This window comes from Duganella phyllosphaerae, from assembly GCF_001758785.1.
GTDB lineage: Bacteria > Pseudomonadota > Gammaproteobacteria > Burkholderiales > Burkholderiaceae_D > Rugamonas > Rugamonas phyllosphaerae.
Window position 1 is genome coordinate 1 of the sequence record NZ_LROM01000048.1, and the last position, 56719, is coordinate 56719.

Below are 56719 nucleotides of genomic sequence, written 5' to 3' on the forward strand. Positions count from 1 at the left end.
GGCCCTCGCCGCATAGCCTCTACTTCTGGTGCGCATCATTAAGGGGGGGATTACCGAACTACCGAATTTTTATGGTCCGAATTACTGGCCATCACCGAAGACGATATGGAAGTCAGGTATATGACTCCGCCTGCTACCCATTCGGGGCACCTGGAGCGAATTCATCGTCATCCGATCAGTGACCTTAGAGATTGGGTGTACATAAAAAACAAAGGTAACTATCGAGGTGGCTTCTCAATGCGCGTGATGTTCATCCGGGGTCGAGAGGCATGGGGCGAGTTGCCTTCACATCTCAAAGCCGAAGAAGCTAACTATGCGTAAGTAGGCCACGACCTTTGTCCGATGTCGGGCGGCAGCTGTCGACAGCGCCCCCTTACCGTAACCGTCGAGAACAATCGGCAGTGACCGGCCAAAACCAGACGGTCATTCATGCAGTAAATATTGAACACGTCGACAGAGGAATAAATGACACCGCACGACGCCTTCAAAGAAATTAAGCGACAGATACCTTCTGGAACTTCCCTCACAGATGCGCTCAGTGAGTTCGTAAAGTTCTATGCGTCGACCTCAATCGAGGGATGCCCGAAAGACGCTGAACAAGACATGCTTCTTTTCGAGTGGGGTGGCCCATATTCATGGGACCCGTGCGTCTCCTTGAGCCTGACTCGCCAGTTTTCTCTCAACGACGAAGATGGCGACTACGACCGGATGCAGCAATTACACATGCATTGCCGTTACGATGCGAACCACGTCGCGCTTGTAGCGGGAAATCATTGGTTATACGGTGAGAGCACTGATGCATTTCTTCAATATGTGTTGGATGCGCCGTCCACTCGAACTGTTATTCACCTGAATATGCTGTCGCTCGATTTCGAAATTCACGGTGTCTAGGAGAAGGTCTGCTTTGGGGCCAGGCTGTGTGAAAACTCCAAATCTCAAAATATTGGTGGGTAGGGTTACCATTCCCAATATAGAGAAAACCGCGTAGCGCGCGTTTTGAGAGGCCGTTTTTTGAAGGCTCCGAATTTTTCTGAGTTTTCACACAGCCTCGGGCGAAAGCGGACGCTAGCGAAACACCACATATTATCTCCTTTTCATGCTTCCTTTTATTACCTGTCGTGTAGAAATCTGTTTCTGGATTTCCGGCACTCGCCCACTAACGACTTGCGGTGCTGACTTACCAGCATTGTCCTTTAAGTGCACCGACGAGGTTTTATGATCAAACGAGAGGCTCACTCGGGCGGCATGGACTGATTCAGATGCTGCACGCCGAGCCCACGCCAGCTGCGTCGCTACCGTGCGAGCCAAAGCCATAATGCGCTCACGAGAAGTCCTGTGGTCAAGCCGGTCAGCACCGCCACCACCATGCCCCGCAGGGCGGCGTTCTCCTCCGCCCTGTCCATCTGGTCGGCCGCCGCCTTGGCTGCTGTTGCGGCCTGCTTCCACGACACCAGCGCTTTCTCCATCTGGACGTTGAACTGGCTGCTCTGATCGCGGCTGCGCTGCTCGATTCGCTCGATCTTTCTCAGGCTTGCTGCGGTCTCCTCGGTCAGCAGCGCCATGGCTTGCGCTAATGGCTCCAGCATGGCTGCCAGTTCTTCCACGTTGGTGAGCTTCGCCTGGCGCAAGGACTCGATCTGCTGGTTCAACGCCTGCACCCGCGCCGCGTTCGAGGCTGCGGCCAACTGCTGCACCGTCTCGGTCTTTGACATAGTCCACTCCCCGTTTTGCCAGCCCCATGGGGCTGTATCCTTTACCCAAGTCGCTGCCCTTCATCATCACGCCGTCCAGCAGGTACGACAGGCCCGATAGTTTTGTGCCGTCCAGCTGCGTCACCGGCACCAAGCGCACGCCCACCGCCGCCAACCGTTCTGCATATTCCGTAAAACCGTGGCAGCGCTGCGGTGCGCCGTCGCACAGCTGCTGCAAGCGCTGGCGCGTGGAGGGCATGCCCGTGCGCAGCCCCTCCTCGATCTCGCCTTTGGTCGGTGCATGGCGCTGCGCCTCGATGGACAGCCGTACCTGCTTGAGTTTGAATTCGCGCTCAATGGCGCGCATCAGCACCTCGTGGCGGCGGTAATCATGGCTGTCCGAGGTGACGCCGCCGTCGAGGCGGACCCGGTTGACCAGCAGGTGGACGTGGGGATGCGCGGTGTCCGTGTGACGCGTCACCAGGTACTGGTTGTTGTCGAGACCCATGCCGTGCAGGTAGCGCTGGGCCACCTGTTTCCACTGGTCTTCATTGAGTTGCTCGCCGGGCGCAGCGGCCAGTGACACGTGCAATACCGCCCTGCCCAGCCTGGGCCGCAGCTTGCGGACCTCGCCAAACTCTTTCGCCAGCGCGCGCGGCGTGTCGCCGCCCATGTTGGTGTCGATGACATGCCCCTTGCTGGCCGCCAGGTCGTATTCGAGCACGCCGCGAAAGCCGCGCCCCTTGATGGCTTTAGCGATCATCGACGTTGTCCTTGACGCCAAGGAGGAGCAGTCGCAGGCGCTGCGTTTCGGCCAGCAATTGCGCCAGTAAGGCAGGCGCGACGGTCACATGCTGCCCCTCGTTGGCCAGGCGAGTGAGCTGGTTGAGGTTTGCCGCAAGCCGCGCCAGTTCGGCGTACTGCTCGCGGTTGATTGCCGCCACGGGTGGTGGCGGCAGGCGACGCGATAGGGCAGCTGTGCGCAGCCACTGGGCAGGCTTCATCTGCATCGACGCGGCGCGCTCGCGCAGCACCGTGTATTCGGCAGCGGACACCCGCACGCCAATGGTTGCTGTGCGCAGGTCGGCAGGGTCGCCCTGGGGGCGACCTCCTTTGGCGTAACGTTTTGGCAGTTCGGCATGCATCGTGGACCTCGCCGGTGTGGCAAGCGCAGCGCGCCCGGCCCCGCAGGGCAAGCCACGTTTGAGCGAAGCGAAAACATGGCTTGCTCCCCACCGGCGGCGCGTAATGCTCCACTGTAGCCGGACGCTACCGATGGCAGCTGCGCGGGATCAAGCGCCGGCAGCATCGCACCGTTCGCCCACCGCCGGCGCCACGGCAGCGTGCTCCGGTGATGCGGTTGCTGCAACACAGGATTGCTGCGCCACACCGGTGCTGCCAGATTGCACGCGGGCTACTTTGCGTCCGATCAAATGCGCGCCGGAATTGTCGGCCTGCTGCTGCGCTCGCTCAAAGGTAGGCGGGTTCCCGCTTCCGAAAATGACTGGACCACCCCCGCCACGTTCCTCTTTCACGAGGCCATCAGATGAACACCTTGAACCTTCTCCAGGCCAGCGCCTTCCTGCACATCCACAAGGAAGAACTGCGCAAGCGTGCCAAGCAGGGCCTGATCCCCGGCGTCAAAATCGGGCGGGCGTGGATTTTTTTGGAAGAAGACCTTGTCGCCTACATCCGTGCGCACTACCCTGAACCTCGGCAAGCGATGCGGGTGACCCTTGGAAAGGAGTATCAATCATGTCACTCTACAAGCGCGGAAACACCTGGTGGGTCTGCTTCACGACACCGTCAGGAGAGCGCGTTAGACACTCTGCTCGCACCAGCGACAAAGCGTCGGCGCAGCGGTACCACGACGAATTAAAGGCCGAGACGTGGCGCATCGACACTCTCGGACAGAAACCGGCCTACACCTGGGACGATGCAGCCTATAAATGGATCATGGAAACGGAACATAAACGCACGCACCGGGACGACATCGCCAAGATCACGTGGCTGCACCAGTTTTTCCGGGGCAAGCCACTGGCGGCGATCACGCGCGACCAGCTCATCGCCGTGGCCGAACACAAGCGCAAGGAGGCCAGCGCCGCCACGGCCAACCGCTACCTGGCGCTGATCCGCGCCATCCTGCGGCGCGCCCGCGACGAATGGGAGTGGATCGAGAAGGTCCCCAAGGTCAAGCTGTACAAGGAGGTGCGGCGGCGCGTGCGCTGGATTACGCCAGCGGAGGTGCAGGCGCTGCTGGCCGAACTGATGCCCCACCAGCGCGATTTGACCTTGTTTGCGCTGGCGACCGGGTTGCGGCAGTCGAACGTGCACCGGCTGGCGTGGGACCAGGTCGATCTGGTGCGCAAGACCTTGTGGATACCGGCCGAGCAGTCGAAGAACGACGAAGACATCCACGTGTCGCTGAGCCAGTTTGCGGTCGATGTGTTACAGCGCCAGCTGGGCAAACACCCCGAGCGGGTGTTCACCCGGGCTGGCTACCCGGTCAGCCAGCTCAACACCAAGAGCTGGCGCGACGCGGTCAAGCGGGCGGGCATCCAGAATTTCCGCTGGCACGACCTGCGGCACACGTGGGCCAGCTGGCTGGTGCAAAGCGGGACCCCGGTGTACGACCTGCAGGAAATGGGGGCGTGGAAGTCGCTCGACATGGTGCGGCGGTACGCGCACCTGGGACCGGCGCAGATGTCGCGCCACGCGGAGACGGTGGGAAAATTGCTGGAGAAGGCGGTCTCGACCACAAATCTGTCACAAACGGACGAGGCGGCCGTCAATAACAAAGGGCTGGCACGCAGCCAACCCTTTGATATACAAGACAAATAATTGGTAGGCCTCCCCAGAGTCGAACTGGGCACCAACGGATTATGAGTCCGCTGCTCTAACCAAGCATGAGCTAGAGGCCCGAGGTGATACCTGTGCGCTGGAGGTCTTGCCGGCCCCGCTGACGCGCGTTCGCTTTTTGGGCGAACGCGCGAGGATAAGGGTTAGCGGCAGCGCACGTCAAGTCTTAGTTGGCTTCCAGGAAGCTTTTCAGCTTGTCCGAACGGCTCGGGTGGCGCAGCTTGCGCAGCGCTTTCGCTTCGATCTGGCGGATCCGTTCGCGGGTGACGTCGAACTGCTTGCCGACTTCTTCCAGCGTGTGGTCGGTCGACATTTCGATACCGAAACGCATGCGCAGCACCTTCGCTTCGCGTGGCGTGAGCGAATCCAGCACATCCTTCACCACGCCGCGCATCGAGGCGTGCAGCGCGGCGTCGGATGGCGCCAGCGTGTTGTTGTCCTCGATGAAGTCGCCCAGGTGCGAATCGTCGTCGTCGCCGATTGGCGTCTCCATCGATATCGGTTCCTTGGCGATCTTCATGATCTTGCGGATTTTGTCCTCCGGCATTTCCATCTTGATGGCCAAGGTGGCCGGATCGGGCTCGGCGCCGGTTTCCTGCAGAATCTGGCGCGAAATCCGGTTCATCTTGTTGATGGTCTCGATCATGTGCACCGGGATGCGGATGGTGCGCGCCTGGTCGGCGATCGAGCGCGTAATGGCCTGGCGAATCCACCAGGTGGCATACGTGGAGAACTTGTAGCCTCGACGGTATTCGAATTTATCGACCGCCTTCATCAGGCCGATATTGCCTTCCTGGATCAGGTCGAGGAATTGCAGGCCGCGGTTGGTGTACTTCTTGGCGATGGAAATGACCAGGCGCAAGTTGGCCTCGGTCATTTCGCGCTTGGCCTTGCGCGCCTTCATTTCGCCGGCTGCCATCTGGCGGTTGATGTTGCGCAGATCGGGCAGCGGCAGCACCACGCGCGCTTGCAGGTCGATCAGGCGCTGCTGCAATTCCTTGATGGTCGGGATATTGCGGCCCAGGATGGCGCTGTACGCGTGGCCGGCGGCCACTTCGCCATCGACCCAGTCCAGGTTGGTTTCATTGCCCGGAAAAACCTTGATGAAGTGGGCGCGCGGCATGCCGCACTTGTTCACGGCCACGTCGAGAATCTGCTTTTCGATGTGACGCACTTCGTCCACCTGGCCGCGCAGCGTGTCGCACAGCTTTTCGACGACCTTGGCGGTGAAGCGGATGCCCAGCAGTTCGTACGAGATCGCCTCCTGGGCCTTGACGTAGGCCTTGGAGTTGTAGCCCTCTTTTTCGAAGGCACGGCGCATCTTGTCGAACTGCAGCGAGATGGTGTCGAATTTTTCGAGCGCGGTGTTTTTCAGCGCTTCGAGCTGTTCGGCCGAGTAGCCGGCGGCGGCGCCTGCGGAGTTGCCCGCCTCTTCCTCTTCTTCGGCTTCTTCTTCCTCGGCTTCTTCATCTTCCTCGTCGTCATCGCTGGCGGCGGCCGGGGCAGGTGCTGCGGCGGCGCTGCCGTCGTCGCTCTCATCGACCAGGCCGTCGACGATTTCGTCGATCTTGATTTCGTCGGCGCGGATCCGGTCGGACGCGGCAATGATTTCGGCAATGGTGACCGGGCAGGCCGAGATAGCCTGGATCATGTCCTTCAGACCGTCTTCGATGCGCTTGGCGATTTCGATTTCGCCTTCGCGCGTGAGCAGCTCGACCGAGCCCATTTCGCGCATGTACATGCGCACCGGGTCGGTGGTGCGGCCGAAGTCGGAATCAACCGTGGACAGTGCGGCTTCCGCAGCGGCCTCGGCTTCGTCGTCGCTGGTGACGGTGGCGACGTTGTCCGACAGCAGCAGGGTCTCAGCGTCCGGCGCATGCTCGTAGACGGCAATGCCCATGTCGTTGAAGGTGCCGATAATGCCTTCGATCGCTTCGGGATCGATGATGTTTTCGGGCAGATGGTCGTTGATCTCGGCGTACGTGAGGAAACCGCGTTCCTTGCCGAACTTGATCAGGGTCTTGAGTTTCTGGCGGCGGCGCTCGAGCTCTTCTTCGGTCGCTTCAGTGTCCGAAGAGAACGCATCCTTGAGCAGCGCTTTTTCCTTGGCCTTGCGGTCCTTGGCCTTGGCCTTGTCCACGGCCTTGAGCTCGGCGCGTTCGACCGCGTTCAGCGCGGCGACTTCGTCGTTCTCAGGCTGGAATTCCTTCGGCTTGCGGCCGCGCCGGCCGGGCACTTTGACCGACGGCAGTACGTAGCCCGAAGTATCGATGGCAGCCAGCGTAGCCGCGTCGGTGGTCTGGCTGACCACCGGCGGGTTGTTGCTGGCGACACGCGTTTCCGCCTTATCCGCTGTTTTAGCGGATTTTGCGGTCGCTTTGCTCGGCTTTTCAGCCACATTGGATTCAGGTTTCTTGATTGGCACAGGCGCTTTCGATTACACAACGACTTGCTTATTTAGGATAAAGTTTCTTGCAGTTCCCTTGGAACCCACGTCTTCGAACTTGCCGACTTCACAAGTCCGACAACACTACGACTACTTATACCTGGTCAGGCTGTGACCGCAAAATTCTACTGCATCAAACTCATGCGTAGTGGCAAGAAACGATGACAGGGTTAGACAACAAACATAAGCGTAGGTTCACCTGCGTCTTATTTCTTTGCCTAGTACCCGATCGCGCTTTCTGCATGCTGCTCGACAACCTAACTCACTGAAAACAAACACACTCTGAACGGAAAAACGATGCCAAAACATACAACACTTAGCGTTTTATTATAGCACGTCACTTTTCAAACTCCAGAGGGAAGCACCCTCGCTGCCCCTCTGTAAACCTGCAAAAACATGACGGCGATCAACACTTGAACATTGATACAACATTAGCGGTTTGCAAATTCCGCTTGCTTCTCTCTTTCCAGCTGCGCCTGCTGCGCGGTGATCTCGCGAAAGCGCGCGATACTCTCCGGCGTCAGGCCTGCCGCCGACAGTTGCATCAGCTCCTGTTTGAGCGCATCTTCCTTGATCTGGCGGATGGCGCTGCGCAGGAACAGGCGGTCGGCATCGACATCGGACTCCGCTCCCCGGGCGATTTCGCTGATGATCTCGTCGTATTCGTCGCCCTGCGACTTCAGATGCTGGGCGAACGACGCAAACCCGCCGTTTGCGCCCAGCGCCTGGGCGCCGGCCACCAGTTGCACCAGCCGCTCCGCAGCCTCGGCGCCAAAGAACTGGAACGCCGATAGCGCCGCCTCGTCGATATCGAGCGCCAGCGGCGGATGGCCCACCAGCAGGCGCACGATCTGCAACTCCAGCCCCACCGGCGCCGGGCGGCCGCTGCGGCTCGGCGCCTTGCGCGACAGCGCCACCGGCTTGGCCAGCTCGAACAGCGATTCGATCTCGTGCGGCGTAGTTTGCGTCAGCTGCGCCAGGCCGCGCACGATCTGCAGCCGCAGCGCGGTCGGTGTCATCGATTGCAACAAGGGCTTGGCGTCGAACTGCACGCGCGCCCTGCCCTCCGGGCTTTGTAAATCATGCTCGCCCACCACTTCCTTGATCAGGAACTGCGACAGCGGCATCGCTTCGTGAATCTCCTGCTCGAACGCTTCGTTGCCGTAAGTGCGCACATAGCTGTCCGGATCGTGCTCGGTGGGCAGGAACAGGAACTTGATGGTCTTGTTATCGGCCACGTGCGGCAGGCACGCCTCCAGTGCGCGGCGGGCGGCGCGGCGGCCGGCCTTGTCGCCGTCGAAACTGAAGATCACGGTGTCGGTCTGGCGCATCAGTTTTTGCACGTGGTGCGGGGTGCAGGCGGTACCGAGGGTTGCCACCGCTTGCGGGAAACCCATCTGCGCCAGCGCCACCACGTCCATATAACCTTCCGTCACCAGCACGTAACCGGCATCGCGGATCGCCTGGCGTGCTTCGAACAGGCCGTACAGCTCGAATCCCTTAGAAAATAATGGCGTTTCGGGAGAATTCAAGTATTTCGGTTCGCCGCCATCGAGCACCCGTCCACCGAAGGCGATCACCTGGCCCTTGGTATTCTTGATGGGGAACATCACGCGTTCGCGGAAACGGTCGTACCGCTTGCGGTTGCCGCCGTCCTCATCGACGCGGTCGATCACCAGGCCGGCTTCGGCCAGGGCCACCACGTCGTAGTCGCGGAAGATGGCTTTCAAATTGTCCCAACCCGGCGGCGCGTAGCCGAGGCCGAAGCGCGCGGCCACTTCGCCAGTCAGGCCGCGCCCCTTGAGGTAGGCGATGGCGTCCGGCGCGGTGCGCAGCTGGGCGCGGTAAAAATCGCACGCCTGGGTCATGGCGTCGGACAGGGCCATGGTCTGGGCCTGCATCTGCGCGCGCTGGGCCGGGGGAATCTTGTCGTCCTGCTCGGGGACCACCATGCCGACGTTTTGCGCCAGATCCTTGACGGCGTCGACAAAGCCCATGCCCGAGTATTCCATCAGGAAGCCGATCGAGGTGCCATGCGCGCCGCAGCCGAAGCAGTGATAGAACTGCTTGGTGGGGCTGACCGTAAAACTCGGGGATTTTTCGTTATGGAATGGGCACAGGCCCATGAAATTGGCGCCGCCCTTCTTGAGCTGCACATAACGTCCGACAACGTCGACGATATCGACGCGATTGAGCAAATCGGCAATGAATGATTGAGGGATCACAGGGTTCGGTGCCAGGGTAATTATTCAGACTATACCGCCGTGCTGATCCGGTTTTGACACCGATCAAGCACGGCAGAGCAACACATCAGGCCGGTGCCAGCGCCTTTTTGACCAGGGCGGAAACCACCGTCATGTCGGCGCGGCCAGCCAGCTTGGGCTTGACGATGGCCATGACCTTGCCCATGTCCTGCGGACCGGCAGCGCCCGAGGCAGCCACGGCAGCAGTCACTTCAGCAGCGATTTCCTCGTCCGACAGGCCGGCTGGCATGTAGGCGGCCAGCACCACCAGTTCGGCTTTTTCGATGTCGGCCAGGTCGGCACGGCCACCGGCTTCGAACTGGGTGATCGAGTCCTTGCGCTGCTTGATCATTTTTTCGACGATGGCAACGGTTTGCTGGTCGTCGACTTCAATGCGCTCATCGACTTCCTTGCGCTTGATTTCGGCCAGGATCAGGCGAATCGTGGACAGGCGGCCGGCTTCCTTGGCGCGCATGGCGTTTTTCATGTCTTCAGTGATTTGTTCTCGCAGGCCCATGAGGATTTCCTTTTAAAATTTTGCAAAATAAAAACGCGTGCAGTATAAACGCGAAAACCCGCTGCGGCGAACCGGAGCGGGCATTCTCTAGATGCAGCAAGATCCGACCCGGGGCAATGGCGCAAGATACGCCGCACGACCGGATTGGTTTGAGCAGTCTTAGAAGAGTTTTTTCGGCAGCTGTTGGCTGCGGATGCGTTTGTAGTGACGCTTGACTGCAGCAGCCAGCTTGCGCTTGCGCTCAGCCGTTGGCTTTTCGTAGAACTCGCGTGCGCGCAGTTCGGTCAGCAGACCGGTTTTTTCGATGGTGCGTTTGAAGCGACGCATTGCGACTTCGAACGGCTCGTTTTCTTTAAGGCGAATAGTGGTCATGTAAAAATTCAAACCGTTTGAGGTTATAGGGAGACAGAGACTATAGCAGCTTTTGCAGGAAAATGGAAGTCCATGGACCATCGAGACGGTCCAAGCAGACGGCTTTGACTGCAAAAACAACAAGACGACGCTGAGTCAGCTCCCACATCAACTCTGACAATCTTTCTGCTCCCGAACTGATCGGGCGATTGGATTGCACCTGCGCCGTTACAACTAGAAGGCCAGTATATCAGACAGCTTGACCGGCTGCCACACCGGAAGCCCAGGCCCACTGGAAGTTGTAGCCGCCCAGCCAGCCGGTCACGTCCACCGCTTCGCCGATGAAATACAGGCCCGGCACCTTGGTGGCCATCATGGTCTGCTGCGACAGGTCGCGGGTATCGATGCCGCCGCGCGTCACTTCGGCCTTGCGGTAGCCTTCGGAGCCGTTCGGGGTCAGGGTCCACTGGTTGATGGCCGCGCCCAGTTCGCGCAGCCTGGCGTCCTGCATGTCGGCCAGGCGCGCGTCGAGCGCAAAGCCGTGCGCCAGCAGCAGGCCTTCGGCCAGGCGCGTGGGCAACCACTGGGCCAGCACGTTGCCGAGCTGCTTCTTGATGGTGCCCTTGCCTTCGATCAGCGTGGCAGCCACGTCCACACCCGGCAGCAGGTCGATCACGATCGGCGTGCCCGGGGTCCAGTAGCTCGAAATTTGCAGGATGGCCGGACCGGACAGGCCGCGGTGGGTGAACAGCAAATCTTCGCGGAAACGTCCACCGGTTGGATTGCGCCCCTTCAACGACCCGGTTGCCACTTCCACTTCCAGCGCAATGCCGGACAGTTCGGCAAACGGCGCCCACGCCTGCGGATCGAACGTCAGCGGCACCAGGGCCGGACGCGGTTCGACCATGCGCAGGCCGAACTGGCTGGCGACGCGGTAGCCGAAATCGGTGGCGCCAATTTTCGGGATCGACAAGCCGCCGGTGGCGATCACCAGCGCGTCGGCTTCGATGGTGCCGGTGTCGGTGTCCAGGATATAGACGCCATCGGTCTGCTCGACGCTGGCGATCTTGCACGGCATGCGCCAGTGGACATCGCCCGCTGCGCACTCGTCCTTGAGCATCTCGATGATCAGCTCGGCCGATTCGGTGCAGAACAGCTGGCCGCGATGTTTTTCGTGGTAGCCGATACGGTGCTTTTTCACCAGCGCGACGAAGTCGGCCGGGGTATAGCGCGACAGTGCACTCTTGCAGAAGTGCGGGTTCTCGGACAGGAAGTTGGCCGGCGTGGTGTTGATGTTGGTGAAGTTGCAGCGGCCGCCGCCCGAGATGCGGATTTTCTCGGCCAGCTTGCCGGCGTGGTCGATCAGCACCACGCGCTTGCCGCGCTGGGCCGCCGTGGCCGCGCACATCATGCCGGCGGCGCCAGCGCCGATTACTGCTACATCAAACTTTGCCATGCCAGTTCCAATTCAATAAGTTGCCCGCGAAGAAAGACGCGAGTCGCCGACCGCTAGCCATCCACAGTAAGTCATCAGCCGCCGAGTCGTCATCCCCGCGTACGCGAGGATGACGGTATAACGGCCAACAACATTTCAGCCGGGGGGGGCCGGGATTGTACAGCAGGATCCGCCCTACCCGCCTTTGCTACTCGATCGGCTCACTCACCCGCTGCCTTGACTGCAAGGTACGCGAGACCAGCAGGCATTGCGCCACCTGCTCGGCGATCGATGCCGGCACCGGCACTTCGCCTTTCAAAACCGCCGTGATCCAGGCCGCCGTGGTGGCGGCGTCCTTTTCTTCGGGCAGCAGCGGCAACTCGATCACTTGCGTCTGCTTAGGCACCAGCGTGCTGCGCAGGCCGCCGTGAAACCAGTCGATCTGCTGCGCCTTGTTGGCGTTGGCCACCGTCTCGCCCTCGGTACCGCGCATCAGGAAGGCGTCGCCGCGTTCGTGCAGGGCCGAAGTCGTGAAATATTCGCCGAGCATTTCCAGGTATTCGGGATGGGTGTACGACACCAGCCGCAAGGCCGGTCCCACGAACGGCTGCATGATTTTCACCAGGGTATGGGTGGAGTTGCGCACCCCGAGCCGGCGCCGCAGCGACAGCTGGTAGGCCAGCTTGGGCGCCAGCGCGTCGATGGTGATGAACGCCACGTGGCCCTGGGCCATCGCTTCCTCCGCTTCGGCGCGGTGGCGCGCGGCGGTGATGTCGAGCGCGGCAAACACTTCGGCCGAGGTGACGCGCCCCGGGTCGGTGGCCACGCCGTGCACCAGCACCGGCACGCCTTCGCGCGCCAGCAGCATGGCCAGCAGCGGCGTCAGGTTGGCCATCTTGCGCGCGCCGTTGTAGCTGGGAATGCACACCGGGGCGTACTGGCCCGGCGGCGCCGTCAGCGGTTCGAACGAGCCTTCGGCCGCATCGAGAAAGCCGGCGATTTCGTCGATCGACTCGCCCTTGATGCGCATCGAGAGCAGGATGCCGCCCAGCTCGAGGTCGGACACGCGGCCGTCGAGCATGGCCTGGTAAAGATCGTGGGCGTCATCGCGCGACATGCTGCGTGCGCCGTTTTTGCCGCGGCCGATCTCCTTGATGAGTCGGGCGGCCAGGAAGGGTTCGGATGTCGTCATAAGCATCTACCGGAAGAGTTGGGGCTGTAGCGAAAAACCTTACTGGCGAAGCCAGTATTGTTTACTTCGGCTACACTATACCTCCCCCGAATAAAATTCACGCAAAAAGCCATGATTTCCCCAGATATCGAAAACATCAACGTTACCTCGTTCGCGCCGATGCCGTCGCCGGAAGTCTTGCACCGCAAGCTGCCGCTCACCGACAGCGCCTCCGAGACCGTGATGAAGGGCCGCGAAGCCCTGCGCAACATTATCGACCGCGAAGACAAACGCCTGTTCGTGGTGGTCGGTCCGTGCTCGATCCACGACCCGGTCGCCGGCCTCGACTACGCGCGCCGCCTGAAGGCGCTGCAAGCGGAAGTGGCCGATACCATGCTGCTGGTCATGCGCGTGTATTTCGAAAAGCCGCGCACCACCACCGGCTGGAAGGGTTATATCAACGACCCGGATATGGACGATTCGTTCCGCGTCAACGAGGGCATGGAAAAAGCGCGCCAGTTCCTGCTCGACGTGTGCGAGCTGGGCCTGCCCACCGCCACCGAAGCGCTGGACCCGATCTCGCCGCAATACCTGGGCGACCTGATCGCCTGGACCGCCATCGGCGCCCGTACCACCGAGTCGCAGACCCACCGCGAAATGTCGTCGGGCCTGTCCACGCCGGTCGGTTTCAAGAACGGTACCGACGGCGACATCAGCATCGCCATCAATGCCATCCTGTCGTCGGCGCACCCGCACGCGTTCCTGGGCATCAATGCCCAAGGCAATGTAGCAATCGTGCGCACGCGCGGCAACGCCTACGGCCACGTCGTGCTGCGTGGCGGCGATGGCCGTCCGAACTACGATTCGGTGTCGATCGCGATTGCCGAACAGTCGCTGGCCAAGGCCAAGCTGCCAGCCAACCTGGTGGTCGATTGCTCGCACGCCAACAGCTATAAAAAGCCGGAACTGCAACCACTGGTGATGGCCGATGTCATCCACCAGATCGTGCAGGGCAACAAGTCGCTGGTGGGCGTGATGATCGAATCGAATATCGTCGGCGGCAACCAGAAGATTCCGGCGGACTTGAGCCAGCTGACTTACGGCTGCTCGGTCACCGATGGCTGCATCGACTGGGACACGACCGAGACCATGTTGCGCGATGCGCACAAGCAGTTGTTGCAGCGTCCTTAATGATTGGATTGCCGCCTGAGTGGCAATGACGGCTCATCGGCCTGCGGCGTAGTATGCGCCGCAGGCCGTTGGTTTTTCAGCCGAACACCATCACCCGCGTGGCCACGCCGAACGAACCCGCCAGCGCAGCTTCCGCCTTGCTGGCTGGCGCGCTCAGTTCGGCCAGGTCGAGATAGACCTTGAAATCCTCGATCTTGACCGTGTAGCGGCGCGCGCCGCTCTGGCGTGGCTCCACGTTGGCCGTCTCCAGCACGGCAAATACGCTTTCCTCGTCGGTACGGAACAGCGCCACACCGGGCAGTTCCTGCCACGCCAGGCCACGCGGCACGATGCGCGCGCCGTCCAGCGGTACATCCTTGAGTTTGCACACCTGTTTCCATTGCCCTGACATATTCCCCTCCCGCAGTCACTTCGTCGTTTTACTAAGCAAAACCGGTGCCACAGGCAAACGGTGTAAAACGCCATGCAATCCTGACCAAACGGCAAAATTACTCCCTTCGGCAGTGCGTGTTCGGGGCCCGGTGGTGCAACCGCTGGTGCACCGGCCGGAGGTGGAAGCGCCCGCTTTCCTTTACAATGGCGGACTTCCCCTTACCTTTGCAGCCCTTCCATGATTGTTCTCGGCGTTGAATCTTCCTGTGACGAAACCGGCCTGGCGCTCTACGATACCGAGCACGGCCTGCTGTCGCATGCCCTGTATTCGCAGGTCGCCATGCACGAGGAATACGGCGGCGTGGTGCCCGAGCTGGCCTCGCGCGACCATATTCGCCGCGCCATTCCGCTGCTGACGCAAACCCTGGAAGGCGCCGGCAAGACGCTGGCCGATATCGACGCCATCGCCTACACCCAGGGCCCCGGCCTGGCCGGCGCGCTGCTGGTGGGCTCGTCGGTGGCGTGCAGCCTGGGACTGGCGCTCGATCGGCCGGTGCTGGGCGTGCACCACCTGGAAGGCCACCTGCTCTCGCCGTTGCTGGCCTCGCAGCCGCCGGAGTTTCCGTTCATCGCGCTGCTGGTATCGGGCGGCCATACCCAGTTGATGCGCGTCGATGGCGTGGGCCAGTACACCCTGCTGGGCGAGACGCTCGACGACGCCGCCGGCGAAGCGTTCGACAAGTCGGCCAAGCTGCTGGGCCTCGGTTATCCGGGCGGCCCGGCGATTTCGCGCCTGGCCGAATTCGGCGACCCGGCAGCGTACAAGCTGCCGCGCCCGATGTTGCATTCCAAGGATTTCAATTTCAGCTTTTCCGGCCTGAAAACGGCGGTGCTGACAGTGGTGAAGAACCACGAAGAGAAGGTGATCGCCAATATCTGCGAGCAGGACAAGGCCAATATTGCGCGCGGCTTTGTCGATGCGATCGTGGAAGTGCTCACCGCCAAATGCGTCTCCGCACTCAAGCACACGGGCTTGAAAAGACTGGTGATCGCCGGCGGCGTGGGGGCCAACGCGCAGTTGCGCGCGGCGCTCAATGCGGCGGCAGCCAAGAAGAAGTTCAAGGTGTTTTACCCGGAACTGGAATTTTGCACTGACAACGGCGCGATGATCGCTTTCGCGGGCGCGATGCGGCTGATGATCAACCCCAACGCCGCCCAGCGCGACTACAGCTTCAATGTGCGGCCGCGCTGGCCGCTGGACGACATCAAAGTCGTTTAAGTTGTAGCGAAGGCCATCGAGGCCAGCACTGCCAGACCCACTAACGGAATCAGGTAACGTACCTTGCCCTTGCCCAGGCGAACGCCACGGGCAGCGATACGCTCGCTGCGCAGGCGGTGTTCGTCGGCTGCGGACTCGTGCACGGCGTGCGATTTTGGTTTGTCTTCGATTACATTCATAACGTCCTCCTCACTGTCCTGTTAAGTTCGATAATCTTCCTTTCTGAAGGGCACAGCAATTGTTGTGCCAAGGAGAATCAGCGATTACTGCGCCCACCGCACCATACTAGGTATAACTGTGGTTGTGATACCACACGTTACGGTGATGCATGGTCCGATTCGGTGCGTTACTGCGCTCCACCATGCAGCAAGTCGGCACGCGGATAACCCCAGCCCGGTACGCCGGTCGGACAAGGCTCTTGCGACGCCAGCGGCATGGTGGTGAAATTGCCGCGCGACGTGATGGCATAGCGGTAATCGGACACGGTGCCGCCGTCGACATCGAACGCTGGCGCACGACCGAATCGCAGCCAGGCGTTGACCCGGCAATTCTCGACGCTCAGCGTACGCAACCGCTTCAGGTCATCGTCTTCCCTGCCGAACTGGGCGATACCGGGCGCCAGCGTCACCGAGGCGCCATGCTCGACCAGCGCCACCGAACACGACAACGGCGCCACCCATTGCGGCGCCAGGCTGGCAATGCCGCGCCGCAGGCGATAGGTGCCAGCCGCCTCGTTGCTCTCCACGCTCACATAGGCCCAGCACAGCGGCTGCGACGGAAACGCCGTCATCGCCACATCCACCACCTTCGAAGCCGGATCGAGCTGCTGCAACGCGGCCGTGATCTGCGCCCGCCCCAGGTGCGAGGCCACGCCCTGCACCGCGATAAAGCCGATGCCGAGCAACAGGCCCAGCGCCACGCCGGCGCGGCTGTCACGGCCCGAACGCGACTGCACAGCGCCGCACAACACCGCTACCTTGAGCAGGATCGCCAGGGCGATCCAGCCCAGGTAACCCTTGATGGCAAACGCCACCAGCGCCGCCAGCAGGCCGGTCAGCGCCAGCCAGCGGGCCGCGCGCCAGCGCATGATCAGCGCCATCGGCACGCCGATCGCCACCCAGAACAGCGGCTCGATGATAAATACCATGTCGCCATACACCCAGCGGCCGTCGAACGGATACCAGGGGTGGACGCCGTACGAATTGGTGAAATCCATCGCCAGGTGCAACGTGAAGCCGAGGACGATGCTGGCCGCCAGGCCCCAGCGCGCGGTGGCGCTGGCCTTGAGCAGCGCCCGCGCCGACGGCCACAGCAGCCAGATCAATGCTGCCAGCAACAGCGCCTGCGGGATCGCCAGCAGCGCCGTGTGGGTGTGGCCGCGGTGGTGCAGCAGGTAGCCCAGCGGCGCCGGCAGCAAATTGTTGAGCACCAGGTCGAGATCCGGGAAGTTGCTGGCCAGCGCGCACGAGACCAGCAGCAGCCGGTGGCGCACGCGCTGGGCGCCGTCCTCAAGCTCGCGCGGCAGGCTGCGATGCAGTAATTCGCCGGCGCCGAAGCCGATGATGCTGTGGGTGAGATTATCCATGGGTCACTCAGGGGCGAACAGCTGCGCGAGCCGGCGCGGGTAATGGTTAAGAAAGTCGCGCGTGATGGCGTAATGTTCGGTGTCTTCGTACGCCACCTCGGTGATGCCGGTGTCGTCGAACAGTAAAATTTTGGCGTTGGGATACGCCAGCAGGATCGGCGAATGGGTGGCGATGATGAACTGCGACTGGTCCTGCACCAGTTGGTGGATCAGGCGCAGTGCCGCCAGTTGGCGGTTGGGGGAAAGCGCCGCTTCCGGCTCGTCCAGCAGGTACAGGCCTTTGCCGGTGAGCCTGCCGAGCATCACGTCCATGAACGCCTCCCCATGGGAACGTGTGTGCAGCGACGCCTTGCTTGACGATGTGCGGTCGTTGGCCGCGTCGAGAAAGCTGGCGACATGGTGAAAGGTCTCCGCCCGCAAAAAGTAGCGATCTTGAGGAAACTTGAAGCTTTTTTGCAAGCGCAGCGCACGCACCAGCGGCGCCTGCTCCTGTGCGCTGTTGAGGCGGCTGACATTGAAGTTGCCGCCGTCGAGAGAAAAACCCAGCGCCAGCGCAATGGCCTCCAGGACAGTGGACTTGCCGGCACCGTTCTCGCCAATGAAAAACGTCACGTCGGCATGGAAGTCGATCGATTCGAGCGCCTGCACGGCAGGCACATTGTACGGATGGCTGTCCCAGTCGACCTCGGCGCCAAACAGCGCCGTAATCCGCTGCAGATATGGTTTGGCCGCGAGCGCCATGCCCTTAGCGCTGCACTTCCACGCCGCGCCAGAAGGCGATGCGGTCCTGGATCTCCTTGGCGGCCTCGAACGGCGCCGGGTAGTACCAGGCAGCGTTTTCGCTGGTATGGCCGTCGGCAGACACGGTGTAGTAGCTGGCCAGGCCCTTCCACGGGCAGCGCGAAGTGTGGCTGCTCGGTTGCAGATAGTCGGGATTGACCGCGCTGCGCGGGAAATAGACGTTGTTTTCGACGATCACGACTTCATCGTCGGCCGCTTGCGCGATGACGACGCCGTTCAGGGTTGCGGTGGGCATGGCGATTCCTTATTTAGAGACGCTCGGTGGAGGGACCTTCGACGCGGTTGCGCCCGCCCCGCTTGGCACGGTACAGGGCGGCGTCGGCCTGGCGCAGCAAGCTTTCGGCGTCGGCCACGTCGAAGTGATCGAAGGTGCCCACGCCGAAGCTGGCTGTGACTGCCAGCATGCGCGGACCGATTTCGTGCGTCTGTGCGGCAATGCGCAATCGCAGCGACTCGGCAAAGTGCATGGCGCCGTCGAGCGCCGTGTTGGGCAGCACTACGCACAGCTCTTCGCCGCCATATCGGCCAGCAACGTCGATCTCGCGCACGTGGTCGCGCACCAGCTGGCCAATGGCAGCGAGCACCTGGTCGCCGGCTGCATGGCCGAATTCGTCGTTGATGCGCTTGAAGTAGTCGAGGTCAACCATCACCGCAGACACCGGCGCGCGGAAACGCTTGGCGCGCGCGGTCTCGAAGCGCAGCCGGTGCAACAGCGAGCGGCGGTTGTGCAGGCCGGTCAATTCGTCGGTGGTGGCCAGCTGTTCCAGTTCGCGCACGGTGGCGGCCAGGGTTTTTTCGCTGGCGCGCAATTCGATCAGCGCCATCACCTGGTGCGCCAGCTTGACCAGCATCGCGCGCTGCTGGCGGTCCAGGTAGCCGGGCTTGGTATCGAGCACGCACAGCGCGCCGATGGCAAAGCCGTCGGACGACATCAGCGCCACGCTGCTGTAGCGGCGCATGAACGGCGAGGTGACGGTGAGCGGCAGGTGAGCCGTGCGCGGATCGCCCTGCAGGTCGGGAATCTCGAGGTCGGGAGTGCCCAGCACGGCCAGCGAACAATAGCTGTCGTTGCGTGGCAACTGGCCCAGCTGCATGCCGGTGCAGGCTTTCACCCACACACGGTCGGCATCGACCAGCGAAACGAAGGCGTACGGCACGTTGCACAGGCGCGCCGCCAGCTCGGTGAGGAAACTGAAATCCTCGCAGGCGGGCGTATCGAGGATGTGATAGCGATGCAGCGCAGCCAGGCGGAAGTTGTCAACCACCGGGCGAGCGGTGGCGGGCGACGTGACATGTTCTGCGGCCTGCATGGGTTTCCTCGGGAACGGCGTAGATGTTAAGTTTAAAGCAAAAGCCGCGCCCCGGGGTCCTGCTTATTGGCGTCAGGCCTTGGAAATAATTTCGCGCAGCGCCCGCTCGAACACTTCGGCCGGCTGGCCGCCGGAAATCAGGTATTGCTCGTTGATGATCACGGCCGGCACCGAGTTGATGCCGTGGCGCTGGAAGAACTGTTCCCGCTCGCGTACTTCCTCGGCAAACTGGCTCGACTGCAGCACAGCCAGTGCACCGTCGCGGTCCAGGCCCACGCTGGCGGCTACGCGGGCCAGCACTTCGTGCGAGCTCGGGTCTTCGCCGTCGGTGAAATAGGCGCCCAGCAGCGCCAGTTTGAGTTCGGTCTGCTTGCCTTCCAGGCCGGCCCAGTGCAGCAGTCGGTGGGCATCAAAAGTGTTGTAGATGCGGCTGCGCTTGTCCATGGCGAAATCGAAACCGACTTCGGCGCCGCGCGAACGGATCATGGCGCGCGCCTGTTCCTGCTGCTCGGGGGACGAGCCGTATTTTTCGGTCAGGTGTTCGCCAATGTCCTGGCCTTCCGGGCCCATCTTGGAATTGAGTTCGAACGGCTGGAAATGCAGGTCGATCCGGGCAGCGTCACCGATGTTGTCGATGGCCTGCTGCAGGGACTTCAGGCCGATGGCGCACCATGGGCAGGAGACGTCGGAAACAAAATCGATCTTGATGGAACTGGACATGGCACGGCCTTTGCAAAACGTGATTTATGACAGATGGGGCTGTCATTGGCGGAATCAACCGCCATCCCGCAATTATTTTCCGGCCTTGGCTGCCGGCTTGCTCTTGCTGCCGATCCGGCTCTCCTTGCCTGCCATCAGGTTACCGATGTTTTTGCTGTGGCGGAAGATGAGCAAGCCGCTCATCACGAACACGGCCAGCAATTGCGGCTCCACGCCGAACAGCAAGCCATAGTAGAACGGCGCAAACAGCGCAGCGACCAGCGCCGCCAGCGACGAGTAGCGAAACGCAAACGCGATCACCAGCCAGGTGGCCAACGTGGCCAGGCCCAGCCAGGGGTCGAGACCGAGCAACACGCCCAGCGCGGTAGCCACGCCCTTGCCACCGACAAAACGGAAGAATACCGGCCACAGGTGGCCGAGGAACACGGCGATCGCCACCAGGGCGATGGTGGCGTCGCCCACCTGCAATTGCTGCTGGTAGCGGATCGCCAGCCACACGGCCAGCCAGCCCTTGGCGCCGTCGCCGATCAGGGTCACGATGGCAGCCGACTTGTTACCGCTTCGCAACACATTGGTGGCGCCGGGGTTTTTCGAGCCATAGGTGCGCGGGTCGGCGATGCCGAACAATTTACTGGTAATCACCGCAAATGAGATCGAGCCGATCAGGTAGGCGGCCACGGTCATCCAAACTGTATTCATTGTTTCCTCTAGTTATAGCGTCCCTCGGGGGCCGCAGAATATACACCGGCCCGGCTTACTCGGCCAGTGCGCAGTGCACTGGCTCGGCATTGAGCAGATCAGTGAGCACCTGCGGGGCGATGCCGACCAGGTATCCCCGCCTGCCGCCATTGATATAAATTGTTTCCAGCGCAAGGATGCTATGCTCGACATACACGGGCATGGCCTTGCGCGTGCCGAACGGCGAGGTGCCGCCGATCTGGTAGCCGCTGTGGCGCGTGGCAACATCCGGCTTGCACGGTTCCACCGACTTGCAGCCGATACCGCGCGCCAGGTTCTTGGTCGAGACCTTGCAGTCGCCATGCATGAGCACGATCATCGGTTTGGCGGCCTCGTCCTGCATCACCAGGGTCTTGACCACGTGGTGCTCGTCGACGCCGAGCGCGCGCGACGACACGCTGGTGCCGCCGTGGTCTTCGTAGTCGTACGGATGTTCGGAAAACACCACCTTGTGCTTGCGCAGCAGGCTGGTGGCCGGGGTCTCTGAGATGTGCTCTTTTTTAGCCATGCGTGATACGCTGTTTTTGCGTCAGTTTGTGAACGAGTTCGACTGGGAGTTTCTTATTATGCCGCAGGACATCCGCTTTGCCACTTTCAACGTTTGCAATCTTTCCCAGCCCGGGGCGAAATTGTACGACAATCTGGCGCCCCTCACGCCGGACGAATACGCGGCCAAAGTCGTGTGGACGGCGCAGCAGCTCGACCAGTTGAACGCCGACGTGATCGGCTTGCAGGAGATTTTCTCGATGGCCGCGCTGCGCGACGTGCTGGCCCACAGCAGCCGCTACCGCGACGCCACGCTGTGCGGCTTCGACCCCGCGCCCGATCCCGTCACCGGCGAACCACGCTTGACGCCCCAGGTGGCGCTGATCTCGCGGTTGCCGCTGGCCGGCCCCGCCACCGCCTACATGGTGTTCCCCGACGGCGCCACCCTGCCCGACGGTCACACCGACCTCGACCGCTTTGCCCGCGCGCCGCTGCACGCCCAGGTGGTGCTGCCCGACGAACGCATCGTCGACGTGCTGGTGATTCACCTGAAATCGAAGCGGCCCGATTACCGCCACGGCGACAGCAACGACAATCCTCTGTTATACGCCCAGGCCAACCTGCGCTCGCTGATCCGCCGTGGCACCGAGGCCGTGGCCCTGCGCGCCCTGCTCTCGGCCATGGACCGCGATGGCCGCCGCCCGCGCATCATCCTCGGCGACTTCAACGACACCATCGAGGCGGTCACCACCACCATCGTCATGGGATCGGGCTGCGCCGGCGTGGCCGGGGAGGAATTGAGCGGCCGGCTGTTCGACAGCAACCAGATCCAGCTGGGCCGCGACCGCCTGCGCCACGTCGGCTATACCCACATCCACGAAGGACACTACACCACCATCGACCACGTGCTGGTGTCGGAAGAATTCAACCCGGCGTCACCGAACGCGGTGGGCGAAGTGCTCGATGTAACGTACCTGAACGACCACCTGTTGCAGGACAAGCCGGAGGCGTCCGATCACGGGCAAGTGCTGGTGCGGCTGCGGCTATATCCCCTCCCTTCACCCCCGTCAACCCCATCAACCCCATCAATCCAATAAACCACCAAGCCCGTCAAGCTGCCCGCTCGCTCTCGCAAACCGCCCCTGGTACTGGTCACAGCCATGCAGCCGTAAAAATTCAAACTGCGTCCCGCTCTCCACCCCCTCGGCCAGCACGGTCAGCCCCAGGCTGTGGGCGATGGCAATGATGGCCGTGACCACCGCCACCTGCGCCACTTCCCCATCGAGTCCCCCGCTGACAAACGACAGGTCGATCTTCAATTTACTGAGCGCATAGTCGCGCAACTGCCCCACCCGGGTATAGCCGGTGCCGAAGTCGTCCAGCGCCAGCCGCACCCCGAGCGCGCCCAGGGCCGCCAGCGTGGACCGGGCGTTGCCGTCGTGGTGCATGATGACCGCTTCGGTCACTTCCAGCTCCAGCATGTGCGCCGGCAAGCCGGAGGCCGCCAGGGTGGCGGCCACCTTGTCGGCCAGGTTCTTCTGCATGAACTGGGTGCGCGATAGATTGACCGCCACCACCAGCGGATGGCCGGCCGCACGCCAGTGCGCAGCTTCAAGGCAGGCCTGCGCCAGCACCCAGTCGCCGATGGGTACCATCAGGCCGGCCTCCTCGGCCACGCCCATGAATTGTTCGGGCAACAGCAGCCCGCGCACCGGGTGGCGCCAGCGCAGCAGCGCTTCGGCTGCCAGCGGCTGGCCGCTGGCGATCTCGACTTGCGCATCGTAGATCAGCAGGAACTGGTCCTGCGCCAGGGCCAGGCGCAATTCGTCTTCGAGCGTGGCGCGCTGGCGGATCTGGCGGTTCATGGCGGGGCTGAAGAACGCGAAACCGTTGCGGCCATTGGTTTTGGCATGGTACATGGCCAGGTCGGCGTGTTGCATCAGGGTGTCGATGTCGTCGCCGTCGGCCGGGAAGATGGCCACGCCGATCGACGCGCTCACGTGCAGCCGGTGCGCGTCGATGCGAAATTCGCGGGCGATGGCCTTGCCGATGGTGGTGGCCACGTGCGCCGCCTGGTCGATGGCGCCGATGTCGGCCAAGATCACCACGAATTCGTCGCCGCCCTGGCGGCTCACGGTATCGACGCTGCGCACGCAGCGCACCAGCCGCGCGGCCGCCTCGCGCAGCAGCAGGTCGCCGATGTGGTGGCCCAGCGCATCGTTGATGCCCTTGAAGCGGTCGAGGTCGATGAACAGCAGCGCTACCAGGCGCCCGTTGCGGCGCGCCGCCGCCAGCGCCTGGCGCATGCGGTCGCGCAGCAGGATGCGGCTGGGCAGGCCGGTCAGAAAGTCGTGCTCGGCCAGGTGGCGCGCATGCGCGTCGAAGCGGCTGCGGACGGCCACATTCGCCATCAGCGCCAGGTAAATCGCCACCTGCTCGTCGTGGCGCGCGGTGGTCTCGCGCATCACCGCGCACAGCAACTGCCGGCCATCGTGCGGCACGCTGGTGAGCATGATGTCGACCCAGAACTCGCGGCCGTCGCGGCCCACGCAGCGCCAGTCGAAGCGCAGGTTGCCGAGCTGGCGCGCCCGCCAGCCCAGCGCGGTGAGAATGGGCGCCGACAGCACCCCGCCCACCTGCTGCAACGGTGAAAAATCGGCCAGCCGGTAGCCGAGCATGAGCGCAGGCGCGGCGCAGCCGAACATGCGCAGCGCACCGGGATTGATATCGACGAAGCGCTCACCGTCGATTACGGCCAGCGCGTCGCTGGTGTGCTGGTACACCGCCAAGTTTGGCCACATGGGTAACCTTTCAAAAGGCGCCCTGCCGGGCCTTCGCCATTCTTGCGGTACATCAAACTGCCGCGTTTGACCTCGCTCAATCGCGCTCCAATCGCTGTTTTCCGCAGTTCAGCCACGCTTTTATGCCAACCGTCGCACGGCGGTCGTCCGGCCTCTTGCAAATGACTACAGTGCCAACATGCGAAACCTTTGCACCTGAACCAGAACAGAAGACCGCCATGACCATGACCGCCGCGCACTCCATCCCCCTCCACCCTGCCCGCGCACGTGCGTCACGTGCATGGCGCAAGCCGGCGCTGGCCGCCGCTGTTGTGGCCATCGTCGCTGGCGGCGCCTGGTTCGCCCTGCACCAAGCAGCGGCGTCGACCCCGGCCCCGGCCAGCGCCCCTGCCACCAAGGTGGCGGAAAAGCCGCCGGTGCTGGAACTCGGCAGCGCGGACGTGGCCGCCATTTCCGCCAGATCACTGGCGCTCAGTTTGCCCTTGTCCGGCTCGCTGGCGCCCCTTTCATCGGCCACCATCAAGTCCAAGGTCTCGGGCGTGGTGCAGGCTACCACCGTGCAGGAAGGCATGGCCGTGTCCGCTGGCCAGGTGCTGGCGCGCATCGACCAGGCCGACCTGCGCGCGCGGCTGCAACAGCAGCAGGCGCAACTCGATGAGGCGCAGGCCCGCCTGGCAATGGCCACCAAGAACGAAGGCAACAGCGGCGCCCTGCTGGCGCAAAAATACATTTCGCAAAACGCCTACGACTCCACCCAGAACAGCGTGGAACTGGCGCGCGCCAGCGTCAAGTCGGCGCAGGCGATGGTCGCTATCGCGCGCATTGCACTCGAAGACGGCGTGATCCGCGCGCCGATTGCCGGCGTCATCAGCAAGCGCCACGTGCAGGCCGGCGAAAAGCTGGCGCCCGACATGCCGGTGTTCAGCATCGTCAACCTGTCCGAACTGACGCTCGAGGCGCAGGTACCGGCCTCGGAAATTCCACGCGTGCGGGTGGGCCAGGATGTGCGGTTCCGCGTCGATGGCTACCAGCAGCGCGAGTTCACCGGCAAGGTGGCGCGCATCAACCCGTCCACCGAGGCCGGTTCACGCGCGCTGCTGGTGTATATCGCTGTGCGCAACGACGACGCCGCGCTGCGCGCCGGCATGTTCGCCAAGGGCGCCATCGTCACCGACCGCGCCGAGGTGGCGCCCGTGGTGCCGCTGGCCGCGCTGCGCGACGACAAAGGCCGCCAGGTCGTGTACCGCATCACCGGCGGCAAGGTGGTAGCGCAACCGGTCACGCTGGGCCTGCGCAACGACGACGACGGCACGGCGCAGGTGCTGGCCGGCCTGGAAGATGGCGCGCGGGTGATTATCTCCAAGCTGCCTGCCGTGAAGCCAGGCGCGCAGGTCAGCCTGCCTGCCGACGCTGCGGCCACTGCCGCCACTGCCGCCGCCGCCCAGCCGAAGAAAGGCTAAGCCATGTGGATCACCAAAATCAGCATCGGCCACCCGGTATTTGCCACCATGGTCATGGTGGCCCTGATGGTGCTGGGCCTGTTTTCGTACCGCGAACTGGGCATGGAAGCGATGCCCAACGTGGAAATCCCGGGCGCGATGATCGAAGTGAATTATCCGGGCGCCTCGCCCGAGGCGGTCGAGAACGACATCACCCGGCCCATCGAAGAGTCGGTCAACACCGTCAGCGGCATCAAGACCCTGCGCGCCAACTCGTGGGAAGGCCGCGGCGCGGTGTATGTGGAATTCGAACTGTCCACCAATATGGACAAGGCCATGCAGGACATCCGCGACAAGGTCGCCATGGTGCGCCCGCGCTTCCCGCGCGAGGCGAAAGATCCGTTCATCGTACGCTTCGAGGGTGAGAACAGCCGGCCGGTGGCGCAGATCGGCTTGACTGCCACCGCGCACGACCTGCGCGACCTGTCGACCATGGCCGACCAGGTGATCGGCAAGCGCTTCCAGGGCGTGGCCGGCGTGGGCCAGGTCCGCCTGAACGGCATGGCCGCGCGCCAGATCCTGGTCAACCTGCGCCCGGCCGACATGACCGCGCAGGCGATCGGCGTCGATGAAGTGATCAATGCGATTACCGCCACCAACGCCAACCTGCCGGCCGGCTCGATCAGCCGGGGCGCCGACGAGCGCCTGGTGCGGGTGGAAGGCAAGATGAAGCAGGCGCGCGACTTCAACAAGATCATCGTGGCGCGCCGCGCCAACGGCCCGGTATACCTGGAACAGGTGGCCACCGTGGTCGATGGCGCCCAGGAAGAGATGTCGATCTCGCGCCTGAACGGCCAGCGCGCGGTCATCCTCGACATCACCAAGGTGCAGGACGCCAACGTGGTGGAAGTGGGCCAGCGCATCCAGAAAGTGGCGGCCGACCTGCGCAAGACACTGCCCGCCGACATCACCCTCACCGTCCTCAACGACGAATCGGTCAAAGTGCAGGCCCAGCTCGACAACGTCAAGCGCACCATCGTCGAAGGCGCGGTCTTGACCATGGTGATCGTGTTCTTCTTCCTGCACTCGTGGCGCTCGACCATCATCACCGGGCTGACCTTGCCGATCTCGGTACTGGCCAGCTTCATCGCCATGAAGTTCTTCGGCTTCACGCTCAATATGCTCACCCTGATGGCGCTGTCGCTGTGCATCGGCCTGCTGATCGACGACGCCATCGTGGTGCGTGAAAACATCGTGCGCCACCTCGGCATGGGCAAGAACCACCACCAGGCAGCCGAGGACGGCACCAACGAAATCGGCCTGGCGGTGATGGCCACCACCTTCGCCATCGTGGCCGTGTTCATCCCGGTGGCGTTCATGCAGGGCATTATCGGGCGCTTCTTCCTGCAGTTCGGCATCACGGTGGCAGTGGCCGTGCTGGTGTCGCTGTTCGTCAGCTTCACGCTCGACCCGATGCTCTCGTCGGTCTGGCCCGACCCGGTCAAGGACCGTTTCAAATATGCGCCGTGGCTGGGCCGCTTGATGCATTGGCTCGAAGGCGGCGTGGACCGGCTGCACGTGGTGTATGGCAAGGTGCTGGGGGGCGCGCTGCGCTGGCGCAAGCTCACCCTGGCCGCCGCTTTTGCCCTGTTTGCCGGCAGCCTGCTGCTGGTGCCGATGATCGGCGGCGAGATGATGCCCGAGCAGGACAACGGCTGGGTCAACCTGCAGATGAAAACCCCGGTCGGCTCGAGCCTGCAATACACGGACAGCAAGGTCAAGCAGGTGGAAGCGGCGTTGAAGGCGTTTCCGGAGATCGCCAGCGTGATCGCCGTGGTGGGTACGCAGGACGGCCGCAACACGGCGCAGATCGACATGAAGCTGCTCGACCGCGCGCACCACCAGCGGCCGTCGCAAAAGGAGATGGAGCGCCGCATCCGTGAGCGCCTGAATAAAATCGCCGGCATCACCATGTCGGTGGGCTGGAAGCCGATCTTTATCGCCATCCTCGGCACCGACGAAGCCAAGCTCGACAAGGTGGCCCATCAGCTGATGGACAAGATGCGGGCCATTCCCGGCGTGGTGGACCTGGAATACAGCCAGGAAGGCGCCAACCCGTCCACCAACATCAAGATCAACAACGAGCTCGCCAGCGACCTCGGTTTGACGGTGCAGCAGATCGGCACGGCGCTGCGCCCGTTCGTGGCCGGTGACACCACCAGCCACTTCCTTGCCGCCGACGGCCAGAACTACGAAGTCAATGTGCAACTGCCCAAGTCGGGCCGGCAGACGGTGGCCGACCTGGCCGACTTGTCGCTGGCGTCAAGCAAGCTGGGGCCGGACGGCGCGCCGCTGATGGTGCCGCTGCGCCAGGTGGTGGACTTCGTGCCAGCGTTCAGCCCGCAGGTGCTCAAGCGCCAGGCGCTGCAACGGCGGGTGGCGATTTACGCCAACACCCAGGGCCGCCCCGGCGGCGACATCGACAGCGACATCAAGAAGGCCATCGACAGCGTCACCCTGCCCGACGGCGTGCGCTTCGACGTCGGTGGCAATGCCCAGGAAATGCAGGAGAGCATGACCTCGGCCATGGTGGCGCTGGGCATCGCGGTGATCTTCATCTACCTGGTGCTGGCCTCGCAGTTCGGCAGCTTCCTGCAGCCGGTGGCAATCATGATGTCGCTGCCGCTCTCCTTGATCGGGGTGCTGGTGGCGCTCTTGGTCACCGGCAGCACGCTCAATATCTTCTCGGTGATCGGCTTCATCATGCTGATGGGCCTGGTGACCAAGAACGCCATCTTGCTGGTGGACTTTACCAACCAGGCGCAGCAGGAAGGCATGGGGCAGTTCGAAGCGATCATGCGCGCCGGCCAGGTACGGCTGCGGCCGATCGTGATGACGACGCTGGCGATGGTGTTCGGCATGCTGCCGATGGCAATCGGCATGGGGGAAGGCGGCGAGACGCAGGCGCCGATGGGCCGCGCCGTGATCGGCGGGGTGATCACGTCCACCATCCTGACCCTGGTGGTGGTACCGGTGGCGTACACCTACCTCGATAACCTGGGCAAGCGCTGCGTGCGGTACTTCAAGCGGCGCCACGACGTGGCGGACGTTGACTTGAGCACGGCAGCAACCCGGTAAGGCCGGGGTCGGACCCCGTACGGGGTCCGACCCCATATGTGCGGGGTTAAACTATTCTTTCGGCGCTTCAGCCTCATCCTCGTCAGCGCCGTCAGCACCGTCGGCGCCTTCGCTGCCCTCTTCCTGCCCCGAACTCTTCAGTTCTGCCTTGCGGCGCGCCTTTTCGTCGGCTTTCTTCTTTTTTTCCAGTTCACGCTGGCGTTTTTCGTACGAATAGTTTGTCTTTGCCATTTGCTACCTCTTCTAGTAAGTCATCTGACCACATTATGACGCACTTGAGCCAAACGCAAGTAATTCAGCCGCGAGGATGATGCGCCGCATGCAGTATCTTGAGTCGCTCACGGGCTACGTGGGTGTAAATCTGTGTGGTGGAAATGTCTGAATGGCCCAGCAGCAGCTGCACCACGCGCAGGTCGGCGCCGTGGTTGAGCAGGTGGGTGGCAAACGCGTGGCGCAAGGTGTGCGGCGATAGCGGCACGGTGATGCCGGCTTTTAATGCGTGTTTCTTGATCAACACCCAGAACATCTGCCGCGTCATCGCCGCGCCGCGCCCGGTAACGAACAGCGCATCATCGACCTGGCCGTTGAGGATTACGCCGCGCGCGCCCTTCACATAACGCTCGATCCACAACCGCGCCTGCTCGCCGAATGGCACCAGCCGCGTCTTGGCGCCCTTGCCGGTGATGCGCAGCACGCCGTCGTTCATGCTTAGCTCGAGCATTTTCAGGTCAACCAGTTCGGACACCCGCAAACCGCTCGCATACATCAGTTCCAGCATGGTGCGGTCGCGCAGGCCCAGCGGCGTGTTCAGGTCGGGGGCGCCCAGCAGGGCCTCCACTTGAATTTCGCTCAAGGTGTGGACGAAGCGCTGCGGCTGCTTGGCGGACGCCAGCTTGAGGCTGGGATCGTCCTTCAGGCGCCGCCGTTGCACCAGCATCTGGTAAAAGCGCTTGATCACCGACAACCGGCGGTTCGATGACGTCGCCTTGCCGCTGTCGGCATGGCGCGCCGCCAGGTAGGCCTCGATATCGTGGCCGGCCACGGCCAGCAAGCCGTCCACGCCAGGCCGCTGCGACTGCAGCCACTTGGCGAACAGGCGCATGTCGCGCCGGTAGGCGTCGAGCGTGTTCTTCGACAGGCCGTCTTCGAGCCACAGGCTGTCGCAGAACTCGTCGATCAGATCAGGGTTGTCTGTTGCCATGCGTATTCGCTCGATCCTTCGTGCGCCAGCAGCCAGCGCTTGATGCCCAGCAAGTAGCCGTTGGGGTCGTCGCTATTGGAAAAGCCGCCCAGGCCGCCGGCGGCGGTCACCCGGTGGCACGGGATCACGACCGGAAACCAGTTGGCGCCGCAGGCCTGGCCCACTGCGCGCGGCGCCGATCCGACATGCCTGGCCAGTTCGCCATAGGTGCGCATGCTGCCGGCAGGAATCGAGCTGATGGCGTCCCACACCTTGCGCTGGAACTCGGTGCCGGCCGGGCGCAGCGGCAGGTCGAAGACAAACGACGGGTCGGCGCAGTAGCGCTGTAACTGCTCGGCAGCCAGGCGCGCGGTGGCGTCAGCAGGTTCCTTTGCCTCAGCATGGGGCGGCAGATAACAGAGCTCGGTAATCTGCCCCGCCACGGTGCGGATGCCCATTTTGCCAAACGGCAGGGCCAGGACAGCAGAAAAATTTTCATACGCTTGTGGTATTTTCGTCACAGTTTTTCTATCCAAATGCACCAAAAAAGGTCGTGTCCGCTTGGGCTGATGCACCAATATGTTGCGTATTTACTACACGAAAGGGAGAGGTGGCGGCCTTGCGCACGCGGTTTTCGCGCACGCCCGGCAACATTGTAAGGGCGCGCACAAAAAAAAACGCACCCTGAGGTGCGTTTCCAAATCCTGCTTCACGTTCCCGGCCATTTACCTGCCTGTTTGTCTGCCCGGGTAACTACCCTAACGCACGCTTGTGGCGGCTTGCAGAGGCTAAGCAACGACATTCTGTAAAACGTGTGTCTCCTCAATTGATCGCCGGTTTTTGATCACCGATTCTATCTTCACTCCCCACTGACTATTCGGGGCTCTGGTGCAAGGTTCGCATTAACTTATGCGTAAATCCCTGAGAGCGGAGCAATCATAACGTATCTTTATCTCCGCAATACAGTTTTTTTATGACAACCTTGATCCGATACTTTAAGAATAAATTGAATTTCCTGAAGAGTGACTAATTTTATGGTATGCGTTTGATGCAGCTCAAATGTGCGATATTTTTGACTAAGACGCAATAATCTAGCGCCTGGCAGTGGGCTGTGCCGCTTCCCTGTTAATCGACGAAATCAGGTCCTTGCCGATCCGGCTCTCCATCGCCCGCTGCACCGGCACCATGGCCGCACGCCACTCGGCCTGCTCCTGCGCGGTCAGTGTGATCACCTGGGTCTTGCCGGTCTTGCGGATCGCTGCCAGCGCAGCGTCGTTGTCGCGCTGGGCGATGGCTTTCTCGTACACCGTCGCCTCCTTCATCGCGTTGTCGAGCGCGCGGCGGATGTCGGTGGGCAGGCCGTCCCAGAACTTCTTGTTGACGATGACCGCGTAGCCCAGGTAGCCGTGGTTGGAGACCGTCACGTACTTCTGCACCTCGTGCATCTTCTGGGTATACATATTCGATGGCGTATTCTCGGTGCCCTCCACCACCCCGCTCTGCAGTGCTTGGTACACGTCCGAGAACGCCAGCACCTGCGGGTTGGCGCCCAGCGCACGCATCTGGGCGTCGAGCACTTTCGACGACTGGATACGCATGCGCAGGTCGCGGAAGTCGGCCGGTCTGCGCAGCGGCTTGTTGGCAGACATGACCTTGAAGCCGTTGTCCCAGAACGCCAGGCCGGTAATGCCCTTGGTTTCGAGTTTTTTCAGCAGGCTGCGGCCGATCGGTCCTTCGGTCACGCTGTTGAGCATGGCCGTGGACGGGAAGATGTACGGCAAATCGAACGCCTCGAACTCCTTCACCCCCAGTGGGCCGAACTTGGCCAGCGACGGCGCCAGCATCTGCACCGCGCCCAGCTGCAAGGCTTCCAGCTCTTCTTTATCCTTGTAGAGCTGGCTGTTCGGATACACTTCGACCTTGACCCGGCCCTTCGTGGCCTGTTCCGCCAGCAGTTTGAAGCGTTCGGCCGCCTGTCCCTTGGGGGTGTCGCGCGCGACCACGTGGCTGAACTTGATGACGATGGGGGCCTGGGCGTAAGCATTCAGGCTCGACACCGCGCTGAATGCAACGGCGGCACCGACAGCGGCCAGGACGAGGCGCAGTTTCATGGAGTCTCCGGAATTTAACGATACACTTCGATACACTTGTGCCGGTAGTTTGACCGATTCTCCCGGACAAAGCCAATATTTGCCTTTTTATACAGACTCATACAGCCATCCCACGCCCCCGCATGAACCAGCCGCTCTCTTCTCCCTTTGCCGTGCCCCGTCCGCAACGGAGTACCGCGCTGCGCTGGCTGTTGCCGATTTTGCTGGTGCTGTTTTTCCTGGCGATCCTGATCTGGCTGCCGTGGCAGGCGCGCCAGATGGAGAGCAACGAGCGCCAGGAGCAACTGATCGCCGACACCCTGTGGGTGGAACAGACCATCCGCTTCCAGATGGCGCGCGACGAGGAAAGCCTGCGCCAGCTGGGGCAGGAGATCAATAGCGGACGCCTGCAGCACGACCAGCTGCACGACCGCATGGCGCGCATCCTCAAGAACGGCAACGAACTGCTGCGCGTGTTCTGGCTGCGCCCCGACGGCCACCTGGTTGCCACCAGCGATGCGCAACCGACCGCCGTGCCTCTGTCGCCGGCCTCGCAGGCGACCATGGAACTGACGCGCAAGACCCGCAGCGCCATGTACACCCAGCCCGAGGCGCGCCCCGGCGACCCCGGCGCCGATCCCACCGAGGTGCTGATGGATTACCACGTGCCGCTGTATCGCGGCAACGAGTACCTGGGCGACCTGGTGGCCACCTACCGCACCAGCGCCCTGCTCGACGAAATGGTGCCGTGGTGGTTCGCGCAAGACAACCAGGTCACGCTGGTGGACCGCGACGACAAGGTGCTGGCGCGGCGCGCCGCCGCCGGCCCCGGCCACGGCGTGTACACCCACAAGCGCGCGCTGGACCTGGCCGGCGCCTCGGTGCGGCTGGTGACCGACAGCGTCAAGAGCGCGCCCAAGCTGCTGCCCAATTTGCTGGTCGGCTCGGTGATCGTGCTCTCGCTCGGGCTGCTGTGGAGCCTGGTGGCGCTGTGGGGCCACATCTCCAAGCGGCTGGCGGCCGAAGGCGCGCTGCGCCAGCAGGTGTCGTTCCGCACCGCGATGGAAAACTCCCTGGTCACGGGCCTGCGCGCGCGTGACCTCGAGGGCCGCATCACGTACGTCAATCCCGCCTTCTGCGAAATCGTCGGCTACCCGGCCGAGGACATCGTGGGCAGGCTGCCGCCGATGCCCTACTGGGCGCCCGAGGCGATGGAGGAATACCAGAGCCGCTTCGCCTCCGTCCTGGCGGGCAAGGTCACGCCGCAGTTCGAGACCTTCTTCCAGCGCCCCGATGGCGAGCGCATACCGGTGCTGGTATTCGAGGCGCCGCTGGTGGACAACAACGGCAAGCAGACCGGCTGGATGGGCTCCATCCTCGATATCTCGGACCGCAAGCGGGTGGAGGAACTCAATCGCCAGCAGGAGGAAAAGCTGCAATCGAGCGCGCGCCTGGCCACCATGGGCGAACTGGCCTCGATGCTGGCGCACGAACTCAATCAGCCGCTGGCCGCCATTTCCAGCTACACCACGGGCGCCCTGAACGTGCTGGGCCGCGCCGCCGACAATGGCACGCCGGTCGATGGCGCCTTGTTAAAACCGGCGCTGGAACAGGCCAGCGCCCAGGCCCAGCGCGCCGGCCAGATCATCCGCAGCGTGCACGGTTTCGTCAAAAAGCGCGAGCCACGGCGCCAGGCCGTGGCCCTGCCCGCGCTGCTCGACGGCATCCGCACCCTGATCGAACTGCAGGCACGCCAGCGCTACGTGACGTTCCAGACCGAGCTGCCAGCGGGCTTGCTGCCGGTGCTGGCAGACCACGTGATGATCGAGCAGGTGCTGCTCAACCTCACCCGCAACGCCATCGACGCCATGCAGAACGTGCCGCCGCACCAGCGCCTGCTCACCGTGGTGGCGTCCCACGACGCCCAGGCCAACCAGGTCAGCGTGGCCGTGATCGACCGCGGCCACGGCATTTCCGAAGAAGTGGCGCAGCGTTTGTTCTCACCGTTTTTCTCCACCAAGTCCGAAGGCATGGGCATGGGGCTCAACATCTGCCGCACTGCGATAGAATTCCACGGCGGCGCGCTCACTTACAGCGCCAATCCGCAGGGCGGTACCATATTCACATTCGTATTGCCGGCAGCGCCGGTGGTGGCGACAGAGGAGATTTGAACATATGCTGCATATCGTCGATGACGAAGCGGTCGTACGCGACGCGCTGACCTGGCTGGCCACTTCGCGCGGCATCGTCTCGCGCGCCTACGAGGGCGCACTGCAATTTTTGCAGCAGGTCGACAGCGGCGATTTCGATCCCGGCGGCGACTGCGTGCTGCTCGACGTGCGCATGCCCGACATGAACGGCGTGGCCGTGTTCGACCACCTGGCCACGCGCAGCCTCACCGCGCGCATGCCGGTGATTTTCCTCACCGGCCACGGCGACGTACCGATGGCGGTGGATACGCTGAAACGCGGCGCCTTCGATTTCTTCGAGAAGCCGTTCAACGACAACCAGTTGATGGACCGGGTGCAGGAAGGCCTGGCCGGCTCGCGCCAGGCCGGCGAAATGGCGGCGGTGAACGCGCGCCTGGCCACGTTGTCCACCCGCGAGCGCGAAGTGCTGGACCTGATTTTGGCCGGCAAGATGAACAAGGTGGTGGCCGATGAACTGGGCATCAGCATGCGCACGGTGGAAGTGCACCGCGCGCATATCTTCGACAAGATGCAGGTCAAGACCGCCGTGGAGCTGGCGGGCTTGCTCAAGTAACTGTCAGGCGGCCTTCTGCCTGGCCACCCACTCGTCCACCGCCTGCTCCAGCACCGACAGCGGCACGTTGCCGAGATCGAGCACGGTGTTGTGGAAACCCTTGATCGAGAACTTGTCGCCCAGCGCCGCCTGCGCCTTGGCGCGCAAATCGAGAATGCGCAGCATGCCGATCTTGTAGGCGCAGGCCTGGCCCGGCATCACCACGTAGCGCTCCACTTCCGCTGCCGGAATGCCGTAGTCGATGCCCTGCTGGCGCGTCCACTTCATCGCGTGCAGGCCGGTATCGACCACCAGCCGCCGCGCGCGGAACAGTTCCGCGTCGAGCTGGCCGAGGCGGCCCACGGTGTCGCCCTCGTACCAGTTGTTTTCCGCCGCCAGCTGTTCGGCATACAGCGCCCAGCCCTCGGTAAAGGCCGATCCCGTGTTGAACACGCGGTCCTGGCGGTAGCGCGGCAAGCTGGTATTTTCCTGCTGCAGTGCGATCTGGAAGTGGTGGCCCGGCACCGCCTCGTGGTAGACCAGCGTGCGCATGCCAACGATGCGGAACTCGGGCCCCGGCAGCGGCGCCCAGAAAATGCCGGGCAAGGTGCCGTCGCGCGCCGGGCCGCTGTAGTGGGCCGCTGCCGTCTTCTCGGTAAACGGCGGCTCGCGGCGCACTTCCACCGGCGCTTTCGGTACGTGGTCGAACAGCGTTTTGGCGCGCGCTTCGGCGTCGCGCATGTAGGCCGTGTAGCGCTCGAGCAGCGCTGGCCGAGGGTCGGCTTGAGCGTCGGCCTTGGGCTGCGAGTCCTTTTCCAGTTTTTCCATGCGCTGCTTGATCGAGCCTTCCCGGTAGCCGATCGAGGCCAGCAAACCATCCATCTCTTTTTCGATGCGCGCCACTTCGCGCAGGCCGATGTCGTGCACCTGCTGCGGCGTGTAGTCCGATGACGTCATCTGGCGCAGCGCCACCGCGTACGCCTTGTCGCCGTCGGGCAGGCGCCACAGGCCGGCATCGTCGGTGGTGCGCGGCAGCTGCTCGCGCAGCAGCGCGCGGGTGCGCTCGAACGCCGGCAGCACCGACTGGGCCACGATGGCCCGTGCCTCGGCGGCAAACTTCGCCTGCTGCGCGGGCGTGACATCCTTGACCTTTTCCATGCGCTGGGCAAAAGTGGTGACGAATACGTTCTTGTCGGCGCCGCCGTCGAGGAAGCGATCGAGCTGGCCGATGGCCGAATTGGTGATAAAGGTGGGCATCAAAAAACCTCGGCCGGCGGCGTCGCGCGCGCGGACAATGCCGGTGTCGACCTTGCCCGAGACAGCCTTCAGGCGCGCGAGGTAGTTCTCGATGTCGCGGCGGTTGCGGATCGGGTGCGCTTGCGTGAGGAAATTCACCAGCTGCACGTGCAGGCCGGTGAACTGGTTGAACACGAAGCGGTGGTCCTCGAACGGCGCACCGTCGATGGTGCCTTGCAGGTTCCAGGCGATGGTAGCCATGCCGGCCCGTTCTTGCGGCGTCATGGTCTTCTGGTCCATCGCGTTCAGTTTGGCCAGCGTGGCCTTGGCGCTGGCCACTTCTGCCGCGCGGTACGCCTGGGTATTGGGCGTGAGCAGGCCATCGAGCTTATCCTGCTCGGCGCCCTTGAAGTACTGGATGCGCGTGGCTTGCTCGGGATCCTTGCGCACCTTGTCGCTGGCAACCTGGTTGGCCCAGTCGTCGAACTTGGCGGCGCTGGCCACGGGGGCTGCGACGGTGAACGCTGCGGCAAGATACAACGAAACTAATGAACGGGAAGTTTGCATCGGCACGGCCCTTATTTGAGAGGAAAACTCGAGAGGAAAACCGCACGAGTGTAGCCGAGTCAGGCGTGGCAGGCCAGCGCCCATTGCACGTGTTCGCGCACCAGCGGCGACGGGTCGTCACGCCGTGCTTCCAGCGCCGCGACGATCGCCGCATCGCCTTTGGCGCCGGCCGCTGCGGCGTTGCCGAGGCCCACCGCCAGGTTGCGCAACCAGCGCTCGTGGCCGATGCGGCGGATCGGACTGCCCTCCATCTTGCGGTTGAATTCCTCGGCGCTCCAGCCGAACAACTCGATCATCGACGCGTCGCCCAGCCCGTGGCGCTGGTCGAAGTCGGGCAGCACCGCGCGCTCGGCGAACTTGTTCCACGGGCAGGCGGTCTGGCAATCGTCGCAGCCGTACACGCGGTTGCCGATCAGCGGGCGCAGCTCGAGCGGGATGGCGTTTTTCAGTTCGATAGTCAGGTACGAAATGCAGCGCCGGGCGTCGAGCCGGCCCGGGCCCAGGATCGCCTGCGTGGGGCAGGTGACGATGCAGGCCTGGCACTGGCCGCAGTGGCCGCTGGTGGGGGCGTCCACCGGCAATGGCAGATCGACCAGGAACTCGCCCATGAAAAACATCGAGCCGGCCGTGCGGCTGAGCAGCAGCGTGTGCTTGCCACGCCAGCCCAGGCCCGCTTTTTCCGCCAATGGCAATTCCATCAACGGCGCCGAATCGGTAAACACCCGGTAGCCGAAGTCGCCGATCTCGGCCTTCACTTTATCGGCCAGCTGTTGCAGCCGGGCGCGCAGCACCTTGTGATAGTCGCGTCCGCGCGCATACACCGAGATCACGGCCGCGCCGGGGTCCGCCAGCCGGCGCGCTTCGCGCTCGCGCCAGTCGTTTTCGGTGTCCCTCGGCAGGTAGTTCATGCGGGCGCTGATCACCCGCACCGTACCCGGCACCAGCTCGGCCGGGCGCGCGCGCAGCATGCCGTGGGTGGCCATGTAGTCCATTTCGCCGTGCATGCCGGCGTCCAGCCACGCCTGCAGGCCAGCCTCCGCATGCGACAGGTCGATGTCGGTGATGCGGATCTCGGCAAAGCCCAGCGCGACGCCCCAGTGCTTGATGCGCTGGGCCAGTTCGGCTAAATTGGATTCGGACAGGGACATCGGCGTGGAAGGTAGACAATACAAGCGGGGACGCTGGCGGTTACAATGGCTGGCGATCTAACCCGCCATAACCTTACATTTTATTCGATGCAGGAGCTTGCAGCCCATATGTCCGACCAACACGCTCATTTTAAAGCCCATCTCGACGAGGAAGCGGCCACACTGGCCCTCGGCGCGGCGCTGGCGCGGGCGTTGGCGCCTGGCCTGACGATCTACCTGCACGGCGACCTGGGCGCGGGTAAAACCGCGCTCACCCGCGCCCTGCTGCACGCGGCCGGCCACGTGGGCACGGTCAAGAGTCCCACCTACACCTTGTCGGAACCGTACCAGGTGCAGCTGGACGGGCGCGCCGTGGGCGTGATCCATTTCGACCTGTACCGCATGGGCAGCGCCGAGGAATTCCTCGACGCCGGCTTCCGCGAAGATTTTAATGGTGACAACATCTGCATCGTCGAGTGGCCCGAAAAGGCCGAAGGCGTGCTGCCGCCAGCCGATATCGACCTGTATCTGAGCGTGGCCGGCACGGGCCGTGATGTAGAATTGCAGGCGTCTACCGCCTTGGGTACCTCATGCCTTCAACGCCTCAAATTCGCCCCCAAGCTGTGAGCGATCCACTCACGCCCGTGGTACGCAACCGCCGCACCGTCCTCAAGGCCGGCGCCACCCTGCTGCTCTCCGTGTTTGCGCCGCTGCCCGCCTACGCCGCGCAGATCCTGGCCGTGCGCGTGTGGCCGGCCGACGACTACACCCGCGTCACGCTGGAAAACGATAGCGAACTGAAAACCACGCACTTCATGGTCAAGGACCCCGAGCGCATGGTGGTCGATATCGAAGGGCTGGAACTGAACCCCACGCTCAAGGGCCTGGTGGCCAAGATCCAGTCCAACGACCCGTACATCAAGCAAGTGCGCGTGGGCCAGAACCGGCCCAACGTGGTGCGGCTGGTGTTCGACCTCAAGGAGGAAATCAAGCCGCAGGTGTTCACCCTGGCGCCGGCCGGCGCGTACAAGCACCGCCTGATTTTCGACCTGTACCCGGTCAAGGAAGTGGACCCGATTGCCGCCATGATCGAGGAAGGCAACTGGACCAGCGGGGCGCCGCAACCTACCGCACCTGGCCTGCCGCCCCAGCCCGCCCAGCCGCCGATCGCGGTGCAGCCCACGCCGCAGGCGCAGCTCGAAGCGCTCAAGCCCGACATCAAGGCCGAGCCGCGCGCCGAGCTGCGCGAGCAGGTCAAGACCGCCGAAGCGCAAGTGCGCCCGCCATCGAAAGGCGGCAAGGCCGATAAAATCGAGCGCATCATCACCATCGCGCTCGATCCCGGCCATGGCGGCGAAGACCCCGGCGCCTCCGGGCGCAACGGCAGCCGCGAGAAGGACATCGTATTGTCCATCGCCAAGCGCCTCAAGGGCAAACTCGAAGCCATCCCCAACATCCGCGTGATGCTCACCCGCGACGGCGATTATTTCGTCCCGCTGGGCAAGCGCGTGGAAAAGGCGCGCAAGGTGCAGGCCGACCTGTTCGTCTCGATCCACGCCGATGCCTTTGTCCAGCCCACCGCGCGCGGATCGTCGGTGTTCGCGCTGTCGGAAAAAGGCGCCAGCTCGTCGGCGGCGCGCTGGCTGGCGGACAAGGAAAACGAAGCCGACACCATCGGCGGCGTCAACGTCCGTTCGCACGACCGGCAACTGGCCAGCGTGCTGCTCGACCTCTCCACCACCGCGCAGATCAACGACAGCCTCAAGCTGGGCAAGTCGGTGCTGGCCGAAATCGGCGGCATCAACCGCCTGCACAAGGGTTCGGTCGAGCAGGCCGGCTTCGCGGTGTTGAAGGCGCCGGACATTCCGTCGATCCTGATCGAGACCGCTTTCATCTCCAACCCCGAAGAAGAAGCCAAGCTGCGCGACGAGAACTACCAGAACCAGATGGCCGACGCCATCGTCAAGGGCATCCGCACCTACTTTGCGCGCAATCCCCCGCTGGCCCGGAACCGGCTCACCTGAACCCACCTGAACCCACTTACACGGAAACCACATGGCTGTCACGATGACGCAATTTGGCGCGCTGCCCGCAGTGCAATTTACCGCGCCGGACGGCGCCCAGGCCACGGTCGCGCTGTTCGGCGCCCACCTGCTGTCCTGGAAAACCGCCGACGGCGTGGAACGCCTGTTCGTCAGCAGCCAGACGCCGCTCGACGGCAGCAAGGCCATCCGTGGCGGTGTGCCGGTCATCTTCCCGCAGTTTAATGTGCGTGGTCCCGGCCTGCGCCATGGTTTTGCGCGCGTGTCCACCTGGCGCCTGGCCGACAGCGGCGGCGACAACGGCAGCGCGTTCGTGGAGCTGGTGCTGGACCAGAGCGACCTGGCGCCGGAACACGCACAGGCCTGGCCGCACCAGTTTGCATTGACCCTGCGCTTCACCTTGCACGGCAATGCGCTCGAAGCCGGTTTCACCGTGCGTAACACGGGCGCGGCGCCGTTCCCGTTCGGCGTCGCGCTGCACACCTATTACGACGTCGGTCAGCTGAACGCCACGACGATCAGCGGCCTGCAGCACCAGCAATACACTGACCACGAGCTCAATACCCGCATCCAGGATTACCCGGCGCTGCACTTCAATGAAAAGCACGACCGCCTGTACCAGTCCACGTCCACGCTGATGCTCAACACGGCCAGCACCACGTTCAACCTGTCGCAGCAGGGCTTTACCGAATGGGTGGTGTGGAACCCGGGCCCGGTGGATGCGGCCGCACTGGTGGACCTGGCCGACGACGAATACCAGCGCTTCGTGTGCATCGAACCGGCGCGCGTGGACCAGCAGCCGCTGGCCGCCGGCGCGCAGTGGACCGGCCGCCACCGCATCGGCATCTGAACCCCGGAAGACGTGCGGGTTAGTTCGATTCCTTGACAATGCGCCCGGAACTCGGCTGCACCGGCCGCGCATTGTACGGATACAGGCGGCTGAAGAAGGCCATCTGCGCCGGCGACGCCGTGATCGGTTCCTTCATCACCAGCCACAGCACGCCCTCTTCGCAGGGCGGCGTGGTCATCGATCCCATGAAGGTGTAGTACTCGCGCCGCGCCGGCAGCAGGTCCATCGGATCGAGCGATTCGGCCGGGGCCATGGTCTCCATTTTTTCCAGCGGCAGGTTGTTCCACACCTGCTGGATCGCCGGCTGCACCTTGCCGCGTTCGAGCAGCAGCGCCAGCATGGCGATGCGGCCTTCGCTGTCCTTGTGCACCAGGTGCACCACCATCTCGTAACCCTTGCCGTTGATGCGTTCCTCCGACGGGCGGTGGAAGTGAAATTGCACCAGCTCGTACATGCGGTTGCCCACGTTGAGGAAATTGCCGCGCCCGACCATCACCTGCACGGTCTTGCCGTTGTCGGTGACGTTGAACGACGACGGGTGGTAGTCGAAATTGATCTGTTCCAGGTCCACCCGCATGCCGTCGCGGATATCGATCGGCGACTGGCGGTTGCCGGTGCCGCACTTGGCCCACGCCGGATTGGTCTTGGCCCAGTTGGCGGGACCGGCCTCGCCCTCGTATGACCAGACATTGCTGTAGACCTTGGGCGGCGGCGGGATCGCTGCCACGGCAGCCTTGGCGGCAGCGGCCTTTCTGACATTGGCCGCTGCGGCGGCCGCGCGGGCCTGCTGGGTGGCGCGCATGGCGGCAAGGCGTGCGGCGATCTTGGCCGACAGGTCCGCTTCCGGGTCGCTGGCCGGCTCGGCGCTCTTGCGTGCACCCGCTGCCGACGCGCCCCTGGCCTCTTTGGCATCCTGGGCCGGCGCCTCCTTGGCAGCCGCTTCCTTGCCGGCCGGCACCTTGCCCGGCGGCGTGCTCGTGGTCAAACCCACCGCACCGCCACCGTACGCGCGCGCGCCAGCCAGCGTCGACAAAGGCGTCTTCGACGAAGGCGATATCAGCGGATCGATCTGCTTGTCATTGGCCGACACGGCAGCGCAACAACAGCAGGCAATCAGGGAGAGAAGCAGGCGCATACGGTTCCAGAAGTAACATTTACTTTCTGGTTTACGGATGCATTTGGGAAAAACTTGAGGTCTGGCAACGGGATATATTTCTGCGGGGACACGCTACAGCGTTTTGCAGCGTGTCGAAAGCATAAGTTTGTGAAACGCGATTCAGCGTCCGATCACGCGTCTTCCGAGTCGCCATGCGCCGCCGAGCAGGATCGGAATCATCACCACGCCGATCGCCACCATCACGATTTCCGACAGGTGGTCGCGCACAACCGGGATGTTGCCGAAGAAGTAGCCAGCCGTGGTGAGCGACACCACCCACAGCAGCGCGCCGCTGATGTTGTACAGCTGGAACCGGCCATGCGGCATCTCGGACACGCCCGCCACCAGCGGCGCGAACGTGCGCACCACCGGCACAAAGCGCGCCAGCACGATGGTCTTGCCGCCATGCTTTTCGAAGAAATCGTGGGTTTTGCGCATGGCGTCCTTGTTGAGCCAGCGATAGTCGTGGGTGTACACGCGTTGCCCGATGGCCCCGCCAATCTTGTAATTGAGGGTATTGCCGGTGACGGCGGCGGTGACCAGTAGCACATTTAGCAACAGCAAATTCATGTCGCCCGTGGCGCAGAAAGCGCCGGCAATGAACAACAGGCTGTCGCCGGGGAAGAAGAACAGCACAACCAGCCCGGTTTCACAGAAAATAATTGCGAACAACACCACGTAAACCAGCGTGCCGTATTGTTGGATCACTACTGCCAATGACTTATCGACATGGAGCAGCATGTCGAAGAATTGCATAAAATCCATATTCTTCCTGTAAAGTGTGCGCCGGAATCATACACCACCGCTGCTGCTGCCGGTCTAAGTTTCCTCGGCCCCTCACGGCAGTTTACAATCGTCGGCACGCCCGCAGCAAGCGGGTTTGTTTCAAACCAGGAGATCAGGATGCTGTTTAACCCGTTGTTAAGTAAAGCTGTGCTGTTTTCGGCGTCTGCGTGCCTGCTGACCTCGGCCATGGCGGCCGAATTGCCGGTCAAGCCCACGGTGGCGGACCTGGTCAAGCAGTCCAAGGCCGACGACTGGCGCCCGCTCGATCCCACCAATACGCTCTACCTGGACTTGCCGGTGGGCCGCGTGGTGATCGAACTGGCGGCCGACTTCGCGCCGCAAAACGCCGCCAACATCAAGACCCTGGTGCGCGAAAAATACTTCGACGGCCTGTCCATGATGCGTTCGCAGGACAACTACGTGGCGCAGTGGGGCGACGCCAACGAAAAGAGCCCCAAGTCGCTCGGTTCGGCCAAGGCCAAGGTGCCGGGCGAGTTCACCGTGCCGATGAGCTTTGACAAACACTTTGTGCGCCAGCAGGACGCCGACGGCTATGCGCCCGAGATCGGCCACTCGCGCGGCTTCCCGGTCGGGCGCGATCCCAAGACCAATACCACCTGGGTAGCGCACTGCTACGCCACCGTGGGCGTGGCGCGCGACACCGACACCGACAGCGGCAACGGTTCGCAGCTGTACGCCATCACCGGCCACGCGCCGCGCCACCTCGACCGCAACATCACGGCCGTGGGCCGCGTGGTGTCGGGCATGGAGCTGCTGTCGTCGCTGCCGCGTGGATCGCAAACGATGGGCTTCTACGGTGCCGACGAAGCCAGGATGCCGATCACCCGCGTGCGGGTGGCGTCCGACGTGCCGGCCGCCGAGCGCGTGCAGCTGGAAGTGATGCGCAGCGAAGCGCCGATCTACCAGGAAGTGATCGAAGCGCAGCGCAATCGCGGCGGGCCGTGGAACAAGTACGCGGCCAACTACGTGGAGCTGTGCAATGCGCCGATTCCGGTGCGGGTGCGTCCGCCGGCGCACTAATCCTTACAGCCTGCCTGCGCCAGCAGCCAGGCTTTGAAAGCCAGCACGCGGGCGTCCTGCCCGCTGCTGGCCGCATGCACCAGGTGGTAGGCATACTGCGGCGCCATGCGCACGCCGATGTCGAACAGGCGCACCAGCCGGCCATCGGCCAGTTCGGCAGCCACCATGTCGCGCTCCACCAATCCCACCGCCCCGCCCTCGATCACCGCCTGCACCACGTGGCTTGAATCGGCAAAGGCCAGGCAACGGCGCTCGTCGAAGTTCTCGACACCGGCTGCCGCCAGCCACATGCCCCAGCCGGGCCACGGTACGCCATCGACCTGGCAATCGACGTGACACAGCGTGTGCGCGAGCAGGTCGCGCGGCGTGCGCAGCGGCAGCCCCTGCGCCAGCAGGCGCGGGCTGCACACCGGGATGATGGTCGCGTCGAACAGCCGGTGCGCCACCGCGCGCGGCCAGGCGCCGGCGCCGAAGCGCACCGCCACGTCGATAGCGTCGGCGTCGAAGTCGCGCACCTGGTCGGTGATGTCGAACGTCAGGTCGATGTGCGGTTGCGCCGCCCGCCACTGCGGCAAGCGCGGCAACAGCCAGTTGGTGGCGAACCGCGCACCCAGCGACACCCGCAACTGGCCGGCGCCGCGCGCCAGCTTTTGTGCCCGGCCCACGGCGCGGTGCAGGGTGCCCAGCGCCTCTACGCTCGCTTCCAGCAAAACCGCGCCGGCCGGCGTCAACGCGATGGTGCGACTGGTGCGCGCAAACAGCGCAAAGCCCAGCTGCTCTTCGATTTCGCGGATCTGGTAGCTGACGGCGGCCGGCGTCAGGCCCACCTCGGCCGCAGCGCGGGTGAAGTTGAGGTGGCGGGCGGCCGCCTCGAAGGTGCGCAAGGCGCGGGTGCCGGGCAGGATGCGGGACATGATCGTTAAGTTTTACTTGTAGATGCCAGCGATATTACTCGTTTCCCGGGGCGGCCGCGTGCTGGAATAATCATGGCACTTAATGATCGGAGCATGCCATGACCTTTTTTACCGTAGAACGCGACGGCCAGCCGGCAGCGGCCGGCCACCTGGCGTCGCTGGCGTTTGCCGGCTATGCGCATTTCACCGCCATGCAGGTGCGCGGCGGCCTGGTGCGCGGCCTGGACCTGCACCTGCAGCGCCTGCGCGACGCCTCGCTGGCGCTGTACGGCCAGGCGCTGCCTGAAGATCATATCCGCGCCTGCCTGCGCGCCGCCCTGCGCCAGGGGCCGGCCGAGGTGTCGCTTACCGCCACCGTGTACTCGCCCGCCGGCGAATTCACCGTGGCCGGGCCAGACGCCACGCCGGCACTGCTGGTGCGCACCAGCGCGCCAGCGGACGGCCCGGCAGGCCCGCTGCGGCTGGCGTCATTCCAGCACGAGCGCGTGCTGCCCGAGTTGAAACACGTGGGCGAGGTGGCCAAGACCTGGTACCTGCGCGCGGCCGCCGCACGCGGGTACGACGACGCGGTTTTCCGCGACCGCCACGGGCGCCTGACCGAGGGCTCGATCTGGAACCTGGCGTTCTGGGACGGCCGCTGCGTGGTCTGGCCGCGGGGATCGATGCTGGCCGGGACCACGATGCAGATCGTGCGGCGCCAGTTGCAACGGCTGGGCGTGCCGCAGCGCGAGCAGGACCTTACGCCGGCCGATGTCGCCGCCTTCACGGGCGCGGTGGTGATGAACTCGTGGACGCCCGCCATCGCGGTCCACGGCATCGACACCATCGCCGTGCCGCCCGCCCCGCCATTCCTGGCGCTGCTGCGCCAGGCTTGGAAGGCGGAGCCGCCAACCGCGCCCTGATCGGGCGAAGCCATGGCGCAAACAGTTATAATCGGGGCATGAACGCCCCCGATACCGCCCCCCGCCAGGCCGCTGCAGCGCGCCCGATCCAGGCCTTGCCAGACCAACTGATCTCCCAGATCGCCGCCGGCGAGGTGGTCGAGCGGCCGTCCGCCGTGGTCAAGGAACTACTGGAAAACGCGCTCGACGCCGGCGCCACGCAAATCAGCGTGCGGCTGGAGGAAGGCGGCGTCAAACGCATCGCCATCACCGACAACGGCCGTGGCATTCCCCCCGAGCAGATGCCGCTGGCCCTGGCGCGCCATGCCACGTCCAAGATCTCGTCGCTGCACGACCTGGAAAACGTGGGCACGCTCGGCTTTCGCGGCGAGGCGCTGGCCTCGATCGCCTCGGTGGCGGCCGTCACCCTCACCTCGCGCACGGCCGACGCGCCGCACGCATGGGAACTGGTCGGCTCGCACGAAGGCACGGTGGCGCCGTCGTCCGGCGCGCTGGGCACCACCATCGACGTGCAGGACCTGTATTTCAATACACCGGCGCGCCGCAAGTTTCTAAAATCCGAGCAGACCGAGTTTGGTCACTGCGCCGAGGTCGTGCGCCGCATTGCGCTGGCGCGCCCCGACGTCTCGTTCAGCCTCACCCACAACGGCCGCACCATCGACCACTGGAACGTGTGCGACATGGCCCGCCGCAGCGCGCAAATCCTCGGTGAAGGCTTTGCCGAGGCGCGCCTGCCCATCGACGAGACCGCAGGCCCGCTGCGCATCCATGGCTACACCGGCCTGCCGACGGCCTCCAAGGCGCGCGCCGACGGCCAGTTCTTTTACGTCAATGGCCGCTTCGTGCGCGACAAGGTGCTGGTGCACGCGGTCAAGGCCGCCTACCAGGACGTGCTGCACGGCGACCGCTTTCCGTCGTACGCGCTGGCGCTCGAACTCGACCCGGCGCTGGTGGACGTCAACGTCCACCCGTCGAAAATCGAAGTGCGCTTCCGCGACAGCCGCGCGGTGCACCAGTTCGTGTTCCACGCGGTGCAGCGCGCGCTGGCGCAAACCTCGGCCACGTCGCACGGCAGCGTGCCGTCGCCGCTGCCGGCGGCTGACACGCTGACCAGCGCCACCTGGCGCGGCGAGCAGACGTCGTTCGGGCCGTTGCTGGCGCCAGATTATTCGCCGACGTTTTCGCCTTCGCCGTTTGGCGGCTCGTCAGGGTCGTCCGGTGCGTTGTCCGGCACCGGCAATGACGGCGCTGGCAGCTTCGCCGGCGCCGGCTTCGGCGGCCAGCGCTACGGCCAGCCCGAGGGTGGCGTGGCGCAAAGCACTGAAAAGTATGGCGCCCTGTTCGGCGGCAACGGCCGCGTGGACAGCTACCGCGCAGAAACCGACATGGCCCTGCCGCAAAGCAGCCCGTTCACCGTCTCGGCTGCCGCCATGGCGCAGGAAGAATTCCCGCTCGGCTTCGCGCTGGCGCAGCTGCACGGCATCTACATCCTGGCGCAAAATGCGAAAGGCCTGGTGCTGGTGGACATGCACGCCGCCCACGAGCGCATCCTGTACGAACAATTGAAGACCGCGCTCGAGAGCCGCGTGGCAGGCGAAGCGATGCAGGTGCAGCCGCTGCTGATCCCCGTCACCTTCTATGCCGACGCGGTGGAAGTGGGCACCGCCCACGAACACCAGGAAACCTTGCAGGCATTGGGCTTCGACATTGCCGCACTCTCGCCCACCACGCTGGCGGTGCGCTCGGTGCCGGTGCTGCTCAAGAACGCCGACGCCCAAACGCTGGCGCGCGACGTGCTGCGCGACGTGCGCGAATTCGGCGGTTCGCGGGTGCTGATCGAGCGCCAGAACGAGCTGCTCGGCACCCTCGCCTGCCATACCGCCGTGCGCGCCAACCGCATCCTGGCGGTGCAGGAAATGAACGCGCTGCTGCGCCAGATGGAAAAGACCGAACGCGCCGACCAGTGCAACCACGGCCGCCCCACCTGGGTGCAGGTGGAAATCGGCGCGCTCGACAAGCTGTTTTTACGTGGCCAATAATGAGTGACATCGCAAGTAAACCGCTGGCGGTCGCCATCATGGGCCCGACCGCGTCGGGCAAGACCGCGTCCGCGCTGGCGATAGCCGCGCGCATTCCGTCCGAGATCATCTCGGTCGATTCGGCCCTGGTCTATCGCGGCATGGACATCGGCACCGCCAAGCCCACCCGCGCCGAACTGGCGGCCGTGCCGCACCACCTGATCGACATCATCGACCCGCTCGATTCGTACTCGGTGGCGCAGTTCCGCAAGGCGACCTTGCAGCTGGTGGACGACATCGTTGCGCGCGGCAAGCTGCCGCTGCTGGTCGGCGGCACCATGTTGTACTTCAAGGGACTGGCCGATGGCCTGGACGACCTGCCCGGCGCCGACCCTGCCCTGCGCGCCCAGCTCGAAGATGATGCCGCCCGCATCGGCTGGCCCGCCATGCACGCGCGGCTGGCAGCGCTGGACCCGGAAACCGCCGCGCGCCTGGCGCCGGCCGACGCCCAGCGCATCCAGCGCGCGCTGGAAATTTGCACGCTGGCCGGCAAGCCGATGTCGGAGCTGCTGGCCCTGCGCGACAAGACCGAGCTGCCGTTCGAGCTGCTGCCGCTGGCGCTGGAACCGTCGGACCGCGCCGTGCTGCACCAGCGCATCGAACGCCGTTTCGACATCATGCTCGACGAAGCAGCGGACGACAACCTGATCACGGAAACGCAACGGCTGCGCCGGCGCGGCGACCTGCACCCGGGCCTGCCCTCGATGCGCTGCGTGGGCTACCGCCAAGCGTGGGAATACCTCGATGGCGCGATCGACTACAAGACCATGCGCGAGACCGGCATCATCGCCACGCGCCAGCTGGCCAAGCGCCAACTGACGTGGCTGCGCTCGATGCCGGACCGGGTGGTGGTCGATTGCCTGGGGTCCGACCCGACCGCCGAGATCCTGGCGCACGTGGCAAACCAGCTCGGCTAGGTTCGGCCGGGTTCAGCCAGATTCAGCCAGATTCAGCCAGGGTCGGCTTTCAGGTGGTGGGCGGCGCCTTATCCATGTAAATGATTTCCCATAAATGGCCGTCCAGGTCCTGGAAACCGTGGCCGTACATGAAACCGTGGTCCTGCGGCGCCTTGTAGGTGCTGCCGCCGCCTTCGACCGCCTTGCCTACCAAGGCGGTGACGGCATCGCGCGACTCGACCTGCAAGCACACCAGCACCTCGGTGGACGTGCGCGCATCGACGATGGTCTTGGGCGTGAAGGTCTGGAAGCGCTGTTCGGTGAGCAGCATGACGAAGATGTTCTCGGCCACGATCATGCAGGTGGCGCCGTCGTCGGTGTAGTGCTGGTTGAAGGAATAGCCGAGGTGGGTAAAGAATTTGATCGACGCCGGCAAGTCGCGCACCGGCAGGTTGATAAAGATGTTGGTCGCCATGCAGCCCCCATTAGAAAACCATCGTGTCCCCGCAGCCAGAATACCAATATGCCAACCTTTTGACGACTGGTGTACGATAGAAGTTCCGCATTCACCGCGAAATTCACTTTTTTCAAAAAAATCGCTGGACCAGCGTTGACAGAAAAAGCGCCAACCCTCATAATGCTTCGCGTTGCAGGTGATATAGCTCAGTTGGTTAGAGCACAGCATTCATAATGCTGGGGTCGGTGGTTCAAGTCCACCTATCACCACCAAAATTCCAAGAGCCGCCGATTCGCAAGAGTCGGCGGCTTTTTCGTTTGGCACGCCCTCGCCTTCTTCAGTAATCAGTCAAACGATCATCGTATTTTCCCTCGAGTTCTATAATCAACTCCCACTTGCCGCTCCGGGAGAGCGCTTTGCGTAGAAAATCATATGGTTACGGCGCCGTGGTCCTGCTCTGGCTGGCCGTTGGCCTGCCGGGCGTCGTGTTTGCCCAGTCGCCCGTGTCGGCGCAGGAACCACAGCAATCGGGCACGGTTGTGGTGACTGCGCCGCGCCCAACCAGGCAGCCGATGGCGGCTGCCGAGGAGCGGTTGAGGAAAATCGTCAAACGCCAGGCCACCGGGTTCGCGAAGATTTTGAGCGACTGCCTGCGTGGTCCGGTCACGCATCCCGATTTGAAGATCACCTGTGCAAAGAGCCATATTCGAGCCAAGGACGAGAGCGTGGGTGCAGCGCTGGCAGCCTTCGAGAAGCATGACTACGCATCAGCGCTGAAGCAGTTCGAGGCTGCGTATGCGAAACTCGGCTACCACGATGCGGCCCTGATGCTGGCCCATATGCATCGCCAGGGGCTCGGTACGCCAAAGGACACTGTCCAGGGCATCCGCTGGCTGCGTGCTGTGGCCGAGGAGCGGTTCAATCCGTTCCGGGACACGCTGCGCTTCAACCCGCACCACCCGGAAGCGACGACTGCCCGCATCGATGCAGCCATGGAACTGGCACGCATTTACCTGCTCGGGGAACAAGCAGAGCCGGACTGGGCCGAGGCCGAAAGATGGTATGCCAAGGCTGCCGAGTTCGGGTTTATTCCGGCCTTGAATGCCTTGGGGGAAGCGTATGTATCTGCCGGGGGCGCGAACAGGAATGCCGACCAGGCGATCGGCTACTTTGCCAAAGCCGCCAAGGCCGGCTACGGACCGGCAGCTTACAACCTGGGCAATTTATACCTGGGACGCGATGGCGTGGTGCGCAATCACGATCTGGCACAGCGCTATTTCAGCATGGCTGCGGAGGCGAGCCATCCCGGCGCCCTGCCGGCAATTGGACGGATGTCTTCATCTGACGAGCAGCGCAACGGCAAGCCGGTAGTTGCCGGCAGCGCCAGTAGTACGCAAGCGCCTCAGGAAAATCCAGGCATCGCCATGGCCGCGCCAGAACTGGCAAAGCCGGCAGTGGCCGGCGCTGCTGCCGACGAGATCGTCGACGATACTGCCGACCTGGCCAGCGACACCCTCAACCTGGCCTTGTCCCGGCTGGACAGCAGCGCTGCGGACGCCGAGTCGCTGCGCAATGTGCGGCGCGCCGCAGACGCATTGCATATTGCCATCGCCCCTCCCGCAGAAAGCGCGGGCCATGCCGGCGACGTCATGTTCGTAGTCCGCGTCACCGGTTTGCGGGCGGTGCCATGGAAGAGCTATGGCGCCATGCGCGCGGCAGTCGCGGCCTACGAAAAACACAAAGCGCTCGCGCCCGACGCGGACTTCCGTTTCGCGGTGATGCCGCCTGCAGGAATGCAACTGCCGCCCAATTTTGCGCTGCGCGTGCGCACGGCGCAAGGACAGGAATTCCCGATACGCCTCGAGCATGGCGAATTGTTCACGCTGCCGCTGTTGCCCGATCTTGAAGGAGACGCCGACCTGGTCAGCAACTTCAAGGGAGGCCCCCTGCGGATCGGACTGCTGGTGCACACCCGCACCGTGGCGCCCGACCAGTTGCGCCTGGGCGACCTGCGCCTGCGCTATGAGATCAACGCCGCCATTGCGATGGTGGACGAGCCCGGGGAATACGACGCCAAATGCCGGGCGCCGGGGCGCTGGAACCGCTGCAAGCGGCCCAGCAAGGCCATATGGCATCGGCCATGGACCGCCACCAGCGGCGCGTGGATCGTCGAGGGAAGCCGGCGCGTGCCGCTGCAAGCAAGCGAAGAGTCGAAGGACCACCTGTACCGCATGCCCATCGCCAGCACGCAATGGGGCAACGATGCGCTGATCGAGTTCGAGTACGAGGCGCCGCAGCGTCGGCCGCGACAACTGTTCGAGGCAGCGATTTATAACGGCAACGACTAGCCTGGAAGGCCACCCCGCTCGTGCACTACCAGCGGCGCTACCAGCCGCAGCGCTGGCACGCGATACCACCCGCACGGCGTCTGTGCGCCTGCACCATCAGGGTGCCGTGAAGCATCGCGCCGGCCATGCCCTGGCCATCCCCATCACAGTTTCAGTTCCAGGTTCACCGACCACTCGCGCGCACTGTCGCTGCGGCGCCAGTTCTGGCTCACGCCATTGCGGTCGGCGTAACGCGAATACGTGGCGCCGTCGTGCGCCAGCAGGTTCTTGCCGGTGAAGCGCCACTGCACCGTGGGACTGACTTTGTACAACAGGTAGGCATCGAGGTCGCTGCGCGCCTGCAGGCGCGTGCTTTGTTCGGCCGAGATGCGCGCCGGTCCACCGGAGCGGTACGCCAGGCTGGCGCCGGTGGTGTAAGCGCCCTGCCTGTAATCGACGCCGAGGTTGGCGGTGAGCGGCACCTGCTGGTCGAGCCGGTTGTCCGGTCCCGGCACCGATTGCACCTGCGACCAGTTGCGGTTGACGCTGGCGCGCAGATCGAGCGCCGGCCAGGCCGGCCACACCAGCTTCGAGGGGAATTTCACCTCCAGGCCCAGGCCGCGCACATCGGCCTTGCCATCGTTGACCGGTTGATACAGCCAGCGCCCGCCGCTGTCCTGCGACAAGGTGGTGCGGATGTAATCGGTGATGTGGCGGGTCGAGGCGGTGGCCGAGAAGGTGGCGCCCGGCGCCCAGAAATGTTCGTAGGTCGCATCCACCCCGGTCGCCAGTTCGGGCTTGAGATCGGGGTTGCCGCTGCTGTCCGCGGTAAAGCGCGTGTTCAGATCGGCCTCGTTGCGGCGCGCCGTCAACTGGCCCACCGTCGGCGCCTTGAAGGTGCGCGTGAGGGCCAGGCGCAGCTGGCGGCCGCTCTTGTCCGGGAACTTGTAGAGCGTCTGGGCGATGGGGCTCAGCACGTGGTTGCGCGAGCTGGTGTCCGGCTGGCCGCTGACGGCGCTGTCGGTGCGGATGGTTTCCCAGCGCGCGCCCAGGTACATCGACCACTGCTTCGTGACATTCCACTCGTCCTGCGCAAAAGCGGCCACCTGCACCACCTGCGGCGCAAAGCGCTCGTCGAAGATCAGCGGCACGCTGCCGGTAAAGCCTTCCACCCGCTGGCGGTCTTCGCTTTGGCGCTGGCGACTCGCTTCCCAGCCGGTGGCCAGCGCGTGGTCGTCGAACACGGTGCGCGTGTACTTGCCGTTGCTGCGCACCGAGTTGCTGCGCGTGTCGCTGTCGGTGTCGCGTTGCAGCGTGCGCTGGCGGTTGGCCGTGCTCGACGCCCAGTCGCTGTCCGCGCGGCCATTGCTGTGGGTGGCGGTGAGCGTGGTATCGAGCTTGCCGCCGGCCAGTTGCGTGACCCAGTTCAGGTTGGTGGAAACGTACAACGACCGGTTCTCGCTGGCGCCATCGCGGAACACAAAATTCGGCGCCGGAAAGCTGCCGACCTGGTTGCCGTAGCGATAGGCCTGGTCGCTGTCGAAGCGGTTGACGCCCACCGAGGCGCTCCAGTTCAACTGGCCGTTGTTGGCGAGCTTCCAGTTCAGGCGCGGCTCCATCCCCAGCAAGGACAGCCGGGACTCGTTGGCGATGGTGCTGTCACGCTGTTGCAGCACCGCGCCATCGCCGGACGCCAGTTGCTCCGTGAACGTGGCGGGATTGCTGCTGTCATGGCGCAGCAGGAATACCGAGAGGTAATACGACAGGTCGCCGCTGCGGTCGGCCAGCGTACCGAGCGCGGAGGCGCGCTTGACCAGGCCCGAATGACCGACGCCCAGGCGCATGTCGCGCTGCGGCTTGCTCACCACTTTTTTCAGCACGATATTGATGGTGCCGGCGATCGCCTGGGTGGAAAACTCGGCAGTGGCGGCGCGCACCACCTCGATCCTCTCGATCTGCTCGGGCGCCACCGTCTGCAGGTTGAAGCCCGCTGGCGGGCGCTCGCCGTTGACGAGCACCTGCGTATAGCCGTTACCGAGGCCGCGCATGCGGATGCTTTCGCCGATCACGGTCACGCCGGGCGCGCGCTTGAGCACATCGAAGACATTGGTGTCGCCGTATTTAAGGATCTCGTCCTGGCGTATCACGGTCTTGCTGGCGGTGTCGTCGCGGCGCGGATCGTAGTCGGTGGCGCCGTTCACTTCCACCTCGATGATGTCCCTGGACGACGGCTTGTGCGGCTCGGCTTTCACGGCGGCTGCGGGCGCCGGTTGTGCGAGCACGGCGCCATGCAGGCCGAAGGCGGCGACTGCAACGATTTCGGCCGCCAGCAGCGGGATGGCTGTTTTCATTGAGATTTTCTTTATTGCAAAATCCGCAATTATCGATTAATTATCGCCTCGAAGAAAGTTTCTTCATGAAAATTAATGAAAAATCATGCAATTGATTGCCGTGACATTTACCCCACACCGGCTATAGAAAATTTGCGTTCACCTATACGAAGTCGTCATACCTCGGTGCGCAATTGCTCACGCCCTTGATTGTTTCGTGACGATACGATCAGCAGCGGTATGCGACTGCAAGTCACTATCCCAGTCAACGCCGCAGCTATGGGGCAATTACGCACTCAACAGCGCGCTCACGGTGCCACCATTTTTCACGCAACACCGTCGCCCTCGGCTGTTGCCGTATGTTCGGCAGGTGACTTAGTCTTGATAAAGCCGGGCACTGCCCAGGCAGCCCAGACGTCAAACACTGAGGATATAAAAATGAAAAAGAAAATACTGGAGACCGTGATACCGCTGGCCCTGGCGGCCATGTATGCGCCAACGGCGCTGGCGCAGCAAGCCGCGCCGGCAGCCCCCACCAGCGAGGCGACACCGCCGGCCGAAGCCAAGGTCGATACCGTGGTAGTGACCGGCTTTCGCTCCAGCCTGCAAAAGGCACTGAATCTGAAAGCCCAGTCGATCGGCGTGCGCGATTCGATCGTGGCCGAGGACATCGGCAAATTCCCCGAGGCGAACGTCGCCGAATCGCTGCAACGCGTGCCAGGTGTGATCCTCGAGCGCGACGACTCGTCGGGCGAAGGCCAGCGCGTGTCGATCCGTGGCCTGCCGTCCGATTACTCGGTCACCACCCTGAACGGCGCGCCGATCAACACCACCTCGACCTCCACCATCGGCAGTGCGCGGCGCGGCTTCAACTACGACGTGTTCGCGTCCGAACTGTTCGGCCGCGTGGACTTCTATAAATCGCCGCTGGCCGAACTGACCGAAGGTGGCCTGGGCGGCGTGGTGGACCTGCAAACTCCGCGCCCGTTCGACAACCCCAAGCGCACCATCCGCTACGGCCTGACCGACACCTACAACACCAACTCCAAGAACCACGATCCGAACGGCTTCGCGCTGTACTCGAACACCTGGGACAACCTGGGCTTTTTGGTGGGCGTGTCGCACTCGGGTAACGTCAACACCCGTTCCGGTTTCGAGGCCACCGGCGGCTATAACAGCTCGTTCAACGGCAGCCAGAATCCGGTCCAGGGCAACTTCGCATTAAAACTCGATTACGACGATCCGCGCGCCAACCTGTCGGGCTACACGCGCGAGCAGATCGACAAGGCGCTGCTGCCGCGCATCTACCGCTTCTACGGCTCGGAAAACGAGCGCACGCGTGACGGTCTGGTTTCGTCGCTGCAATACAAGACACCGACCGTCAACGTCAGCTTCGACACCATGTATTCCAAGCTCGAGAACACCCGCAAGGAAAACGTGTTCGGCATCCTGATCCGCAGCACCGCCACCACCAACCGCGCCCTGCCCGCCGGCGCCAACGGCAACAACGGTTTGATCCCGGTGAACGTCAAGATCGATCCATCGAGCAACCTGCTGACCGGCACCTTCGCCAACACCACCTACAACGGCGGCGCCATCTACACCGAAGATGAAACCGAGTTCGGTTACGGCGCCCTGAACGGCAGCTGGAAGGTCAGCGACAAGTTCACCCTGACCGGCCAGGCCAGCCTCAATCACAGCTCGGCCACCAGCGCCACCGGCCAGCTGGCCGGCTACATCTACGGCGCCCAGTCGACCATCGACTACGGCAGCGACCACGTGTATCCGTCGATCTCGTCGCCGACCAGCTACACCGATCCGAACAACTGGAGCGGTTTCACCATCGGCACCGGCTGGACCAAGGAAACCGACAAGGGCAAGCAGGCGCGCGTGGTGGCCGACTGGGACTACGACCTGCCCGGCGAGTGGACCGGCAAGCTCAAGGCGGGCCTGGTGTATGTCTCTACCGGCAAGGATGTCAACAAGCGTAACGGCACCGCGCTGGCCACCGCCCAGCTCAACCGCATCGGCGCGGCCGGCCTGCGCAGCGGCATGACCAGCCAGCTCCCGATCGACAACCTCGACATCGGCGGCGGCTGGCCCAAGGCCTGGAGCACATGGGACAGCAACTACTTCTACAACAACTTCAACCCGAACACCTACAACCCGGCATCGACCTTCACGCCGTCGCAAAGCTTCGCTGCCGAAGAAAACGTCAAGACCGGTTTCATCCAGTCCGACTTCAAGGGCAAGATCGGCGAGCGCGAACTGCGCTTCAACGCCGGCGTGCGCTACTCGAAAACCGACACCAAGATCGACAATTTCAAGCAGCAGGGCACCAGCCTGGTGTACGGCGCCAACCACGAGCAGGGTTCGTACAGCAATGTGCTGCCATCGGTCAGCGCAGCGTTCGACGTGACCGAGAACCTGATGTGGCGCGCGTCGTGGGGCAAGACCATCACCCGCGCCTCACTGTCGATCATCGCTGCGCAAACCGTGATCCCGAACCAGTTCGACAACTCGGCCACGTCGGGCAATCCCAACCTGCGCCCGCAGCAATCGAAGAACCTCGACACCGGCCTGGAATGGTATTTCAAGCCGGGCAGCCTGCTGTCGGCGGCGATCTTCCAGAAGGATTTGACCGACGCCACCGTGGCCAACACGCGCCTGGTCACCTTTGGCTCGCTGGGCCTGCCGGACACCGCGCTGGGACCGTTGTTCCAGGACGCCAGCGGCCGCGTGGACCCCAACCTGGCAATGACACTGCGCAGCTACACCAACGCCGGCAAGCAAAAGCTCAAGGGCTACGAGCTGGCCTACCAGCAGGCGTTCAGCTTCCTGCCCAAGCCGTTCGACGGCATGGGCGCGCTGGCCAGCTACACCCATATCGATCCCTTCAACAGCGCCAGGTGGGTGACCAACGCCGGCCGCGAGATCGAGGTCAACTCGGTGCCGAAGTACGCCTACAGCACCACGCTGTACTTCGAGCAGGGCCCGCTGGCCATGCGCATGTCCTATAACTACAAGGGCAAGGCGCTCAACGGCGACAACCCGCGCAACCTCGGCGACGACCTGATACGCTGGCGCGCGGCGCGTGGCTACCTCGATGCCAACATCAGCTACAAGATCAGCGAAAACCTGGAGTTCCGCGTCGACGCACTGAACCTGTCCAACACGCTGGCCTACGATTACTTCGAGGACGCCAGCGGCCAGTACGGCAGCGGCAAGAAAACCCGCATGGACTATGCAAAATATGATGGCCGCACCATCAAGTTCGGCATCCGGGGGAAACTGTGATCAGACGTTCATTCATTGCAGGCGCAGTCGCGCTGCCATTGACGCTGGCATTGGCCGGCTGCGCCACTGGCAATGCCAATGCGCCGGCCATCGACACTTCCGAGCAGGAGGTGCTCGCCATCATCACC

At 63.6% G+C, this 56719-nt stretch carries 48 protein-coding genes, 2 tRNA genes and 3 pseudogenes (1 of these 53 cut by a window edge); 22 read left to right on the plus strand and 31 right to left on the minus strand.

Going from position 1 to position 56719, the window contains the following annotated elements; genetic code table 11:
- The first annotated feature begins 465 nt into the window (after positions 1-465).
- Positions 466-891, plus strand: a complete 426-nt coding sequence (locus tag DUPY_RS03510) for a hypothetical protein (protein ID WP_070246433.1) — start codon at positions 466-468, stop codon at positions 889-891.
- Positions 892-1292: 401 nt separating this feature from the next.
- On the opposite strand, the gene DUPY_RS29200 is transcribed toward DUPY_RS03510, so the two are convergent.
- The 3 genes and pseudogenes from DUPY_RS29200 to DUPY_RS03525 all read right to left on the minus strand — a co-directional run bounded on the left by DUPY_RS29200 (position 1293) and on the right by DUPY_RS03525 (position 2836).
- The gene (locus DUPY_RS29200) at positions 1293-1712 is read right to left on the minus strand and encodes an IncQ-type mobilization protein MobB (protein WP_070246434.1); all 420 of its coding nucleotides are present in this window, start codon (positions 1710-1712) and stop codon (positions 1293-1295) included.
- 328 nt (positions 1713-2040) lie between these two features.
- A pseudogene (locus DUPY_RS29205) lies at positions 2041-2454 on the minus strand (relaxase/mobilization nuclease domain-containing protein); the annotation flags it as partial.
- The gene (locus tag DUPY_RS03525) at positions 2444-2836 is read right to left on the minus strand and encodes a plasmid mobilization protein (RefSeq protein WP_070246437.1); all 393 of its coding nucleotides are present in this window, start codon (positions 2834-2836) and stop codon (positions 2444-2446) included. The pseudogene DUPY_RS29205 and the gene DUPY_RS03525, both read right to left, overlap by 11 nt.
- A gap of 401 nt (positions 2837-3237) precedes the next feature.
- On the opposite strand from DUPY_RS03525, the pseudogene DUPY_RS29345 reads away from it, so the two are divergent.
- The 3 genes and pseudogenes from DUPY_RS29345 to DUPY_RS03535 all read left to right on the plus strand — a co-directional run.
- Positions 3238-3381 (plus strand): annotated as a pseudogene (locus DUPY_RS29345) (helix-turn-helix domain-containing protein); the annotation flags it as partial.
- Between the two features lie 65 nt (positions 3382-3446).
- A pseudogene (locus DUPY_RS29350) lies at positions 3447-3533 on the plus strand (hypothetical protein); the annotation flags it as partial.
- Between the two features lie 114 nt (positions 3534-3647).
- Positions 3648-4532 (plus strand): tyrosine-type recombinase/integrase, encoded by an 885-nt coding sequence (locus DUPY_RS03535; protein WP_229255226.1) that lies wholly within the window; start codon positions 3648-3650, stop codon positions 4530-4532.
- Between the two features lies 1 nt (position 4533).
- Here DUPY_RS03535 and DUPY_RS03540 read toward each other — a convergent pair.
- The 7 genes from DUPY_RS03540 to ybiB form a co-directional block, all read right to left on the minus strand.
- Positions 4534-4612: transfer RNA gene (locus DUPY_RS03540), tRNA-Ile, on the minus strand.
- 104 nt (positions 4613-4716) lie between these two features.
- Positions 4717-6975 (minus strand): RNA polymerase sigma factor RpoD, encoded by a 2259-nt coding sequence (gene rpoD, locus DUPY_RS03545; protein ID WP_070246441.1) that lies wholly within the window; start codon positions 6973-6975, stop codon positions 4717-4719.
- 452 nt (positions 6976-7427) lie between these two features.
- Positions 7428-9221 (minus strand): DNA primase, encoded by a 1794-nt coding sequence (gene dnaG, locus DUPY_RS03550; RefSeq protein ID WP_070246443.1) that lies wholly within the window; start codon positions 9219-9221, stop codon positions 7428-7430.
- A gap of 85 nt (positions 9222-9306) precedes the next feature.
- Complete coding sequence (locus DUPY_RS03555) at positions 9307-9756, minus strand: GatB/YqeY domain-containing protein (protein ID WP_056141431.1); 450 nt, start codon at positions 9754-9756, stop codon at positions 9307-9309.
- 159 nt (positions 9757-9915) lie between these two features.
- Positions 9916-10128, minus strand: coding sequence for a 30S ribosomal protein S21 (gene rpsU / locus DUPY_RS03560; RefSeq protein WP_008451879.1), 213 nt, complete (start codon positions 10126-10128; stop codon positions 9916-9918).
- Between the two features lie 229 nt (positions 10129-10357).
- Positions 10358-11563, minus strand: coding sequence for a BaiN/RdsA family NAD(P)/FAD-dependent oxidoreductase (locus DUPY_RS03565; protein WP_070246444.1), 1206 nt, complete (start codon positions 11561-11563; stop codon positions 10358-10360).
- Positions 11564-11750: 187 nt separating this feature from the next.
- Positions 11751-12734 carry a DNA-binding protein YbiB gene (ybiB, locus tag DUPY_RS03570; RefSeq protein ID WP_371851731.1) on the minus strand — a complete coding sequence of 328 codons (984 nt, stop codon included), beginning with the start codon at positions 12732-12734 and terminating at the stop codon, positions 11751-11753.
- A gap of 111 nt (positions 12735-12845) precedes the next feature.
- Here ybiB and DUPY_RS03575 point away from each other — a divergent pair, with 111 nt between their 5' ends.
- Positions 12846-13904, plus strand: a complete 1059-nt coding sequence (locus DUPY_RS03575; protein WP_070246448.1) for a 3-deoxy-7-phosphoheptulonate synthase — start codon at positions 12846-12848, stop codon at positions 13902-13904.
- Between the two features lie 76 nt (positions 13905-13980).
- Here the strand turns inward: DUPY_RS03575 and DUPY_RS03580 are convergent, their stop codons facing one another.
- Complete coding sequence (locus DUPY_RS03580) at positions 13981-14295, minus strand: Rieske (2Fe-2S) protein (protein ID WP_070246450.1); 315 nt, start codon at positions 14293-14295, stop codon at positions 13981-13983.
- A gap of 219 nt (positions 14296-14514) precedes the next feature.
- Here DUPY_RS03580 and tsaD point away from each other — a divergent pair, with 219 nt between their 5' ends.
- The gene (gene tsaD, locus DUPY_RS03585) at positions 14515-15555 is read left to right on the plus strand and encodes a tRNA (adenosine(37)-N6)-threonylcarbamoyltransferase complex transferase subunit TsaD (RefSeq protein WP_070246451.1); all 1041 of its coding nucleotides are present in this window, start codon (positions 14515-14517) and stop codon (positions 15553-15555) included.
- Here tsaD and DUPY_RS03590 read toward each other — a convergent pair.
- From DUPY_RS03590 to ybaK, 8 genes are all read right to left on the minus strand, one after another.
- A complete protein-coding gene (locus DUPY_RS03590; protein WP_070246453.1) occupies positions 15552-15734 on the minus strand; it encodes a hypothetical protein in 183 nt (60 codons plus the stop codon). The two genes, tsaD and DUPY_RS03590, sit on opposite strands and share 4 nt — an antisense overlap.
- A 167-nt stretch (positions 15735-15901) precedes the next feature.
- Positions 15902-17140, minus strand: a complete 1239-nt coding sequence (locus tag DUPY_RS03595) for a metal-dependent hydrolase (RefSeq protein ID WP_070246455.1) — start codon at positions 17138-17140, stop codon at positions 15902-15904.
- Positions 17141-17143: 3 nt separating this feature from the next.
- The gene (locus DUPY_RS03600; RefSeq protein ID WP_070246457.1) at positions 17144-17881 is read right to left on the minus strand and encodes an AAA family ATPase; all 738 of its coding nucleotides are present in this window, start codon (positions 17879-17881) and stop codon (positions 17144-17146) included.
- A 4-nt stretch (positions 17882-17885) separates the two neighbouring features.
- A complete protein-coding gene (locus tag DUPY_RS03605; RefSeq protein WP_070246459.1) occupies positions 17886-18176 on the minus strand; it encodes a DUF427 domain-containing protein in 291 nt (96 codons plus the stop codon).
- A 13-nt stretch (positions 18177-18189) separates the two neighbouring features.
- Complete coding sequence (locus DUPY_RS03610) at positions 18190-19251, minus strand: sensor domain-containing diguanylate cyclase (RefSeq protein WP_070246461.1); 1062 nt, start codon at positions 19249-19251, stop codon at positions 18190-18192.
- Positions 19252-19323: 72 nt separating this feature from the next.
- The gene (locus DUPY_RS03615) at positions 19324-19971 is read right to left on the minus strand and encodes a DsbA family oxidoreductase (protein ID WP_070246463.1); all 648 of its coding nucleotides are present in this window, start codon (positions 19969-19971) and stop codon (positions 19324-19326) included.
- Between the two features lie 72 nt (positions 19972-20043).
- Positions 20044-20670, minus strand: a complete 627-nt coding sequence (plsY, locus tag DUPY_RS03620; protein ID WP_070246465.1) for a glycerol-3-phosphate 1-O-acyltransferase PlsY — start codon at positions 20668-20670, stop codon at positions 20044-20046.
- A gap of 55 nt (positions 20671-20725) precedes the next feature.
- Positions 20726-21217, minus strand: coding sequence for a Cys-tRNA(Pro) deacylase (gene ybaK / locus DUPY_RS03625; RefSeq protein WP_070246466.1), 492 nt, complete (start codon positions 21215-21217; stop codon positions 20726-20728).
- Between the two features lie 58 nt (positions 21218-21275).
- On the opposite strand from ybaK, the gene DUPY_RS03630 reads away from it, so the two are divergent.
- The gene (locus DUPY_RS03630) at positions 21276-22292 is read left to right on the plus strand and encodes an endonuclease/exonuclease/phosphatase family protein (protein ID WP_070246512.1); all 1017 of its coding nucleotides are present in this window, start codon (positions 21276-21278) and stop codon (positions 22290-22292) included.
- Here the strand turns inward: DUPY_RS03630 and DUPY_RS03635 are convergent.
- Positions 22281-23996 carry a putative bifunctional diguanylate cyclase/phosphodiesterase gene (locus DUPY_RS03635; protein ID WP_070246467.1) on the minus strand — a complete coding sequence of 572 codons (1716 nt, stop codon included), beginning with the start codon at positions 23994-23996 and terminating at the stop codon, positions 22281-22283. The genes DUPY_RS03630 and DUPY_RS03635 overlap by 12 nt on opposite strands.
- Positions 23997-24214: 218 nt before the next feature.
- Here DUPY_RS03635 and DUPY_RS03640 point away from each other — a divergent pair, with 218 nt between their 5' ends.
- Together DUPY_RS03640 and DUPY_RS03645 are read left to right on the plus strand one after the other, a co-directional pair.
- Complete coding sequence (locus DUPY_RS03640; protein WP_070246469.1) at positions 24215-25456, plus strand: efflux RND transporter periplasmic adaptor subunit; 1242 nt, start codon at positions 24215-24217, stop codon at positions 25454-25456.
- 3 nt (positions 25457-25459) lie between these two features.
- On the plus strand, positions 25460-28573 hold the full coding sequence (locus DUPY_RS03645; protein WP_070246470.1) for an efflux RND transporter permease subunit: 3114 nt from the start codon (positions 25460-25462) through the stop codon (positions 28571-28573).
- 51 nt (positions 28574-28624) lie between these two features.
- Here the strand turns inward: DUPY_RS03645 and DUPY_RS03650 are convergent, their stop codons facing one another.
- The 4 genes from DUPY_RS03650 to DUPY_RS03665 form a co-directional block, all read right to left on the minus strand.
- Positions 28625-28804: a hypothetical protein gene (locus tag DUPY_RS03650; protein WP_070246472.1), complete on the minus strand. Its 180-nt coding sequence runs from the start codon at positions 28802-28804 to the stop codon at positions 28625-28627.
- Between the two features lie 64 nt (positions 28805-28868).
- The gene (gene xerD / locus DUPY_RS03655) at positions 28869-29774 is read right to left on the minus strand and encodes a site-specific tyrosine recombinase XerD (RefSeq protein WP_070246473.1); all 906 of its coding nucleotides are present in this window, start codon (positions 29772-29774) and stop codon (positions 28869-28871) included.
- Positions 29750-30211 (minus strand): methylated-DNA--[protein]-cysteine S-methyltransferase, encoded by a 462-nt coding sequence (locus DUPY_RS03660; protein ID WP_070246475.1) that lies wholly within the window; start codon positions 30209-30211, stop codon positions 29750-29752. Before DUPY_RS03660 ends, xerD begins: the two co-directional genes overlap by 25 nt.
- A gap of 633 nt (positions 30212-30844) precedes the next feature.
- The gene (locus DUPY_RS03665; protein WP_070246477.1) at positions 30845-31864 is read right to left on the minus strand and encodes a TRAP transporter substrate-binding protein; all 1020 of its coding nucleotides are present in this window, start codon (positions 31862-31864) and stop codon (positions 30845-30847) included.
- Positions 31865-31986: 122 nt separating this feature from the next.
- Between DUPY_RS03665 and DUPY_RS03670 the strand changes: the two genes are divergently transcribed.
- Together DUPY_RS03670 and DUPY_RS03675 are read left to right on the plus strand one after the other, a co-directional pair.
- Positions 31987-34014 (plus strand): sensor histidine kinase, encoded by a 2028-nt coding sequence (locus tag DUPY_RS03670; protein WP_070246479.1) that lies wholly within the window; start codon positions 31987-31989, stop codon positions 34012-34014.
- Positions 34015-34018: 4 nt separating this feature from the next.
- Entirely contained in the window at positions 34019-34606 is a 588-nt protein-coding gene (locus tag DUPY_RS03675; RefSeq protein ID WP_070246481.1) for a response regulator transcription factor, read from the plus strand.
- A 3-nt stretch (positions 34607-34609) separates the two neighbouring features.
- Here the strand turns inward: DUPY_RS03675 and DUPY_RS03680 are convergent, their stop codons facing one another.
- A complete protein-coding gene (locus tag DUPY_RS03680; RefSeq protein WP_070246483.1) occupies positions 34610-36388 on the minus strand; it encodes a DUF885 domain-containing protein in 1779 nt (592 codons plus the stop codon).
- Between the two features lie 59 nt (positions 36389-36447).
- Positions 36448-37536 (minus strand): tRNA epoxyqueuosine(34) reductase QueG, encoded by a 1089-nt coding sequence (queG, locus tag DUPY_RS03685; RefSeq protein WP_070246485.1) that lies wholly within the window; start codon positions 37534-37536, stop codon positions 36448-36450.
- A gap of 108 nt (positions 37537-37644) precedes the next feature.
- Here queG and tsaE point away from each other — a divergent pair, with 108 nt between their 5' ends.
- The 3 genes from tsaE to DUPY_RS03700 are packed head-to-tail and all read left to right on the plus strand — an operon-like array spanning position 37645 to position 40407.
- Complete coding sequence (gene tsaE, locus DUPY_RS03690; protein WP_070246487.1) at positions 37645-38142, plus strand: tRNA (adenosine(37)-N6)-threonylcarbamoyltransferase complex ATPase subunit type 1 TsaE; 498 nt, start codon at positions 37645-37647, stop codon at positions 38140-38142.
- Positions 38106-39539 carry an N-acetylmuramoyl-L-alanine amidase gene (locus DUPY_RS03695; RefSeq protein ID WP_070246489.1) on the plus strand — a complete coding sequence of 478 codons (1434 nt, stop codon included), beginning with the start codon at positions 38106-38108 and terminating at the stop codon, positions 39537-39539. Before tsaE ends, DUPY_RS03695 begins: the two co-directional genes overlap by 37 nt.
- A 31-nt stretch (positions 39540-39570) precedes the next feature.
- Positions 39571-40407: a D-hexose-6-phosphate mutarotase gene (locus tag DUPY_RS03700; protein WP_070246490.1), complete on the plus strand. Its 837-nt coding sequence runs from the start codon at positions 39571-39573 to the stop codon at positions 40405-40407.
- Positions 40408-40426: 19 nt separating this feature from the next.
- Here DUPY_RS03700 and DUPY_RS03705 read toward each other — a convergent pair whose 3' ends face one another.
- Both DUPY_RS03705 and DUPY_RS03710 read right to left on the minus strand, forming a co-directional pair.
- Positions 40427-41542 (minus strand): carbonic anhydrase, encoded by a 1116-nt coding sequence (locus tag DUPY_RS03705; RefSeq protein ID WP_070246492.1) that lies wholly within the window; start codon positions 41540-41542, stop codon positions 40427-40429.
- A gap of 141 nt (positions 41543-41683) precedes the next feature.
- Complete coding sequence (locus tag DUPY_RS03710) at positions 41684-42328, minus strand: VTT domain-containing protein (RefSeq protein WP_070246494.1); 645 nt, start codon at positions 42326-42328, stop codon at positions 41684-41686.
- 138 nt (positions 42329-42466) lie between these two features.
- Between DUPY_RS03710 and DUPY_RS03715 the strand changes: the two genes are divergently transcribed.
- Positions 42467-43390, plus strand: a complete 924-nt coding sequence (locus tag DUPY_RS03715; RefSeq protein ID WP_070246495.1) for a peptidylprolyl isomerase — start codon at positions 42467-42469, stop codon at positions 43388-43390.
- Here DUPY_RS03715 and DUPY_RS03720 read toward each other — a convergent pair.
- Positions 43387-44304, minus strand: a complete 918-nt coding sequence (locus DUPY_RS03720) for a LysR substrate-binding domain-containing protein (RefSeq protein WP_070246497.1) — start codon at positions 44302-44304, stop codon at positions 43387-43389. The two genes, DUPY_RS03715 and DUPY_RS03720, sit on opposite strands and share 4 nt — an antisense overlap.
- A 98-nt stretch (positions 44305-44402) precedes the next feature.
- Here DUPY_RS03720 and DUPY_RS03725 point away from each other — a divergent pair, with 98 nt between their 5' ends.
- From DUPY_RS03725 to miaA, 3 genes are read left to right on the plus strand one after another with little or no spacing between them, the layout of a single operon-like run.
- Positions 44403-45206, plus strand: a complete 804-nt coding sequence (locus DUPY_RS03725; RefSeq protein ID WP_070246498.1) for an aminotransferase class IV family protein — start codon at positions 44403-44405, stop codon at positions 45204-45206.
- 38 nt (positions 45207-45244) lie between these two features.
- Entirely contained in the window at positions 45245-47245 is a 2001-nt protein-coding gene (gene mutL / locus DUPY_RS03730; RefSeq protein ID WP_070246500.1) for a DNA mismatch repair endonuclease MutL, read from the plus strand.
- Positions 47245-48201, plus strand: coding sequence for a tRNA (adenosine(37)-N6)-dimethylallyltransferase MiaA (gene miaA, locus DUPY_RS03735; protein ID WP_070246502.1), 957 nt, complete (start codon positions 47245-47247; stop codon positions 48199-48201). Before mutL ends, miaA begins: the two co-directional genes overlap by 1 nt.
- Positions 48202-48250: 49 nt before the next feature.
- Here the strand turns inward: miaA and DUPY_RS03740 are convergent, their stop codons facing one another.
- The gene (locus tag DUPY_RS03740) at positions 48251-48655 is read right to left on the minus strand and encodes a VOC family protein (RefSeq protein ID WP_070246504.1); all 405 of its coding nucleotides are present in this window, start codon (positions 48653-48655) and stop codon (positions 48251-48253) included.
- 177 nt (positions 48656-48832) lie between these two features.
- On the opposite strand from DUPY_RS03740, the gene DUPY_RS03745 reads away from it, so the two are divergent.
- Positions 48833-48909: transfer RNA gene (locus DUPY_RS03745), tRNA-Met, on the plus strand.
- Between the two features lie 144 nt (positions 48910-49053).
- The gene (locus DUPY_RS03750) at positions 49054-50985 is read left to right on the plus strand and encodes a tetratricopeptide repeat protein (RefSeq protein WP_141749414.1); all 1932 of its coding nucleotides are present in this window, start codon (positions 49054-49056) and stop codon (positions 50983-50985) included.
- A gap of 143 nt (positions 50986-51128) precedes the next feature.
- Here DUPY_RS03750 and DUPY_RS03755 read toward each other — a convergent pair whose 3' ends face one another.
- The gene (locus tag DUPY_RS03755) at positions 51129-53315 is read right to left on the minus strand and encodes a TonB-dependent receptor plug domain-containing protein (RefSeq protein ID WP_070246506.1); all 2187 of its coding nucleotides are present in this window, start codon (positions 53313-53315) and stop codon (positions 51129-51131) included.
- Positions 53316-53732: 417 nt separating this feature from the next.
- On the opposite strand from DUPY_RS03755, the gene DUPY_RS03760 reads away from it, so the two are divergent.
- On the plus strand, positions 53733-56591 hold the full coding sequence (locus DUPY_RS03760; protein WP_070246507.1) for a TonB-dependent receptor: 2859 nt from the start codon (positions 53733-53735) through the stop codon (positions 56589-56591).
- Positions 56588-56719 carry the 5' portion of a glycoside hydrolase family 88/105 protein gene (locus DUPY_RS03765; RefSeq protein WP_229255227.1) on the plus strand. Its footprint extends 1026 nt past the window's final position, so the window shows 132 of its 1158 coding nt (coding positions 1-132); it begins with the start codon at positions 56588-56590; its stop codon lies off the right edge, out of view. The genes DUPY_RS03760 and DUPY_RS03765 overlap by 4 nt, the downstream gene beginning before the upstream one ends.

Excerpts from the sequence above, each read along its gene's own strand:
- DUPY_RS03510 (WP_070246433.1), top strand. The coding sequence starts at position 466 with ATGACACCGCACGACGCCTTCAAAGAAATTAAGCGACAGATACCTTCT.
- DUPY_RS29200 (WP_070246434.1), bottom strand. The coding sequence starts at position 1,712 with ATGTCAAAGACCGAGACGGTGCAGCAGTTGGCCGCAGCCTCGAACGCG.
- DUPY_RS03525 (WP_070246437.1), bottom strand. The coding sequence starts at position 2,836 with ATGCATGCCGAACTGCCAAAACGTTACGCCAAAGGAGGTCGCCCCCAG.
- DUPY_RS03535 (WP_229255226.1), top strand. The coding sequence starts at position 3,648 with ATGGAAACGGAACATAAACGCACGCACCGGGACGACATCGCCAAGATC.
- DUPY_RS03555 (WP_056141431.1), bottom strand. The coding sequence starts at position 9,756 with ATGGGCCTGCGAGAACAAATCACTGAAGACATGAAAAACGCCATGCGC.
- rpsU (WP_008451879.1), bottom strand. The coding sequence starts at position 10,128 with ATGACCACTATTCGCCTTAAAGAAAACGAGCCGTTCGAAGTCGCAATG.
- DUPY_RS03565 (WP_070246444.1), bottom strand. The coding sequence starts at position 11,563 with ATGGCAAAGTTTGATGTAGCAGTAATCGGCGCTGGCGCCGCCGGCATG.
- ybiB (WP_371851731.1), bottom strand. The coding sequence starts at position 12,734 with ATGACGACATCCGAACCCTTCCTGGCCGCCCGACTCATCAAGGAGATC.
- DUPY_RS03575 (WP_070246448.1), top strand. The coding sequence starts at position 12,846 with ATGATTTCCCCAGATATCGAAAACATCAACGTTACCTCGTTCGCGCCG.
- DUPY_RS03580 (WP_070246450.1), bottom strand. The coding sequence starts at position 14,295 with ATGTCAGGGCAATGGAAACAGGTGTGCAAACTCAAGGATGTACCGCTG.
- tsaD (WP_070246451.1), top strand. The coding sequence starts at position 14,515 with ATGATTGTTCTCGGCGTTGAATCTTCCTGTGACGAAACCGGCCTGGCG.
- DUPY_RS03590 (WP_070246453.1), bottom strand. The coding sequence starts at position 15,734 with ATGAATGTAATCGAAGACAAACCAAAATCGCACGCCGTGCACGAGTCC.
- DUPY_RS03595 (WP_070246455.1), bottom strand. The coding sequence starts at position 17,140 with ATGGATAATCTCACCCACAGCATCATCGGCTTCGGCGCCGGCGAATTA.
- DUPY_RS03600 (WP_070246457.1), bottom strand. The coding sequence starts at position 17,881 with ATGGCGCTCGCGGCCAAACCATATCTGCAGCGGATTACGGCGCTGTTT.
- DUPY_RS03605 (WP_070246459.1), bottom strand. The coding sequence starts at position 18,176 with ATGCCCACCGCAACCCTGAACGGCGTCGTCATCGCGCAAGCGGCCGAC.
- DUPY_RS03610 (WP_070246461.1), bottom strand. The coding sequence starts at position 19,251 with ATGCAGGCCGCAGAACATGTCACGTCGCCCGCCACCGCTCGCCCGGTG.
- DUPY_RS03615 (WP_070246463.1), bottom strand. The coding sequence starts at position 19,971 with ATGTCCAGTTCCATCAAGATCGATTTTGTTTCCGACGTCTCCTGCCCA.
- plsY (WP_070246465.1), bottom strand. The coding sequence starts at position 20,670 with ATGAATACAGTTTGGATGACCGTGGCCGCCTACCTGATCGGCTCGATC.
- ybaK (WP_070246466.1), bottom strand. The coding sequence starts at position 21,217 with ATGGCTAAAAAAGAGCACATCTCAGAGACCCCGGCCACCAGCCTGCTG.
- DUPY_RS03630 (WP_070246512.1), top strand. The coding sequence starts at position 21,276 with ATGCCGCAGGACATCCGCTTTGCCACTTTCAACGTTTGCAATCTTTCC.
- DUPY_RS03635 (WP_070246467.1), bottom strand. The coding sequence starts at position 23,996 with ATGTGGCCAAACTTGGCGGTGTACCAGCACACCAGCGACGCGCTGGCC.
- DUPY_RS03640 (WP_070246469.1), top strand. The coding sequence starts at position 24,215 with ATGACCATGACCGCCGCGCACTCCATCCCCCTCCACCCTGCCCGCGCA.
- DUPY_RS03645 (WP_070246470.1), top strand. The coding sequence starts at position 25,460 with ATGTGGATCACCAAAATCAGCATCGGCCACCCGGTATTTGCCACCATG.
- DUPY_RS03650 (WP_070246472.1), bottom strand. The coding sequence starts at position 28,804 with ATGGCAAAGACAAACTATTCGTACGAAAAACGCCAGCGTGAACTGGAA.
- xerD (WP_070246473.1), bottom strand. The coding sequence starts at position 29,774 with ATGGCAACAGACAACCCTGATCTGATCGACGAGTTCTGCGACAGCCTG.
- DUPY_RS03660 (WP_070246475.1), bottom strand. The coding sequence starts at position 30,211 with ATGGGCATCCGCACCGTGGCGGGGCAGATTACCGAGCTCTGTTATCTG.
- DUPY_RS03665 (WP_070246477.1), bottom strand. The coding sequence starts at position 31,864 with ATGAAACTGCGCCTCGTCCTGGCCGCTGTCGGTGCCGCCGTTGCATTC.
- DUPY_RS03670 (WP_070246479.1), top strand. The coding sequence starts at position 31,987 with ATGAACCAGCCGCTCTCTTCTCCCTTTGCCGTGCCCCGTCCGCAACGG.
- DUPY_RS03675 (WP_070246481.1), top strand. The coding sequence starts at position 34,019 with ATGCTGCATATCGTCGATGACGAAGCGGTCGTACGCGACGCGCTGACC.
- DUPY_RS03680 (WP_070246483.1), bottom strand. The coding sequence starts at position 36,388 with ATGCAAACTTCCCGTTCATTAGTTTCGTTGTATCTTGCCGCAGCGTTC.
- queG (WP_070246485.1), bottom strand. The coding sequence starts at position 37,536 with ATGTCCCTGTCCGAATCCAATTTAGCCGAACTGGCCCAGCGCATCAAG.
- tsaE (WP_070246487.1), top strand. The coding sequence starts at position 37,645 with ATGTCCGACCAACACGCTCATTTTAAAGCCCATCTCGACGAGGAAGCG.
- DUPY_RS03695 (WP_070246489.1), top strand. The coding sequence starts at position 38,106 with ATGCCTTCAACGCCTCAAATTCGCCCCCAAGCTGTGAGCGATCCACTC.
- DUPY_RS03700 (WP_070246490.1), top strand. The coding sequence starts at position 39,571 with ATGGCTGTCACGATGACGCAATTTGGCGCGCTGCCCGCAGTGCAATTT.
- DUPY_RS03705 (WP_070246492.1), bottom strand. The coding sequence starts at position 41,542 with ATGCGCCTGCTTCTCTCCCTGATTGCCTGCTGTTGTTGCGCTGCCGTG.
- DUPY_RS03710 (WP_070246494.1), bottom strand. The coding sequence starts at position 42,328 with ATGGATTTTATGCAATTCTTCGACATGCTGCTCCATGTCGATAAGTCA.
- DUPY_RS03715 (WP_070246495.1), top strand. The coding sequence starts at position 42,467 with ATGCTGTTTAACCCGTTGTTAAGTAAAGCTGTGCTGTTTTCGGCGTCT.
- DUPY_RS03720 (WP_070246497.1), bottom strand. The coding sequence starts at position 44,304 with ATGTCCCGCATCCTGCCCGGCACCCGCGCCTTGCGCACCTTCGAGGCG.
- DUPY_RS03725 (WP_070246498.1), top strand. The coding sequence starts at position 44,403 with ATGACCTTTTTTACCGTAGAACGCGACGGCCAGCCGGCAGCGGCCGGC.
- mutL (WP_070246500.1), top strand. The coding sequence starts at position 45,245 with ATGAACGCCCCCGATACCGCCCCCCGCCAGGCCGCTGCAGCGCGCCCG.
- miaA (WP_070246502.1), top strand. The coding sequence starts at position 47,245 with ATGAGTGACATCGCAAGTAAACCGCTGGCGGTCGCCATCATGGGCCCG.
- DUPY_RS03740 (WP_070246504.1), bottom strand. The coding sequence starts at position 48,655 with ATGGCGACCAACATCTTTATCAACCTGCCGGTGCGCGACTTGCCGGCG.
- DUPY_RS03755 (WP_070246506.1), bottom strand. The coding sequence starts at position 53,315 with ATGAAAACAGCCATCCCGCTGCTGGCGGCCGAAATCGTTGCAGTCGCC.
- DUPY_RS03760 (WP_070246507.1), top strand. The coding sequence starts at position 53,733 with ATGAAAAAGAAAATACTGGAGACCGTGATACCGCTGGCCCTGGCGGCC.